We start from the raw sequence: 55605 nt of genomic DNA on the forward strand, positions 1-55605 counted from the left end.
AGCGTAGAGATCGGGATAGGCTTGCGCCATGATGGCGGCGGCGGCGCCGCCGGCCGACAGCCCGGCGATATAGACACGACGCGGATCGACCGCATGGCTGCGCATGATCTGGCGCGTGATGCCGGCGATGAGGGCCGGCTCACCCTGCTCACGCTGCTGATCGCCGGGCTTGAACCAATTCCAGCATTTCTGGGCATTGGCGGACTGGCTTTGGCCCGGATAGGCAATGAGACAGGCATGCTCTTCCGCGAGCGCGTTCATTCGCGTGCCGGCGGCGAAGTCGTCGGGTGACTGTGTGCAGCCATGGAGCATGACCACCAACGGCACCGCCCGACCCTGATAGGTGCTCGGGACATAGAGCTTGTAGTCGAGGCGCCTGCCGTGATCCGTCACGAAGCCGGCGACGAACTCCGCGCCTTCAGGGACCGGTTCGGCCATCTGTGATGCCTGGCCTGCCATCGGTCCCTGTCCCCCCTGCGGCACGCCTTTGGGGAAGGCCTGGTCGAGCAATCCGCGCAGCGCCTCTGGCATGGCCGGCGGCGTCCTGCCCGCGGCTGTCCGCCAGCCGGCGGCGAATGCCTTCTCCCTGGTGGGCGCCGGCTCCAGGAGTTCACCGGTCTCGGGGTTCATATCCAGGATGCGGGGATGACCGACGGCCGACAGGCCGGCGGTATCCGGCGCCGATGCGGCAGCCTCGGATTCACCACGCAGCAGGCGCTGCAGCAGCGCTGAAGCCTCGGTGAGGCGACCCTCGCGGGTGAGGCGGTTCGCCTCCCGCATGGAATTCGAGAGCGGGACATTCATGTCGGGAACTTTCGATGTGCGAGAACGGGCCTTCGCGCAGGAAGGGAGGCTTGCTCCGCCCTCCGCGGTGGAGCACCGCGGACGAGGAGAGCTGGTCATCGCGGCGCAGGCGGCCATTGATCGGCCGGGGTGGGGCGCTGCGCCGGCCGATCAGCGGATACGGTCGGCGAGCGCCTTCTTCACGGCGTCACTGGCCTGAAGCGCGCCGAGGACGGAGATCGAGGCGATCGTTGCACGGGCCAGCTCCGGCGTGACATCGGCCGCGATGCTGGCAAGCCCCAGCACACGGATGTCGAGCCGCTGCCCTGCTTCGCGGATGGCTTCGAGATCCTCACGGCTGAAGTGCTGCAGCCCGAGATCCAGGCTTTTCCGCGCAACAGACTGCCTGGTCGCCTCACTGTGCCGCTCGATCTGGTTGCGGATCGCGGTGCGGATGAAGTCGGTCCGGTTGGAGTAGAAGCCATCCTGCACCAGCAGGTCGATGTGGCCGAGATCGACGTAACCGAGATTGACGGTGATCTTCTCGGTGTCGCCGCTGAGCTTGGGCCTTAGCGGTTGAACGTTGCCGGCCATCCCTTCTCCATCCTTATGCCATCCATGTGGATGGTATTTGGATGGTTGAACGCGATCTTCAAGCCATGGGCAGGGACAGATCGGGAAATCGCCTGAAGCGGCTTCGGCGGAGGCTGCCGTGGGCGCCGTGTTGGCCGATGCGGGGATCTCGGCGCGCGTCACTTCCCGGAACGTTTTCTGCCGGGTTGTCCGATGTTCAGCACAAGCCGAGCATCGCGGCGAAGGGAAGGACGCTGGCCATCTTCCCGTTCCCGGTCGTCCGCGGGCTGCGCCGACTTCATCTCTGCGCTGACGCCCGCCATGCTGGCAGGTGCTTCACACGGGGAGAAAAAGAGCGACCATGCAGACTGACCGGCGGCTGCAACTGGCGGAGCTGCTCTGCGCCGCGCGTCGTGACGGGAAGCAGATCCAGGATCTCCCGCCCCATCTCGTGCCCGAGACGGAGCAGGAAGCCTACCAGGTCAACGGGATGGTGGCCGAGCTTCTCGGCTGGGACGCGCTCGGATGGAAGATCGCGGCGACGACACCGGCGATGCAGGAGAAGCTGCGCCGCACCAGGCCGATCTATGGCCGGACCTATCGGCGCCATGCCACGACATCGCCGGCCCGCTTCCGGCACGGAACGCTGCTGGACCCGCTGGTGGAATGCGAGTTCTTCGTCACGCTGGGCCAGGATCTGCCTGCCCGCGACACGCCCTGGCGCATGGAAGAGATCCTCGGCGCGGTGAGGACCGTCCATGCGGGCATCGAGGTGGCGGAATGCCGCTTCCCGATGGAGGCGCTGCCGCCCCTTCCCGCCGTGCTGGCCGATGGCAGCGCCTCCGGCCGCTACGTCTTCGGAGGGCTGATCGAAGGATGGCGCGAAGGCCTGGAGGAGATCCCTGTGGTGCTGGAGGTCGATGGGGTACGGCGGCGGCAGGGAAGGGGCGCGGATGTGATGGGGAACCCCCTCAGCCCGGTGCTCTGGCTGGCCGAGGCGCGGCGGCGGGAGGGGGATGGCCTGCGGGCTGGCGAGACGATCAGCACGGGCTCCGCCACCGGCATGTTCCCGGTCCAGGCCGGCCAGCACGTGCGGGCGATCTTCGGCGATCTCGCCGAGGTGCAGGCGGCTTTCGAGACCGGCGCGCCGTAGGAGAGCGTCCTACGGGTCAGCGGCGTCTTCCACGTCCTGGCGGTGGGTGCTCCCTGCGCCAGGGCGGAGCGCGCACCCTCTTTGAATGCATACAATAAGGCGCTACAGTGCGGATTGTATGTTGAATGAGGTTGGCCGTGTCGCGCTCCGCTGGAGATCTGGTTTGGGTGCCGAGCCTCGATCGCTCGACGGGGCCGCTGTACCGGGCCATCGCGGATGCGCTGGAGCGGGACATCCGGGCGGGCCGCGTGGCGAATGGCACCCGCCTGCCGCCGCAGCGCGCGCTGGCGGAGACGCTCGGCGTCGACTTCACCACCGTCACCCGCGCCTATGCCGAAGCGGCCCGCCGCGGCCTGGTGGAAGGGCGCGTGGGCCAGGGCACCTTCGTGCGCACAGGCCACGCCCCGGCTCCGGTGGCATCGGAGCCGCGGCAGGCGGCCCGGTCCACGGATCTCCGCATGAATGCGCCGCCACTGCCGGCGGGCCTGGATCTGCGGGACAAGCTGCGGCAGGAGATCGGCGCCTTCGCGGCGGAGTTGGATCTCGACCTTCTGCTCCGTTACCAGCAGGTGGGCGGCGGCCCCGGGGATCGGCAGGCCGGCGCCGCCTGGCTGAAAGGGCGCGTCGATGTGGGGCCCGAGCAGCTGCTGGTCTGCGCGGGCGCCCAGGGCGCCCTGCTTTCCCTGCTGAGCGTCCTGTGCGAACCGGGTGACGTGGTGTGCTGCGAGGCGCTGACCTATCCCGGCTTCCGCAGTTTGGCGGCCCACCTGCGTCTGAGGCTGGCACCGGTCGCCATGGATGGCGACGGCCTGTTGCCCGATGCCTTCGAGCAGGCCTGCCGGAGCCACCGCCCCAGGGCGCTGTACTGCACCCCGACCTTGCACAACCCGACCACGGCAACGATGCCGCTGGAGCGGCGCCGGTCGCTGGTGGCCATCGCCCGCCGGCATGGCGTGCCCATCATCGAGGACGATGCCTACGGCGCCCTGGCGCCCCAAGCGCCACCGCCGCTGGCGGCCCTGGCGCCGGACGCCGTCTTCCACGTTTCCGGTCTGGCCAAGCCCGTCTCGCCGGCGCTCCGCATCGCCTACCTCACCGTGCCCGAGCCCCGTCAGATCTCCCGGCTCGCCTCGGCCATCAGGGCCACGACGGGCATGGCCTCGCCGCTGACCACCGCGCTGGCGACGCGCTGGATCGGCGACGGGACAGCCGCAGGGATCGTCGAGGCCATCCGCCGGGAAACGGCGGCGCGGCACGCCATCGCCAGGGAAACCTTGCCGCCAGGGCAGGTGGCGGCCGATCCCGCGGCCTTCCACCTCTGGCTCCGGATGCCGGAGGCCTGGACCCGCGGCGAGTTCGTCGCGCGCCTGCGCTCCCCGGACCTCGGCATCGGCATCGTCGCCAGCGACAGCTTTGCCGTCTCGACGCCGCCTGAGGCGGTCCGGATCGGGCTGGGCGCCGCCGAGGACCCGCGGAGCCTCCGCAGGGCGCTGCAGCAGATGGCGGATCTGCTGTCCGAGGCACCCGCCATGTCCTCCATGATTGTATGAGAAGTATGCCCACATTTATCTTGATTTTGTATGTTGATATGGAGCATAAGCTGCAGAATTGAATGCAGGCAATCCGAGGCGCTGCCTTTCAAAGGAACACGCGATGTCATCCGACCAGGACTGGCCGCCTCTTCCCCCTCTCCGCACCGGGATTCGCGGCCGTTGTCCGCGCTGCGGCCAGAGCCACATGTTCGACGGTTTCCTGAAGCTGCGCTCCCGCTGCGAGGTCTGCGGCCTGGATTACTCCTATGCCGACCCCGCTGACGGCCCGGCCTTCTTCGTCATCTGCTTCGCCTGCATTCCCACGGTCATCCTGGCGCTCTGGCTCGAGGCGAAGTTCGCGCCCCCCAACTGGGCGCATCTCGTCATCACGCTGCCCTTCATGCTGCTGACCTGCATCCCGCCGCTGCGGCCCCTGAAGGGTTGGCTCGTGGCCAGCCAGTTCTTCTTCAAGGCCGAGGAAGCGCGTTTCGGCATGGCCGCACCGGCGCCGAAGCCCGCCGGATCGTCGGGCGCCACCCATCAGCGCTCCGCCTGATACCGCTCAGGCTTCCGGGAGGGCCATCCTTCCGCGACGGTGCCCGCGCGGGATCTCCCGCCGCCGCATCGCTTAAGGCGGCGCGGCCTCCTCTCCTCGATCCAGGACGCGGACGATCCGGATCCGCCCCGTGAGGCGTCCACGCCGGGCCAGAGCGGCAATCCGGGTTCCCGGCGGCAACATCTCGAAGTGCGCTGGCCGAACGGCGGCGCAACGCCGCTGATCCTCCAGTTGCAGACAGACCTCGTACTTCTCGGGATCGGCGGTCGGTACCACGCCGGTCCCGACCTGGCCGCCTGGCGTCACCACGGCGATGGTCGTCAGCGAGACGGAGGCGGCGTGCCACTTCCGGCTCGCGACGATTCCCTCCATCCGCTCCACGGGCCGTCCCGCGATGTCCGCGATGAGGATGCCCAGGACCACGAACATGGCCACAGGCACGGAGAGAAGCACGAGCGACATGAACCACAGGAATGCGTGCATCGGGCGATGCGGCGGGGGTTGTCGAGTCGCCGCCCTCAGGCGGCGGACCGGAACACCCCGCCGTCCTTGCCCTGCGGGGTCTCGATCTTGTAGGCGGTCTCGACGGCCTGTCCCTGCACGGGTTTCTTCCAGGGCACCGACCTGGAGACGATGAACGAGAAAAGGCCGATAGATTTCACATTCTGCCGGAAGCCGCGCAGCTCGACGGGCTCGCCGCGCTGATAGGCCAGCACGGCGGAGCGTCCCTCCCGGCCGGCCTCGCCCACCATCTGCACGATCTCTATCAGCGCCTGGCCGCGCAGCGCCTCCCGGAAGCCGGCCGTGTGCTGCAGCTTCCACTGGCCGACCCGAACGGTGCGGCCGGCCTGGCTGTCATAGGCGAAGCTGCGCCGGTCGCCGTCCACCGAGACGTCGCCCAGGCCCGCGGCGCTGCCGCTCATCCGGCGGCCCGGCATGCTGCCCTGGGCCTTGAACTCGATCGGCAGGCGAAGCAGCCGGAGGGGATGCGGCGCCGGCATTTGCCGCAGCAGCTCGCAGGCATCCTCCCGCCGGAAGGTGTCTTCCTGGCCATAGATGATCCGGTCCACCACGGCGGCGAGGAGGAAGCGGTTGTCGAGGCTGGGCATCCGAGGCCGGCTCCGTCACACAGGATCGCCAGCCTAGCCTGAGCCCGGAGGAACGCCATACCAATTTTTGGAAAGCCGGCGGAGGATGCGACAGGCCCCGCGTGCCATGGTCCTTATCACCCGGCGGTCGCGACGAAGAACAATCTCGGGAAGGGCAGCAGCACGGTGCCATCTGCCAGCGCCGGATAGGCCCGCGCCACCTCCGCCTCGTAGCGGCGCAGGAACGCCGCGCGCTCCGTCTCGTCCAGCGGCTGGAGGAAGGGGCGCAACCCGCTGCCCTTGAACCACTCGACCACGGCGGCCGCACCCCCGGCCAGAGGATGGTGGTAGGTGGTGAGCCAGACGTCGGCCTTTGCGCCAAGCTGGTGCAGCGTCTCGAAGTACCATCCCGCCCTACGCCGTGGCGCCCGCGCCGTCCCGGCGGACGCCAGCAGAGCGGCGACACGCTCGCCCGGATTCGTCCGCTCCAGGGTGAAGAGCTGCAAGGTCCAACCCTCGTTCCTGGGGACGGCCGCCAGCACGGCCTGCCGGAGTGCGCCGCGCGGGTCGGCATCGGCCGACAGACGGAAGGTTCGGCCGAGGTCGCGGACACTGTCCTGATAGACGCGAATGCGGATGGTGCGGGACAGGGCGGTGTCGATCATCCCGGCAGACTGCCACATCCTGCCGTGTCGCCACGACCGCCGGATCGCCGGGGTCGTTGAACGCGCGCGCCGGGCGGGACCCGGAGCGCCCCCTCAGGGCCCGTGGCCGGCCCCGGCCTTTCCACATGACTGGCCGCGAGGCCGGAGCGGCAAGCCCGCCGGGGGCTGGTCATGCCCGCCCGGCCCCAGGCGGGCCGCCATCGATCGCCGCCTCCCGCATCAGCGCGCGATACGCCATCTGGTCCTCATACATCCGCCGGAAGACCGCGTACTTGGCGTCGTGATAGCGCCGGATCGCGGCCTCGCCCGGTGCCAGGATGGTGCCCGCCCCGCTCATCGCCGCCATGGCTTCCGGCAGGCCGGGATGCACCCCGCCCGCCGTCGCGCCCAGCATCGCGGCGCCGAGCAGGATGGCCTCCGGCTCCCGCGGCAGCACGACACGGCAGGCCGTGGCATCGGCATGCTCGCGCAGGAAGACCGGGTTGCGGGTGCCGCCGCCGCAGGCCATGACGGTGTCGATGGCGTAGCCCCGCCCGTTCATCGCCTCGATGATGTGGCGCGTGCCATAGGCCACGGCCTGCACCGTGGCGAGATAGAGCAGCGCCAGATCCTCCGCCCCCGCCGCCAGGCGCAGGCCCGAGACCATGCCCCGCAACGAGGCGTCGGCGCGGGGCGAGCGGTTGCCGTGGAAGTCCGGCATCACGTGCAGCCCCTCGGTCAGCAGGGCGGGGAAGGGCAGGCCGGCGGCCATCCGGGCCAGCTCGCGGTTGAGCGCCTGGTAGATGGTCTCCCCCGCCCGGCCGGCGGCATCGGCCATGGCGGGATAGGCGGCATGGGTGGTGATGACATGGTCGATCAGCGCGCCGGTGGCCGACTGGCCGCCCTCGTTCAGCCACAGGCCCGGCATCATCGCCGCGTGATAGGGGCCCCAGACGCCGGGAACGAAGCGCGCCTCGGGCGAGACGGCCATGTGGCAGGAGGAGGTGCCGCCCACCAGCGCCACGCGCCGGTTCAGCGCCGCTGCGCCAGGGGCGGCGCCGTCCAGCGCGGCGCCGAGGACACCGAGGCCGCCGGCATGGGCGTCGATCGCCGAGGCGCCGACGGGGATGCCCTCGGGCAGGCCGAGGGCCGCGGCGGCGGTGGCGCAGAGCGTGCCGATGCGCTGGCCCGGCGGGAGGATCGCCGTGCCGATCCGGCGGAAGCCCTCCTCCGCCAGGTCATCGAGGCCGATGGCGCGGAAGAAGCCGGCGTCCCACCGCCCCTCATGGCCGAGATAGGTCCATTTGCACACGGCGGAGCAGAGCGAGCGCGCGAGGCTCCCCGTGGCGCGGTGCGTCAGGTAGTCCGGCAGGTCGAGGACATGCGCCGCCCGGCGCCAGCTGCCGGTAAGGTGGCGCTTCAGCCAGAGCAGCTTCGGCACCTGCATCTCGAGCGAGATGCGCCCGCCGACGTAGCGCAGCACGTCATGCGCGCCGGCATTGATCTCCTCCGCCTCGGCGGCGGCGCGATGGTCCAGCCAGACCACGACGTTCTGCGCCGCATCGCCATCCTCGCCGGCCGGAACGGGGCCGCCCGCGGCATCGAGCAGCACCAGGGAGCAGGTGGCGTCGAATCCCAGGCCCCGCACGCGCGGCGTCCCGCCGGCCCGCGCCAGCCCCGCCAGCGCGCCACGCACCGCGGCGCAGACGGCGGACCAGATGTCCTCCGAGGATTGCTGGGCCATCTCGGGCGAGGGGCGCCACAGGCGGATGGGATGCGTGGCCTGGCCCAGCATGACGCCCTCCGGCGTGAAGGCCCCGGCGCGCGCGCTGCCCGTGCCCACATCAACGCCGATGACGATGTCCTGCATGGTGTGTCTCCTGGATGCGGGGTCCGGTCTGCGGATCAGGGCGCGGCGGGGGCGAGGTCCAGGCTGCCGCCGGCGCGGCGCAGCGCCGCCCGCGCGGCGGCGGGCGCCGACGTGTCGGTGACGACATGCCGGAAGGCGGAGAGCGGCGCGAAATAGGCCGGGCGAACCTGGCCCAGCTTGCTGCCATCCACCACCAGCACCGCCAGGGCGGCGCTGGCCAGCGCCATCTGCTTCACCGCGACCTCATTGAAGTTGACGCAGGTGGCGCCGTGCGCGGCATCCACGCCGGCGGCTGAGAGAAAGGCGGTGTTGAGACGCAGCCGCCGCAGGCTCGCCAGCGCCTCGTCCGAGCTGAAGGTGGTGGCGCCGGGATGATAGAGGCCGCCGAGCAGGATCAGCCGTGTGTTCGGCCGCCGCGCCAGCAGGGTGGCGATGTTCAGCGCGTAGCACACCACGGTGAGGGACAGGCCGGGGGGCAGGCTCTCCACCAGATGCGGCGTGGTGGTGCCGCAATCGACGAACAGCGCATCCCCCTCCCGCACCAGGCGGGCGGCATGGGCGGCGGCCTGGCGCTTGGCGGCGGCGTGCTGGTCCTGCTCGCGCTCCAGCGCATAGGCGCCCGGGGAGAGGGCGGGGGAGGGGGTGGTGCCGGAGGGGAGCACATGCCCGCCGAGCAGGATCACCCGCTGCTCGCCGGCCGCGGCCATCCGGGCCAGGTCGCGCCGCAGCGTCATCGAGGACACGTCCAGCCGGCGCGCCGCTTCCTCCAGCCGGGCCGGGCCGTTCTCCCGCAGCAGGCTCTCCAGCCGCGCCATGCGCTCGGCGCGCCGCCGGCCGGCCAGGCCCTGTCCCTCGCCGAGCGCCATGTCACCTCCCTATCAGCGCCGCTTGACGTCGCGCGGAGCTGATGTGAGGATTATAACAATTGTTATAAAACTGACAAATGCGGGGACGGCCGATCGCCGCCTCCGGAGGACGGCGGCACATGGTACAGGCGCAATCCGGGCCGATCTCGGCCGCAGCGCTGGCGAAGCTGATCGACCACACCCTACTTAAGCCGGAGGCCGGCCAGGCCGAGCTGCGCCGCTGGGCCGAGGAGGCGCGCGCGCACGGCTTCTGCTCGGTCTGCGTCAATCCGGTGAACGTCGCGCAGGTGGCCGGGTTGCTGAGCGGCAGCGGTGTGCGGACCTGCTCCGTGGTGGGCTTCCCCCTCGGCGCCACCACGCCGGAGGCCAAGGCCTTCGAGACCGCGCGGGCCGTGCGCGACGGGGCGGACGAGATCGACATGGTGATCAACATCGGCGCGTTGCGCGACGGGCGGCTGGACGCAGTGCGGGCCGACATCGCCGCGGTGCGCGCCGCCTGCCCGGGCCGGGTGCTCAAGGTCATCATCGAGACCTGCCTGCTGGACGAGGCGCAGAAGCGCATCGCCTGTCGCCTCGCCGTCGAGGCCGGGGCGGATTTCGTGAAGACTTCCACCGGCTTCTCCACCGGCGGGGCGACGGAGGCCGATATCGCCCTGATGCGCGCCGAGGTGGGGCCGCGGATCGGCGTCAAGGCCTCGGGCGGGGTGCGGACGCTGGCCCAGGCGCAGGCCATGATCGCCGCCGGCGCCACGCGCATCGGCGCCAGCTCGGGCGTGGCGCTGGTCTCCGGCGCGGTGCCGGCCGCCACCGCCGGCTACTGAGGCCGGGCTCGAAACGGAAGACAGGGAAGGAACAAGCCATGATCACTCGTCGCAGCTTCGGTGCGCTGGCCGCCGGTGGCCTGATGGCCGGCGGCCTCGTCCGGCCCGCCCGGGCCCAGGGCAAGGCGGTGGACGCCGGCAAGGTGGCCGCCGACATCAACGTGAAGGCGGGCAGGAAGCGCGTCATCGCGACCGTGGTGAAGGTCGACGGCATCGCCTGGTTCGACCGTATGCGCGAGGGCGTGAAGCAGTTCGGCGCCGACCAGGGCCACGACACCTGGATGGTGGGCCCGAGCCAGGCCGATGCCGCCGCCCAGGTGCAGCTCGTCGAGAGCCTGATCGCGCAGGGCGTCGACGCCATCTGCATCGTGCCCTTCTCGGTCGAGGCGGTGGAGCCGGTGCTGCAGAAGGCGCGGCGGCAGGGCATCGTCGTCATCTCGCACGAGGCGGCTGGGCTGCGGAACATCGATTACGACATCGAGGCCTTCGACAACCACGCCTACGGCGCCAAGCTGATGGAGAAGCTCGGCGAGCAGATGGGCGGCGAGGGCAAGTACGTGGCCACCGTCGGCAGCCTCACCTCGCAGTCGCAGATGGAGTGGATCGACGGCGCGGTGGCCTATCAGAAGCAGCACTTCCCGAGGATGCAGGAGGCCACGCGCCGCATCGAAACCTATGACGACGCGACGACGGACTACAACAAGCTCAAGGAAGTGCTGACCGCCTACCCCGACCTGAAGGGCATCCTCGGCGCGCCGATGCCGACCTCGGCCGGCGCCGGCCGCCTGATCTCCGAGCGGAACCTGCAGGGCAAGCTCTTCTTCTCCGGCACCGGCCTCGTCTCCGTCGCCGGCGAGTACCTGAAGAATGGCGCCATCAACTACATCCAGTTCTGGGACCCCGCGGTCGCCGGCTATGCCATGAACGTGATGGCGGTGATGGCGCTGGCCAAGAAGGAGATCAGGCCAGGGCTCGATCTCGGCCTGGCTGGCTACGGCGACCTGAAGCCGGTGAGCCAGGACCGCCCGAACGTCTTCGCCGGCCAGGGCTGGGTGGGCGTGACCAGGGACAACATGGCCCAGTACAACTTCTGAGCCGATAACGTCCGATCCCGGCGCGGCTCCTGACTGTCTCGGGGTCGGAGGCGCGCCGCGACGCCGGGCGGGAGACGACGCTCCCGGATCCGGCTGGCCGCTGGAGGAAAGAGGTCCCATGACCGCTCCGCTGATCGAACTGCGCCATCTCGGCAAGAGCTTCGGGGCGGTGCACGCGCTGAAGGATGTCTCGCTCGCCATCGGTCGCGGCGAGATTCATTGCCTGGCGGGAGAGAACGGTTCCGGGAAGTCCACGCTGATCAAGATCATCAGCGGCGTGAACCAGCCGGACCGCGGCGAGATCCTGATCGATGGCCAGGCCGTGGCGGGCCTGACGCCGCGGGACGCCATCGCCCGCGGCGTGCAGGTCATCTACCAGGACTTCTCGCTCTTCCCGAACCTGACGGTCGCCGAGAATCTCGCCCTCAGCCTGGAACTGCAATCCGGCACCCGGATCGTCTCCTGGCGCCGCGTGCGGCGGATCGCCGAGGAGGCGGCGCGCAAGCTCGGCGTCGCGCTCGATCTGGACGCGCCGGTGGAGACGCTGCCGACGGCGGGCAAGCAGCTCGTCGCCATCGCCCGCGCGCTGATGTCCGACCCGCGCCTGCTGATCATGGACGAGCCCACCACGGCGCTGACGGGGCGCGAGGTGGCGGCGCTGTTCCGCGTGGTGCGCGACATCCAGAGCCGCGGCATCGCCGTGCTCTTCGTCAGCCACAAGATGCGCGAGATGCTGGAGATCAGCGAGCGCCTGACCGTCATCCGCAACGGCGAGGTGGTGGCGGCGGGCCCGATCGCGGCGTTCGACGAGGCGGGCATCACCCGCGCCATGACCGGCCAGGAGATCGCCGCCGAGGGCTATCGCCGGGAGGGCGAAGCCGGGGCCACGCCGCTGCTGGAGGTGGAGAACCTCTCCGTCCCCGGCCAGCTCGACGACATCTCCTTCCGGCTGATGCCGGGGGAGATCCTCGGCATCTCCGGCCTGCTCGGATCGGGGCGCACGGAGCTGGCGCTCGCCCTGTTCGGCATGAAGCCCGGCCACGGCGGCCGCATCCGCATCGACGGGCGGGAGGCGAGGCTCGGCTCGGCGCAGGCGGCGATCGCCGCAGGCATCGCCTATGTGCCGGAGGACCGCCTGACCGAGGGGCTGTTCCTGGCCGCGACCATAGACCGCAACCTGCTGGCCGCCTCGCATGGCCGGCTGAGCCGCTTCGGCGTGCTGCGGGCCGGCCGCGCGGCAGAGGCGGCGGCGGCGATGATCCGCGCGATGGCCATCGCCACCCCGACGGGCAACCGGCCGGTGACGCAGCTCTCCGGCGGCAACCAGCAGCGCGTCGTCATCGGCCGCTGGCTGCTGAACGATCCGCGCATCCTCATCCTGAACGGACCGACCGTGGGTGTCGATGTCGGCTCCAAGGCCGGCATCCACCGCAAGATCCGTGACCTGGCCCGCGGCCACGGCCTGGGAGTGCTGATGATCTCCGACGACCTGCCGGAACTGGTGGACAACTGCAACCGCATCCTGGTGCTGCACCGGGGCCGGCTGGTGGACGAGGTGGAGGCCGCCGCCACCAGCGAGGCGGCGCTCGGCGAGCGCCTGGGGGCGCTGCAATGAGTGGCCTGGCCCGGGCGCTGCGGCGCCATCCAGAGCTGATGGTGGCGGCGGTGCTGGTGGTCGCGGTGCTCGTCATCGGCACGGTCAACCCGGTCTTCTGGCAGCCCGCCAACGTCTTCAGCCTGCTGCGCGCCAGCGTCGTCACCGGCATCCTGGCGCTGGCCGTGCTGCTGGTCATGCTCTCGGGCGGCATCGACGTCTCCTTCCCGGCCTTCGCCATCGCCGCCATGTATCTCACCGTGAAGGCGATGATCGCCTGGGGGTTCGACGGCGTCGTCCTGCCCTTCCTGATGGCGAGCGGCATCGGCCTCGGCCTCGGGCTGGTGAACGCGGCCTTCGTCCATTACCTGCGGATGATCCCGCTGATCGTGACGCTCGGCACCGGCACGGCGGTGCGCGGCTTCATCCTCGGCGTGGTCGGCACCAGCCAGATCAACATCGGCCAGATGCCACCCCGGCTGATCGACTTCGCCCGGGGCGAGTTTCTGCAGGTGACGCAGGGCGATGGCAGCATGGCGGGCCTGTCCTCGATGGTGCTGGTCTATGCGGCGATCGCGCTCGCCGTGCATCTCATGCTGCGCCACACCATGCTCGGGCGCGGCATCTACGCCATGGGTGGCGGCATGGAGGCGGCGCGGCGCGTCGGCTTCAACACGCGACGCATCACCTTCCTGATCTACGGCCTCGCCGGCGCCCTGGCGGGCTTCGCCGGGCTGCTGCACGGCGCGATGATCTGGACCGCCAACCCGCGCGACATGGTGGGGCTGGAGCTGGACGTCATCGCGGCCGTGGTGCTTGGCGGCGCCTCCATCTTCGGCGGCCGCGGCACGGTCATCGGCACCATGCTCGGCGTGCTGACGCTGGTCGTGATCACCAACAGCCTGATCATCCTGGGCATCGACACGACGTGGCAGCGCGTGGTGGTGGGGCTCATCGTCATCGCGGCCACCGCGATCACCGCCTGGCGCGATCGCCAGCGCCTCGCCTGAGGAGAGACAGCATGTCCGCCTTCATGCAGCGCCTGCGCCGGGCCGATACCGACCTCCTCCAGCTCCTCCTGCTGACGGTGCTGATCTTCGCCGGCATGGCGGCGCTGAACCCCGAGCGGTTCCTGCGGCCCTATGTCTTCGAATCCATCACCTTCATCGCGCCCGAGCTCGGGCTGCTCGCCATCGCCATGATGGTGGCGATGCTGACCGGCGGCATCGACCTTTCGGTCATCGGCATCGCCAACCTGTCGTGCATCCTGGCCGGCCTGTTCTTCCACAGCGTCGGTGCGCCGCGCGGGCCGGAACTCGCCAACCTGTCCCTGCCGCTGGTGCTCGCCGGGGTGGGCATCGCGCTCGGCACGGGGCTGCTGGCGGGGGCCGTCAACGGCTTCCTCATCGCCAGGCTGCGCGTCACGCCGATCCTCGCCACCATCGGCACCGGGCAGGTCTTCACCGGCATCTGCCTGGTTCTCACCGGCGGGCCGGCCGTGGTGGGCTTCCCCGCGCTCTGGGGCCAGTTCGGAAACGGCACGGTTCTCGGCGTGGCCGCGCCGCTGGTGGTGTTCCTCATCGTGGCGGGGCTGGTCTGGTTCCTGCTTTCGCGCACCGTCTTCGGCATCGACCTGACGCTGATCGGCACCAATCCCCGGGCTGCCGCCTTCGCCGGGCTGCGCACCGCGCGCACGGTGTTCCTCTCCTATGTGCTGACAGGCGGGCTGGCGGCCATCGCCGGCATCCTGCTCTCCGGCCGCACCAACGCGGCGAAGTCGGATTACGGCGTCTCCTACCTGCTCCAGGCGGTGCTGATCGCGGTGCTGGCGGGCACCAATCCGGCGGGCGGAAAGGGCTCGGTGCCCGGCATCGCCCTGGCGCTGGTGGCGCTGATGCTCCTGTCCTCGGGGTTGCAGATCATGCGTTTCAGCAATTTCCTCGTCGATCTCATCTGGGGTGGCTTCCTGCTGCTCTCCATCGCGCTGGCCGCCTGGCGCGCGCGGGGCCGCGGAGCATGATCGCCACCATTCCCCTGCATCCCGGCCTCTGCGGCGAGGCCCCGCGCGAGGTGTTCCGCGCCGGCGAGATGCGCGCCACGCTGCACCGCTACCCCACCGGCGTCGGCGCGCTCCGCCTCGCCAATGCGCGGGGGATGGTCGAGGTCCTGCCCTGGATGGGCGGCATGATCTGGTCGGCCTGCTTCGACGGCGTGGATCTCGCCATGACCAGCGGCTTCGACATGCCGCGCCCCGCCACCGGCATCGGCGGCACCTATGGCTGCTTCGCCTTCCACAGCGGATTGCTGCGCAACGGCGTGCCGGCGGCGGAGGACGACCACGCCGCGCATGGCGAGTTCCCCTGCGCCGAGATGCGGTCCGCCTGGCTGGAATGGGGCGAGGACGCCGAGGGGCCGTTCCTCCGCGCCGTGTCCGAGCGGGATCATGTCGTGGGCTTCGGGCCGCATTACCTCGCGCATCCCTGCCTCACGCTGCGCCCCGGCGCCATGCTGTTCGACATCGGCCTCGGTGTCGAGAACCGCTCCGGCAAGCCGATGGAACTGATGTACATGTGCCACGTCAACTTCGCCTTCGTGCCGGGGGCGGAGCTGATCCAGGCGGCGCCCTATACCCCGGAACGCGTGACGGTGCGCCGCGCCGTGCCCGCCCATGTCACGCCCGATGCGGACTACCTGGCGCTGATCGACGACCTCGCCCGCGATCCCGCGCGCATGGCGAGGCTCGACGAGTCCGCGCTCTATGACCCGGAGCAGGTCTTCTACCTGAGCGGCCTCGGCACCGATGCGCGGGGCGAGACGCATCTGATGCTGAGGCGGCCGGAAGGGGATGGCTTCGCGCTGTCCTACCGCCCCGACGCGCTGCCGCATTGCGTGCGCTGGATCCTGAACGATCCGGACCAGAAGGTGGCCGCCTTCGCCCTGCCGTCCACCTGCCAGCCCGAGGGTTACGCGGCGGAGAGGCGCAAGGGCCATGTGCGCCTGCTGCCGCCCGGAGGCCGCGCGGCCTTCGCCGTGCGCCTCGGCTACCTCGACCGGGCCGCCGCCGCGCGGATGGACCGGACCATCTCCTCCCTGACCATCTCCTCCCTGGCGTAGAACGGAGCGGCCGTCATGAGCGCGCGCATCGGTGTGGTCGGCAGCAACATGGTCGATCTCGTCACCTATATCGACCGGATGCCGGCGGCGGGCGAGACCCTCGCCGCGCCGTCCTTCAGCATGGGGCATGGCGGCAAGGGCGCCAATCAGGCCGTCGCCGCCGCCAGGCTCGGCGGCGAGGTGCTGCTGGTCAGCCGTGTCGGCGATGACCTGTTCGGCGGCGGCACCATCCGCAACCTCCGGGACATCGGCGTCGACGTGACGCATGTGCGCGCCGTGCCGGGCGCGCAGAGCGGCGTGGCGCCGATCTTCGTCGAGCCCTCGGGCGAGAACCGCATCCTGATCGTCAAGGGCGCCAACGAGCACCTGCTGCCGGCCGATGTGGACGCGGCCGCCGCGGACCTCGCCACCTGCGGGCTGATCCTGCTGCAGCTCGAGATCCCGCTAGAGACCGTGTACCACGTCATCGACTGGGCGGCCGCGCGCGGCATTCCGGTGCTGTTGAATCCGGCGCCGGCGGTGCCGGATCTGGATGTCTCGCGCATCCTGGGCGCCACCTTCCTGGCGCCGAACCAGACGGAACTCGGCATCCTGAGCGGCCTGCCGGCGGAGACGCGGGAGCAGGCCGAGGCCGCCGCCCGCACGCTGGTGGCGCGCGGGGTGAGGCAGGTGATCGTGACCCTGGGCGCGGAGGGCGCGCTGCTGGTGACGGCCGAGGGCCCGGCGCGCCACGTGCCGGCCGTGCCGGTGCGGCCGGTGGACACCAGCGGCGCGGGCGATGCCTTCCTAGGGGCCTTCGCGCAGCATTACGCGAGCCACGGCGACACGCTCGCGGCGATGCGCTGGGGCGCCCTGTACGCGGCGGATTCGATCACCCGGCAGGGAACCCAGAAGGCCTTCGCCGGCGAGGTGGAGTTCGCCGCCTTCCGCGAGGCCCTCGGCAGGGGCTGAGGCGCGGCCCCCGCGCGTTTTCCCGGAATTCCAGTCCCGATGCATCCAGGGCCGGGCGCGGCCCGTACCGCTCATGAGGGCGCCGCAAGGCGGCCCGTGCAGCAAGGATCATCGGCCATGCATGTTTCGTACTCTCTGGCACTGGGCTTCGGCCTCGCGGCCGCCGCCGCCGCCACGCCCGCGGGGGCCGCCACGCTGCTCGCGCTGACGAACGACAGCCGCCTGGTGGAGATCGACAGCGAGACCCTCGGAGCTGGCCGGCCTGTCACCATCCGCGGCGCCGAGGGCCGGTTGCTCGGCATCGACCAGCGCGCGGCGGACGGCAGGATCTATGGCGTCACCGACACCGGCCGCATCGTGACGATCGATCACCGGAGCGGGCAGGCCGTGGTGGTCGCGCGGCTGTCGGAGCCCTTCACGCCGGGCGGAAGGAGCGTGGTGGACTTCAACCCCATGGCCGACCGTCTGCGGCTGATGGGCATGAACGGTGCCAACTTCCGCGTGCATCCCGACACCGGCGCCGTGACGCGGGATGGCGGGCTGACATACCAGCCGGGTCCGCTGGGCGGCACCGTGCCGCGCATCGTGGCCGGCGCATACACCAACAGCATCGGCAAGCCGTCCTCCACGGCGCTGTACACCATCGACACGTCTCTCGGACAACTGAACCTGCAGGCACCCCCCAATGAGGGCGTGCAGCAGGCCAGGGGCGCCATGGAATCGCTGCCGGCCGGTGTCGCCTTCGACATCCTGGCGGACGCCCAGGGCGGAAACCGGGCCTGGCTGCTGTCCGCGGGCCAGCTCGGGGTTGTCACGCTGGAAACCGGTCAGGTGCGCCTCCTCGGCGCCGTCGCCGGCCTGCCGGGCAGCGAGATCGTCGACATTGCCGCCCTCCATTGAAGGCCACCCCTCCCCACCCGCCCTCCCGGGAGACCGTGATGCACAAGAAGGCCACCGTTGCCGATCTGCTGCTGATGCCGAAGCTCTACGCCCTGCCGCGCCGTGGCGTGCAGTCGGCGCTGGAGCACTTCGTCTGCGGCTACAGCGCCACGCTCTTCGCCCAGATGAGTGAGGGGGCGGGCCTCCTCCATGACGAGATGCAGCGCATCCTCGACCACACCGAGGCCGAGGTGCTGCATGAATCCGCCGTCGACGCGCATGGTCTGCGCCAGGGCATCTACCGCCTGCTGTTCCAGGATGGCGTGGTCGGCTTCGTGCGCATGCGGCTGCGGGAGGATCATCGCAGCGCCGAGCCGCCCCTGCCGCTGCGATCCGCCGGCTTCCACGTCGATTCCAGGCTGGCGGCGGTGCTGGCCAACCGGCTCCTCCGGGCGCTGATCCTCACGGAGGACCAGCCGGCACGGGGCGTGAACGCCCCGGTGGAGGATTTCCTGCTGTTCGACGGCGACGGAGCCTACCGGCCGGTGGTCGGGCAGATCTCGGACGACACCTTGCGCCGCCTTCTCAGCCTCGACCTTTCGCCCTGGCGCTGACCCGTGGCCGTGACCGGACAGGCCTCCCCGCCCGTCCGGTCAACGCCTACCGCGACGCGATCCTGCAGGCGCGGGGCTGCAACTCCACCCGGCGATCGAGCGCATCCGAGAGATCGTCCGTCCCGGTGCCGATCAGCAGCGCCGCCGCGCCCAGGCCGGTGGCCGTGGAGCGCGGCTCCAGTTCCGGCGCGCGGGCGACAAGGCCGCGGCGCACGGTCTCGGCTCGTCCGGCGGACAGGTGCTCGTTCCAGGCGGCGGTGCCGGTCGGGCTGGAATGGCCGGTCAGGTCGAGGCAGACGGCACGCGGGGTGGTCTGCGCGGCGATCTGGCGCAGCCACATCGGATAATCGCCGCTGATCTCGGGGTTGGGCCAGAAGGCGGGCGTGCCGGGGCGGAACAGGAACTTCATCGCCAGCCGCCCCTGGTCCAGGCCCTGCTTCACCACCTGGCCGAAGGCCGCCTCCGCCGCCTCCGCGCGGCCGAGGGCGCGGTTGCTGAGATAGAGGCCGTTGCGGGCCTTCATCGGGCTTCCGCCCGGCAGAGCGACGGCTGCCTCATAGGCGGCCAGCGCGGCGGCGTATCGCTCGTCCTCATAGGCGCGGATGCCATCGGCGATCAGCGCCTGGGCCGGCAAGGCCTCCAGGTAGCGGGGATCGATCGGCTCGCCGGGATCGCGCGCGCAGGTCTGCAGGTAGGCGGCGGTGATGGCCTCCGGCGACCAGGCGGGGCTGTCGCGGAAGAAGCCGGTCGGCGCCATGTCCACCGCCTCGGCGCGGACCCAGGCGGTCTCGTGCGAGACGACCTTGCCCGTGCGGAGATCGCCCAGCACGGCCCAGATGCGATAGGTGCCGGGTCGCGGCGCGCTGCTCGCCGGGATGACGCCCGGACCCGGGACCGGCGTGATGGCGCCCATCAGCACCACAGGCCTTGCCCGCAGGCTCTCCGTGCCGAAGGGTTGCAGGGCATAGTCCGGGTAGCGCTGGCCGATGATCTCCGCCATCCGCGCCTCCATCCCGCGTGTCGCGCTGGTCTGGATGCCGGTCGCGCGGTCGATCAGCGGATCGATCACCAGAGGATGCCGGCCGGAGGGGCCTGGCGGGTCGATCCGTGCCCGGTCGAACAGGGCGATGGTCAGGTCCCGTACCGCCTCGTCCAGCGTCTGGGCGTCCCTGGGCGGCTTCGGTGCTTCCGCCACCCGCATGGGCAGGGTCGGGGCGGCGGCTTCGGGGGAGGGAGGGGTGGTGCATCCGGCCAGCAGGCCGAGGCAGGACATGGCGCGGAGCAGGGCAGGGGGGAACATGGCTCGGATCTCCGGAGGCTTCGTGGTCTGGATGGAGGTCAGGGCTGCCGCTCGCCGCAGCCATCGCGCAGCCGTTGCCGGTCCGCCGTGCCAAGCGCCTCACCCAACTGCGCGCGCAGGATCGTGGCGCGGCAGGCCGCCAGGGCCTCGGACCGCGGCGGCGCCGGAGCTGACCGGCCGGGCGAACTCACCGGGGCGGATGGCACCGGCCGGGGCGAGGCCCACCGGGGTGGGGTCGGGCCGGCCCTGTCCGGCCCATCCGGCCGCGCTAGTGACGCCGAGGCGGGGCCGGGAGGTGGAGCCGGCGTCGCGTTCTCCGGCCCCGGCGGCATGTCCGGAGCCGGGACGGGCGCGGCCAGGGCGTTGAGCCCCGGCGCGGTGTCCAGGGGAGCCTCCGCCGGCGCCTCCCCCGGAACAGGGGGAATCGGCAGAGCGATCACGGCGGGAGGGGCGATGGAGCTCAGGTCCTGCGGCGGCGGAAGCGCGCGCGGCGCCAGGCCGGATGCCCAGCGGCGCAGTGGCTCGGCGGGTGGGTCGCCCGGCCATGGGATGGCCAGGACCATGGCCACGCCGAGCACGCAGCCGGCCAGGCCCAGGCCCACCCATCCCGCCGGCCGCCGCCAGGGCGGATCGGAGCGGTCCACCGGCGCCGCCCCCGACCGCACGACCCGATAGGGCCCCGGATAGGGCCCCGGTGCGGCCGTGGCCGCGGCGGGCTGCCCGATCCCCGCACGCCAGGCAGCGAGATGCGCCGTGGACGGCGCCGGTGTGGGCAGCACCACCTGCGACGGGTCCGGATGTGCCGCCTGGCCGAAGGCGGGGATCGCCGGGCGCGGCGCGCGGGGGGAAAGCCGTTCCGCATCCCCTGAGGAAGCGGAGGAGGCTGGCCGGATGCGATGCGCCGTATCCAAGTTGTTCTTCCTCTCGCCAATGACCGCCCCGGGGCTACGGCGGGAGAGGAAGATCAGATGCAGTCATCGCGATGCCGTGATCAGGGAAGGTCGGCCGGCGACAGGAAGATCGAGCGGACAGAGATGACGGGGTTTGAAATCAGACCGAGAACAACTTCTTGGGTAAAAAACTGTAAGTCATTGTTCTGGAACAATTCATTGCCCCTTCCTGGACCTGCCGGCTTGGCGGGGATGACGTCCCGTCGGGGGGCACCGGGTTCATGCGCCCCCGACGGCGGTCAGCCGGCCGATGAACAGAATGGGTCCCGTCGGCCTGCCGGTGGGCGAGCCCCCCGGAGGTTCCAGGCTGATCTCGATCAGCATGCCGGGAGACGGCGCAAGGCCGCCCGGCGTGACCGTGACGCTGCCGTCCCCGGGAATCAGGCCGAGCGAGGTCGGTGCCGTGGCGCCCTGCGGCAGCGCCCAGAGCTGCAGCACCCGGCTCGGATCGACCGGCTGCGGATTGAGCGCGGCCAGCCGCAGCGCGCCGCCCTGCGCCTCGACCAGCCAGGCCGGCTGGTCGCGCTGGGTGAGCAGGACGGTGGTCAGGCGCTCCGGCGCCGGCCGCAGCCACAGGAAGGCGGCCAGCCCGGCGGCGAGCGCCGTGCTGCCGAGCGCCCAGCCCCGCCACATCCAGCCGGCCTTCTCCCGGCGCGGCGCGGCGCGCGAGGGGGCCGGCCCGAGTCCCGCCAGCGAGGCCTCGATGCGCGGCCAGAGCGCCGGTGGAGGGTCGAGCGCGGGCTGCAGATGGGAAAGCGGCGCCAGCCGGCGGCGCCACCGGTCCACCTCCTGCCGCAGCCCGGCATCGCCGGGCAGGGCCTCCTCCAGTGCCGCCGCCTCGCGCGCCTCCAGCGTGCCGAGCACGTATTCGGCGGCCAGCAGATCTCTCTCCTCGCGATCCTCGGGGATCATGTCATGCACTCCCGCAGCCGCAGCAGGCCGCGACGGATCATCGATTTCACCGTGCCGAGTGGCGCCTTGAGCCGTTCACCGATCTGCGGATGCGACAGGCCGTGCACGAAGGCCAGCAGGATGGCGCCGCGAGGATGGGCGTCGAGCTGGTCCAGGCATTCCTGCAGCCGCCGGCCGTCCTCCTGCTCCGCGATCTCCTCCAGGACGCGGGGCTCCAGCGCCGCGTCGCCCAGGCCGGGGTCGTCGGTCGGCAGTTCCCGCCCGCGCGCCCGGGCGCGGTCCAGCGCCGCGTTGCGGACGATGCCCATCATCCAGGCGGCTGCCGGGCCGCGCGCGGAATCGTACTGGCCCGCACGGCCCGCGATCTTGAGGAAGGCGTCGTGCACCGCATCGGCCGCGGCCTCGCGGTCGCGCAGGATCGCCATGGCGACGCCGAACATGCGGCTGGCCTGCGCATCATAGACCGGCCGCAGGGCGTCCCGGCGGCCGCGCGCGATATCCGCGAGCAGAAACTCCATGCTCTGGTGCTGACCGTCCATGCGCCCTCCGCCGCTTCCGGGAGGCGAGACGGATTTCGCCGGAAGCGCAAGGGCAGGCATGCCTGACATCTGCTTGATGGGCGGCGGGGAAGGGCCGTGCCGCCTGGCTGGACCAGCGGTCCGCATCCTTCCGGCATGGCGCCGCCGACCTTGGGCCCGCAGGGATGGCAGGGGAGGCCGCCGCGATGGCGCAGCAACCAGCGGATGAAGGCAAACGAAAATTTCCCCGCCTCCGGCGCGGCCCTGGCGTGGCCCCCCGCCATGCCGCAGACTGCGGCCAACGCCCGGCACGGACCGGCGATGGTGAGGGAAACGCAGGACATGAACGTGTTCGAGGCGCGCGGGGCGCCGTCCCGGCCCGGTGCGGCCGGCCGTCTCCCGGTGCCGGCCGCATGACGGGCGAGGCCCTGCTGGATTCGCGGACCGCCTGGATTCGTCTCTCCGCCATCATCACGCTCTCCATGCTGGGCGGCGTGGGAATGTGGTCCGTCATTGTCGCGCTGCCCTATGTACAGGCCGAGTTCGGCGTGACGCGTGGCGCCGCCTCGCTGCCCTATACCCTGACCATGCTGGGCTTCGGCGCCGGCGGCATCCTGATGGGGCGGCTCACGGACCGGTTCGGCGCCATGCGGCCGCTGATGGGCGCGACCGTGATGCTGGCCGCCGGCTATGTCCTCGCCGGGATGGCGCCGGACCTGGCCTTCTACACCCTGGCCCAGGGTCTGATGATCGGCATGCTCGGCGCCTCCGCCGCCTTCGCGCCGCTGGTGGCCGATGCCTCGCTCTGGTTCCGGCGGCGGCGCGGCACCGCCGTGGCCCTGGCGGCCTCGGGCAACTATCTGGCGGGTGTCGTCTGGCCGCCGGTGCTGACCTGGCTGATCGGCGCGCATGGCTGGCGCGTGGCGCACATGATGGTGGGCGGCATCTGCCTGCTGACGATGCTGCCGCTGGCCCTGGTGCTGCGCGCCCGCGCGCCGGGATCGCGGGACGGCGAAGGCCCGGGCGAGGCGGGACGGGCCCGCCCGCTCGGCCTCTCGCGCAACGGCCTGACGGCGATCCTCTGCTGCGCCGGCGTGGCCTGCTGCGTCGCCATGTCGATGCCGCAGGTGCACATCGTCGCCTATTGCGGCGACCTCGGCTATGGCGTGGCGCGCGGGGCGGAGATGCTTTCCGTGATGCTCGCCTGCGGCATCGTGTCACGCATCGGCTCCGGCCTCATCGCCGACAGGATCGGCGGGCTGGCGACGCTGCTGCTGGGCTCGGTGCTGCAGGGGCTGGCCCTGTCGCTGTTCCTGTTCTTCGACGGCCTGGCCTCATTGTTCATGCTCTCGGCCCTTTTCGGCGTGGTGCAGGGGGGCATCGTGCCGTCCTACGCGGTGATCGTGCGCGAGAGCTTTCCGGCCTCGGAGGTCGGGACGCGCGTGGGCATCGTGCTGATGGCGACGCTGGTGGGGATGGCGCTGGGCGGCTGGCTCTCCGGCGTCATCTTCGATCTGACCGGCAGCTACGCCGCCGCCTTCCTGAACGGCGTCATCTGGAACGCGGCGAATGTGCTGATCGTCGCCTGGCTGCTGCTGCGGGGGCGGCGTGCCGCCGGACGGGTGCCGGCTTCCCCGGCGGGTTTGGTTCTTTAGCGCCGCCGGGCGGCGTGCTAGGGCCGCAGGATCGATGTTCCGTCGTGCCCGTCCAGGCTGGCGGCGGAACGGAGCAGACAACCAGGCGGGCGCGAGGCCTGCCGCGGCCCCGTTTTGCAAGGGTAGGGTCACATGATCCAGCGCCTTCTCTCCGTCAGTCGCTTCATCATGATCATCCCCTTCGCCGTGACGCTGGCATGCTCCTTCGTCATGCTGTTCTACCAGAGCGCCGTCACGATCGCCTCCGCGATCGAACTGGCGCAGCGGGGAGAGGTGAACCAGACGGTGATGAAGATCTTCGCCGTCGAGGTCATCCAGGCCATCGACGTCTTCCTGATCGCGATCGCCAGCTACATCACGAGCATCGGCCTCTACACGCTCTTCATCGATGAGAAGCTGCCCCGCCCGTCCTGGCTGCGGCTCCAGAACCTGGAGGATCTCAAGGACAATCTCATCAGCGTCGTCATCGCGGTCCTGGCGGTGCTGTTCCTGCGCGAGGCGGTCGCCTGGGAAGGCGATCTGGGCATCGTATCCTTCGGCGCGGCCTGCGCCCTGGTGATCGCCTCGCTGGTGTTCTTCCTGGTGAAGAGCCGCGGGAGCGACGACTGACGCGCGGCATTCCGGGCGCCTTCAGGAGAGGTCCGGAATGCCGCCTGGCGGGGATCACCGGCGGATCACCCCAGGTCCGGCGCCATCTGGATCGACTGTGGCGCGACGACGGCGAAAGGCCGCTCCTCGTGTTCCGGCTCGGCCCGCGTGGCGGCGCGGAGCAGCGAGGCGGCCATCAGGACCCCGGCGGCGCCCGCCATGAGGTACAGGACGCCGTCGATGTCGAGGTGGCCCATGATCCAGGAGGCGGAGACCGGCCCGCAGGCCGAGCCTATGCCGCTCACCAGGATCATGCGGCCGCTGATGGAGACCACGCGTTCCGCCGGCAGGTGGTCCATCGCGTGGGAGACGCAGACCGGGTAGAGCGCCGACATGAACCCGCCCAGCAGCGCCGCCAGGGGCAGGATCGCGGCGAAGGTCTTCGGCGCGATGCTCAGGGCGAGCGCGGTGCCCGCCACGCCCGCCGCGAGGGCCCCCGCCAGCAGGCGCCGGTCCAGCCGGTCCGAGAGCAGGCCGACGGGGACCTGGAAGGCGAATCCGCCCAGCACGGCGGTGAGCATGAACAGCGAGATGGTCGTCTGCGGAATGTCGTTCACCAGCATCCAGGCCGGGAAGACGGCGTAGAAGGTCGCGCCTACCATGCCGGCGATGAAGCATCCCAGCACGGCCAGCGGCGCCGCGCGCAGCAGTTCGCCGTAGGTCAGCCCTTCCTCGACGGTGAGCGGTGGCGGCTCGGCGCGCGTGGTGCTCACCATGATCAGCGCCAGGGCGAAGGTCACTGAGATGATGCTGAACGGCAGGCTGCCCTCGACAGGAAAGGAGGCGATGAGCAGCTGGCCGACCGCCAGGGCCAGAAAGGTGCCGACCATGTAGAAGGCGAAGACCCGGCCCCGTATCGCGCGGGGCGCCTTGGCGTGCAGCCAGCTCTCCGTCGTCACGAAAAGGCCGGCGCAGCCGTAACCGATCGCGGCGCGCAACACGCTCCAGGCGGCGAGGTCGCTGACGGCCGACATCGCGGCCGTCGCGGCGATGACAATGCCCCCGAAGGCCGTATAGGATCGGATATGGCCGATCCTCTGCAGAAGTCGGCCACAGGAGACGGCGCCGATGGTGAAGCCGATGAAATAGGCGCTCAGGACAATACCCTCAAAGGCGGGATCGAAGGATTCGATGCCGAGCCGCAGCGAGACCACCGTCGTGAAGAAGCCGTTTGCCAGCTGGATCAGGCTGGTTGCCAGAATCAGGGTGCCAAGCTGTGCGCGCACCGGGGACTCCTTCGTGATCATGAACCACAGAGCTGCTTCCGCGGCATTCCCAACCCGATCAGACTGCCCCGCCGAGGACAAGCGCCATGTCGCGGATCCTCCCCCACGGCGCGCGCCGGCTCGGGCCATGGCCTGCCTGCTGTCCGTCCTGACGGTGGGCCTGATGACAGGATCGGCCGCCCGGGCGCAAGGGCCGGCGGAAGCGCCCCAGGACCGGGGCGTGCTGACACTGCTCAACGAGAACGACATGTGGGGCGGCACGGACCGCTACTACACCAACGGTCTGCGGCTGGGCTGGACCTCGCCCGTCGGCGCGCCTCCCGCCGCTCTCTCCTGGCTCGACCGGCAGTTCGACTGGCTGCTCGGCGATGGTGCGTTCCGATGGTCCCTGTCGCTCGACCAGGCGATCTTCACGCCGGAGGACATCCGAAACCGGCGTCCCGATCCCCGCGACCGCCCCTATGCCGGCCACCTGTCCCTCACGCTCGGCCTGGAGCGGGCCACGGAGCGCGAACGCACCGTGCTGGCCTTCCAGCTCGGCCTGGTCGGCCCCGGCGCCGGCGGCGAGTTCATCCAGAACCGCTGGCACGACGTCATCAACAAGTACCACGCCGAGGGCTGGGACACACAGTTGCGCGACGAGCCGACCTTCGGCGTCCTGGCGGAACGCAACTGGCGGGTTTCCACGGGCCGTCTCGGCACCTTCGACACCGAGATCATCCCGGCCGCGACCCTGTCGCTCGGAACGGCCCATACCTATGCCGGCGGCGGGATCACCTTCCGCCTGGGCGACGCGCTCGATGCGGACTGGGGCCCGTCCCGCCTGCGGCCCTCCCTCGGGGACAGCGTGCCGGGACGGCCGAGACAGGCCTTAGGCTGGTATGTCTTCGGCGGTATCGGAGGGCGCGGCGTGGCGCGCAACCTGTTCCTCGACGGCAGCACCTGGCGCGACAGCGCCAGTGTCGATCGGCGGCCCGTGGTCGGCGAGATCGAGGCGGGACTGGCCGTCTTCTGGCGCGGCATGCGGCTGGCCTATACCCAGGTCTGGCAGTCGAAGGAGTTCAGCGAGCAGAAGGGGGGGCAGAGTTTCGGCGCGATCAGCCTGACCATTCCGTTCTAGGATACCGGTCGTAACGACCGGGGACTCCCTTCATGAAGGCCGGCGGTTTTCTTCCCGTCCTGCTGGGACTCGGGGCGGTTGTGCTGGTGCTCGCCGGGCTTTGGGCGGCGGCGTCCCTGATGGCGCCGCTGACCGTCGCCCTGTTCATCATCGCATCGGTCGTCCCGTGGCAGCGGCAGCTGGAACGCATCCTGCCGCGCCCGCTGGCGATGCTGCTGATGCTGCTGGCCATCGTGACCGTCGTGGGCGCTTTCGGCAGCCTCGCCGTCTGGGCCGTCAACCGCGCCGGTCACTGGCTGGTCGAGAACAGCGCCAGCATCCTGGCCCTCTACGCGGCGGCGACGGCCATGCTCGACGCCCAGGGGCTGGACACGGCCGCCGCCCTGGCCGGGCAGCTCGATGTCTCCATGATGCTGCGCACCGCGCGCAGCCTGGCGGCCTATCTGCAAGGCTTCATCAGCTTCATGATGCTGATGCTGATCTTCATCATCCTGGGCCTGCCGGAGGCGGGGCCGGTGGCGCGCCGGCTGGAGGCGCTGGGGCCGGAGGGCCATGGCGGCCGGGCGTTGCGCGTCGCCAGGTCGACCTCGCGGAAGTTCCAGCACTACCTGCTGGTCCGCACGGTGATGAGCCTGGCGACAGGCCTCTGTGTCTATGGCATCGCACTGCTGTTTCATCTGGAACTGGCCCTGGAATGGGGTGTGCTCGCCTTCGTGCTGAACTACCTCCCCTTCATCGGCCCCCTGGTCGCGACGATCCTGCCGGCGCTGCTCGCCGGGGTGCAGTTCGGGGCCCTGACGCCGGCGGTCGGTGTCATGCTCGTCATGATCCTCACGCAGAATCTCATCGGCACCTATGTGGAACCGCGCGTGGCGGGCAACGCGCTGGCGATCTCGCCCTTCCTCATTCTGCTGGCGGTCTTCTTCTGGAGCTTCCTGTGGGGCATTGCCGGCGCCTTCATCGGCGTGCCGATCGCCATCGCCATCATGGAAGCCTGTGGCGCCTATCCCCGTACCCGCTGGGTCGCGGCCCTGCTTTCCGCCGCATCCTCCGATCCGGTGCCGCGCCGGGCTTCCGGGGAATCATGAAGGGGCGGGCGCCATGCCCTGGCGCCCGCCCCCTGACCGATGTGTCTGACGAAGACGGGCGCTACCGGACCGCCTCGGGATCCGGCGGGATGTTGCCCGGACGATAGTTGGGCAGGCCGCCGGAGGGGATGATGGCGATGAGCGCCAGGCCGGCCATGATCAGCAGGCCGATCTTGAGGGCCCGCAACCGGGCCTCGGTGTTGATCCGCACCGCCTCGGCCACCTGCTCGGGCGAGGCCGTCGTGTTGCTGAGCACGGCCTGCAGGCGGTCGTTGCTGACGAAGTTGATGTTGTCGAGATTGACCTGGGCGCGCAGCTCCTCGGTCAGCACCGGGCTGGCCGTGACCCTGCCGAGGACGGCGCTGCTCAACAGGCCGACCACGAGCGCCCCGGCGACGGCGGTGCCCACGGCGGAAGCCAGGTTCTGCGTGGTGCCCCGCAGCGAGCCGACATCGCTGGCCAGTTCCTTGGGCGAGGCGGTGACCAGCACGTTGAACAGCAGGGTGACAAGCGCGCCCTGGCCGATGCCGAAGAGGATCAGCCCGAGCAGGACAGGCCACTCGTTCCAGTCGTTGCGCACGACGAAGGCCAGCCAGAGCAGGGCCACGGTGCAGATGACGAAGCTGCACCGCGCGATCAGCCGCGGCGTCATCTTGTCGTAGAGATTGACGACCAGCATGGCGGTGAAGAAGACGGTCAGGTTGAAGGGCATCATGGCCACGGCCGTGGCGATCGGCGATCGGCCCTGCACGATCTGGATATAGAGCGGCACCAGGAAGTTCAGTGCCGCCTCCAGCGCCACGACGACGAACAGGGCATAGACCGCGGAGCGCTCCTTCGGCGAATCCACGACCTCCAGCGCCAGCAGGGGCGTCCGTCCCTGCGCCCTGGCGCGGTGCGTCCAGGCCAGGAAGGCCTGGCCCAGCACGATGCCGAGGATGATCAGCACCGGCGCGGGGGACAGGCCCAGGAGGTCGAACGGCGCCCCCGGCCGCGCCCATCCGAGGCCCCAGCGGTTCAGGTTGTTGAAGCCGAAGCTGATGCAGATGATGGCGGCGGCCGCGAGCACGACGCCCAGCAGGTCGATCCGGACATCGGGATGCGGGGTCGAGGGCTTGAGGCGCAGGCTGGCGGCGAAGGCGATGGCGGAGGCCACGATCAGGATGCCGAAGGAGGGCCGCCAGCCGATATGGGTGCCGAGAACGCCGCCGATCACGAAGGCCAGCACCCCCGCGGCGGCGCGGGCCGAACCCAGCGCGCCCACCGCCGTGGCCTGCTGGCGCCCGCGGTAGTTCTCGGCGATCAGCGCGACCAGGCAGGGAACGATCACGGCGGCCGAAAGGCCGCACAGGGCCTGCGCCGTGATCATCAGCGTCGCGGTCGGCGTGAGCGTCATCAGCACCTGTGCCGCGAGGAAAGCGAGGATGGCGCCACGGAAGACGCGGGACGGGCCGAAGCGCTGGGAAAGCTTCGCGCCCAGCATGACGAAGCCCGCGACCAGCATGCCGTACATCACGATGCCGGTGGCCACCGTGGTCGGCGGCACATCGAAGCTGGCCACCATGCCGCCCAGCGCCACGGGAAGAGAGGCCACGTTGAACGACATGATCATCTGGCCGAGCACGATGGCCATGAGGGGAACCCAGCTCTCGCGGCTCTCCGCGTCCTGGCCTGTCACATCGGCGTCGAGCGCCATGGCGTTCTCCAGTTCATGCTTGCCGAAAGAATCGGAATGGCCTCAGGCCGGCTTGGACACCAGCAGGTCTAGGCCGAGGCGATGCGACAGGAACCGCGCCACCTGCTGGCCCTTGACGCTGTTGCCCGCCTTGTCCAGCCGTGGCGCATAGGTGCCGAGGCCGCCTTTCCCGGGGGAGACGGTGACGATGCCGCCGCCGATGCCGCTCTTGCCCGGAAGGCCGATCTCGTAGAGCCAGTCTCCGGAGGTTTCGTAGAGCCCGGCGGTGATCATGACGGCCAGGGTGTAGTGGCAGACCTCCGGGCTGACGATCTGCTCGCCGGTCACCGGATTGACGCCGCCATCGGCCAGCGTGGCGCCCATGATCGCCAGATCCCGCGCGGTGACCTGAAGCGAGCACTGGCGGGTGTAGAGATCGGTCGCCTCGGCCGGGTCGGAGTAGATGGCGCCCATCCCCTGCAGCGCATTGGCGATGCCGCGGTTGCGGAAATTGGTCTCGCTGGCGCAGCGGTAGGTTTCCTCATCCAGCTCCAGCTGCCGGCCGGCGAAGCGGCTCAGGCCCTGATGAATGAAGCTCCACTTCTCCGCCTCCGACCGGCCGGGAACCAGGCTCGTCGTCGCGATGGCGCCGGGATTGACCATCGGATTCGTCTTGCCGTCGCGGCTGAACTCGATGGCCGCCAGCGAATTGAAGGGGCGGCCGGTGCCGTTCACGCCGAGCTTCTCGCGTGCGGCCTGCGGGCCCAGGAGCTGACAGACCAGCGCGAAGAGAAACGGCTTGGAGACGCTCATGATCGTGAATGGCGTCTCGACATCCCCGACGGCGGCGATCCCGCCGTCATTCGCCACGATGCAGATGCCGAACTGCTGAGGCGGCACCCGCGCCAGGGCGGGATAGACGGTGGAAACCTCGCCCTCCTCGGAGTCCTTGAAGCGGTTGTAGGCCTCGTCGATCAGGCGTTTGACCGGCTCCTCGTCGGGAAGCTGGCCGGTCGAGACGTAATCATAGCCTTCATCCTCGGAAGGCTGGGGAAATGGGGACACCTCCATGGCGGACCTACTCCTCCCGATACCGACATCGTTGTTCTTCTGTTGAGTGGGCGTCGTCGAAGCCCGGGCATACCGGAGCGCATACCTTCACCTCTGCAGTGAGGCTGCGCCTCCGAAAGGGTGTCGTCAATTTGCATGTCAACGTCCGCCACGCGCCCGGGGATGACAAATTGGTGTGGTCAATCCTCCTTGGCGCGGGCTTTCGGGAGCCACCGTGGGGCAGGTCCGGCATGCTGACGGACCCCTGCGGTGGCCCGGCCCGTTGCGAGCCCGCAGCGGCCGTGACAGATGTGCGAGTGTTGGAGACGTCGCTGATGCAAACTGTAATCCTTCCCCGTGACAGCTACAGCTATGGAACGCCGCTGGCCATTCTGGCGGCCCTGCTGTCGCTGAGCGGGCCGGCGATGGCGCAGGCGCCGGCAGTGAGCGTCACGCCCGTGGCGGTCGAGGACGTCGCGCCGGGGGCTCGTTTCGTCGGACGCGTGGAGGCGATCAACGCGGTCGACATCCGCTCTCGCGTCGAAGGCTTTGTCGAGGCGCGCGGCTTCCGCGAAGGGCAGTTCGTCGAGCAGGGTCAGGACCTCTTCCGGATCGAGAGCGCGGGCTACGAGGCCGCCCTCTCCGCCGCGCGGGCCAGCCTGGCGGGCGGGGAGGCCGATCTGCGGGATGCCGAGGGGCGCTTCGAGCGCAGCCAGCAGCTCCGCCGGACGCAGGCGGCCTCCCAGGCGGCGCTGGAGGAAGCCCTGGCCGCGCGGGACCGCGGCCGCGCCAACGTCATGGCGGCGGAAGCCAACCTGCGGCAGGCCGAACTCAATCTCAGCTACACCACCATCCGCGCGCCGCTGGCGGGGCGGATCGGGCATACCACCGTCGCGGTGGGCAGTCTCGTCTCGCCCTCATCGGGGGTGCTCGCCCGCATCGTGCAGGTCGATCCGATCCGCGTCGTCTTCTCGGTGAGCGACCAGAGCCTTCTGGAGTTCCGCGGCGGCGCCACGGCCGGGCCGGCGGAGACCTTCGTGCCGACGCTGACCCTGTCCTCCGGCCAGACCTATCCCGGCGCCGGCGAGATCGACTTCATCGGCAACGAGGTCGATCCCCGGACCGGTACGGTGCCGGTGCGCGTCCGCTTCGCGAACCCGGACGGCCTCCTGGTCCCCGGACAGTTCGTCACCGTGGCCGTGCATCCGGATGCGCCCCGCCAGCGCCCCGTCGTGCCGCTGGGCGCGGTGCAGCTGGACCGGGAAGGGCGCTTCGTGCTCCTTGCCGATGACAGCGACAAGGTCGTGCTGCGGCGCATCCGGACAGGCGCGCAGCTCGATCAGAACTGGATCGTCGAGGAAGGGCTGAAGGGCGGCGAGCGGCTGATCGTCCAGGGCCTGCAGAATGCGCGGCCCGGCGCCGCCGTGACCGTCGTGCCCGTGGCCGGCGCGCCCGCCCGCCCATGATCGCCGCGCTCTTCGTCCGGCGGCCCCGCTTCGCGATGGTGATCGCGGTGGTCACCACGCTGGCCGGACTGCTGGCCCTCAGCATGATTCCCGTCGCGCAGTTCCCGCCGATCACGCCGCCGGAGGTCCAGGTCAGCGCCAGCTATCCCGGTGCCAGCGCCGAGGTGCTGATGAACAGCGTCGGCGCGCCGATCGAGGAGCAGGTCAACGGCGTGGATGACATGATGTACATGTCCTCCTCCGCCGGCAACAACGGCAGCTATTCGCTGACCGTCACCTTCCGCGTCGGCACCGATCCGGCCATGGCGCAGGTGAATGTGCAGAACCGTGTGGCGCTGGCGACGGCGCGGCTGCCGCCGGCCGTGACGCAGACAGGCGTGTCCGTCCGCGCCCGCTCCACCAGCATGCTGATGGGCGTGTCGCTCTACTCGCCGGGCGGTACGCGCGACGAGATCTTCATCAGCAACTACGCCTCGGTCAATCTGCGCGACGCCCTCGCCCGGATTCCGGGCGTCGGGGATGTCGGCGTCTTCGGCCCGGTCTACAGCATGCGGGTCTGGATGAACCCCGATCGCATGCAGGCCCTGGGTATCACGGCGGCCGATATCACGGAGGCCATCCGCGCGCACAACGCGCAGGCCTCGGCGGGGCTGATCGGCGCGCCGCCCGCGCCCGCCGGGCAGGAGCTGCAGATGGCGGTGATGGCGCGCGGGCGCCTGGAGACGGCGGAGGAGTTCGGCGACATCGTCCTGCGCACGAATGCCGATGGCGCGATCGTCAGCCTTCGCGACGTGGCCCGCCTCGAGCTCGGCGCGCAGTCCTATGACATCGGATCGCGCTTCAACGGCCAGCCAAGCGCGACCCTCGTCATCTATGCCGCGCCGGAGGCCAACGCCCTGAACGTCGCCTCCGCCGTCCGGTCGGAGCTGGCGCGCGCCGCACCGCAGTTTCCGGAGGACCTCGCGCAGACGGTCGTCTTCGACACCACGGCCTTCGTCAGCGAGACGATCCGCGAGATCGCCATCACGCTCGGCATCACCTTCCTGCTGGTCGTCCTGGTCACCTATGTCTTCCTGCAGGATTGGCGCGCCACACTGATCCCGATGCTGACGATCCCGGTCTCGCTGCTCGGCGGATTTGTCATCCTCTACGCGCTGGGCTATTCGGCGAACACCGTCACCCTCTTCGCCATCGTGCTGGCCATCAGCCTGGTCGTCGATGATGCCATCATCGTCGTCGAGGGTGTGCAGCGCGCCATGCAGGAGCAGGGCCTCGCCGTCGTCGAGGCCACCCTGGAGACGATGCGCCAGGTCACCGGGCCCATTGTCGTGACGACCCTGGTGCTCGGCGCCCTGTTCCTGCCGATCGGCTTCATCTCCGGCGTCACCGGGCAGCTCTACGGACAGTTCGCCGTGACGATCATGGCGACCATCACGCTCTCGACCGTCAACGCGCTGACCCTGAGCCCCGCCCTCTGCGTGCTCCTCCTGCGGCGGCCGGCCGGCCCGCGGGGCGGGGTCTTCGCCCTTCTCGAGCGGGTCATCGGGCGGTCGCGGCGGGGCTACCTGGCCCTGCTCGGCCGTCTGGCGCGGCGGCTGGTGCTGGCGGGCGGCATCATGGTGGCGGTCCTGGCCGGCGTGACCGGCCTGTTCCGCACGCTGCCGACGGGCTTCATCCCCTCCGAGGATCTCGGATACATCTTCGTGAATGTGCAGTTGCCGAGCGCCGCCTCGCTCGAGAGGACGCAGGCCGCGCTGGACGAGGTGGTGCGGATCGTGCGCGCGACGCCGGGCATCGACAATGTCATCGGCGTCGCGGGTGCCAGCCTTCTCGGCGGCGGCGGCTCCGATTCCGGCATGGTCATCGCGGCGCTCAGGCCCTGGCGCGAGCGCCGCGATGCGAGCGGGCGTCTCGACCATGTGCTGGCCCACCTGCGGGCCCGCTTCGCCACCGTGACGGCGGGGGCGGTCGTCGCCTTCGTGCCACCGGCCATTCCGGGGCTCGGCGCCACGGGCGGGTTCGACCTCCGCCTCCAGGCCCGCGGCGGACAGAGCCAGGAGGAACTGGCGGAGGCGATGCGGGGCCTGATCGTCCGGGCGAACCAGGCCCCGGACCTGACCGCCGTATTCAGCACCTTCCGGGCCGACACGCCGCAGGTCCATCTGCAGATCGACCGCCACCGCGCGGAGTTGCTGGGCGTGACCCCGGGCGCGATCTTCCAGACGCTGCAGGCGCACCTCGGCTCCGCCTATGTGGACGACTTCAACATCCTCTCGCGCGTGTTCCAGGTCCGCATCCAGGACGAGGCGGGCTTCCGCAGCCAGGCGGCCGATATCGGGCGCCTGCATGTGCGCGCCAGCTCGGGCGAGCTGGTGCCGCTCCGTGCCCTGGTGACGACCCGCGCCACCCTCGGGCCGAGCGTCATCAACCGCTACAATCTTTTCCCCGCCGTCGCCATCAACGGGCAGGCCGCGGACGGCGCCAGCAGCGGCGCCGCGCTGGACCGCATGGAGGCATTGGCGCTGGAGAGCCTGCCGGAGGGCTTCGGCTTCGAATGGACCGGCCTCGCCCTGCAGGAACGGCAGGCCGGGGCGGAGACGATGATGATCATTCTTGTCGGCATCGTCTTCACCTACCTCTTCCTGGTCGCTCAGTATGAGAGCTGGAGCGTTCCCCTGGCGGTCATGCTGTCCGTGGCGCTGGCGGTGCTGGGCGCCCTCGCCAGCCTGGCCCTGGCGGGAATGCCGATCGACGTCTACTCGCAGATCGGCCTGCTTCTGCTGATCGGACTGGCCGCGAAGAACGCGATCCTCATCGTCGAATTCGCCAAGACCCGGCGGGAGCAGGGCATGAGCACGCTGGAGGCGGCGATCGACGCGACGCGGCAGCGTTTCCGCCCGCTGGTCATGACCGCCTTCAGCTCGGTCCTCGGTGTCGTTCCGCTGGTCATCGCGAGCGGGGCGGGGGCCGAGAGCCGGCGCTCGATCGGCATGACCCTCTTCGGCGGCCTGCTGATCGGAACCCTGCTCGGCCTGCTGATGATCCCGGTGCTCTATGTCATCGTCCAGACCGTCCGGGAAAGGCTCAAGGCGCGGTTCCTCGCCGCGCCCGGGGCGGAGCGGGGATAGGGACGGCGGCGCGGTCTTCCCGCCCCTGTTCCGTGCCATCCGCGGGCAGCCGGGCGGAGCGGCCCCGGATCAGCGCGCCCTGTAGAAGGACGCGCTCGCGCGGCAGGGCGGCGTCACCGATGCGGGCGGCAAGCAGATCCAGCCCCCGCGCGACCATGGCCTGCAGCGGCTGGGCCACAGTGGTCAGGCGATAGGGAGGCTGGCGGGCGGGTCCGATGCCGTCCATGCCGACCACCGAGATGTCGCCGGGCGCCGCGACGCCGGCTTCCCACAGGGCGTCCATGCCTCCCATGGCCAGGATGTCGCTGACTCAGAAGACGGCGTCCGGGCGCCGCGCGGGCGCCAGGGCGGCCAGGGCGGTGCCCGCGGCGAAGCCGGCGGCGTGGCTGGCGCCGCGAGGGCGATACGCGCGGCCTGGCACGCTGCAGGACCTCGCCGGAATGAACACGCTGATGGGCTTCGAGGAAGTCCGGGACTTCGACCGCCGCTGGGCCCGCCCCGCCTCCGGCACGACGGAGTAGCCTGACCGGACCCTGTGGTCCCCGACATCACGAGGAACGTCCATGACAACAAGAAACACGCTTACCCGCCGCGGGTTCGGCGGGATCGCGGCCGGCCTGGCGCTGGCGCCCGCTCTCGCGCGGCCGGGGTGGTGCCGGGCCTCGCCAATGCCGGGGCGGTGCTGGAGAACTGGCTGGCCAATTTCGACTACATGCGGCGGAACACCGACTGGGGCATGCTGGTCTATACCTTCCACCCCTATGTCAGCGGCCGGGGCCACCGCATGATAATGATGGAGCGGCTGATCGACGGCCTGGCGGCGCGGGGCGCCGAGTTCCTGACGCTGGACGAGGTGCAGCAGGCGTTCCGCGCCCGGCGCGCGCCGGGCGGCGGGGGTTGAGGCGGGAGGGCGCCATGGCCTAGGCTCTCGGCACAGGCCTTCCGGGACGTCCCTCGCGCCCGGCCGGGCGGCTTCTTCCCGACCGGCGGCCCCGCGCCGGCCTGGAGGAGGCCGCGCGGCCCTCCGCCGCGCCGGACCGCGCGGAGGGCCTGGGCGGCGGCCGGGCCGGGGACAGGACGCCCGACCCTGGCCGGTGGAGAGAGACAGGGATCCGATCGTACGGCGCATGTCCGGCTTGCACGATCCAGCGAAGGGCTGATCATGAACTACGTTCCGAAGAGCAACGACATCGCCGGGCTGATCGAGGCCGACCGCGCGCATGTCTGGCATCATCTCTCCCAGCACAAGCAGTACGAGACCGTCGACCCGCAGCTGATGGTCGAGGGCAAGGGCATGCGGATCTGGGATGCCACCGGCAAGGAGTATCTCGACGCCACCTCGGGCGGCGTCTGGACGGTGAATGTCGGCTACGGCCGCGAATCCATCGCCGATGTGGTGCGCGAGCAGCTGGTGACGCTGAACTACTTCGCCGGCGCCAAGGGCAGCGCGCCGGGCGCCGCCTTCGCCAAGCGGCTGATCGAGAAGATGCCGGGCATGACCCGCGTCTACTACTCGAACTCCGGCTCCGAGGCGAACGAGAAGGCCTTCAAGATGGTGCGGCAGATCGCCGCGCGCCATCATGGCGGCAGGAAGTGGAAGATCCTCTACCGCGAGCGCGACTACCACGGCACCACCTTCGGCGCCCTCGCCGCCTGCGGCCAGCCGCAGCGCAACGCCGATTACGGCCCCTACCCGGAGGGCTTCGTCGAGGTGCCGCACTGCCTCGAATACCGCAGCCAGTATCCGGACGCCGAGGATTACGGCATCGCCGCCGCCGATGCGATCGAGGCGGTGATCCTGCGCGAGGGGCCGGAGACGGTGGGCGCGATCTGCCTGGAGCCGATCACCGCCGGCGGCGGCGTCATCGTGCCGCCGGCCAGCTACTGGCCGCGCGTGCAGGAGATCTGCCGCAAGTACGACGTGCTGCTGCATATCGACGAGGTGGTCTGCGGTCTCGGCCGCACCGGCAAGTGGTTCGGCTACCAGCAGTTCGGCATCGAGCCGGATTTCGTGACCATGGCCAAGGGCGTGGCCTCGGGCTACGCGGCGATCTCCTGCACGGTGACGACCGAGAAGGTCTTCAACCTGTTCAAGGACAACCCCGCCGACCCGATGAGCTACTTCCGCGACATCTCCACCTTCGGCGGCTGCCTGGCCGGCCCGGCGGCGGCGCTCGAGAACATCCGCATCATCGAGGATGAGGGTCTGCTCGAGAACACCCAACGGATGGGCGCGCGGCTGCGCGACAACCTTCTGGCGCTGCAGGAGAAGCATGCCGTCATCGGCGAGGTGCGCGGCCTGGGCCTGTTCCAGGGCGCGGAGCTGGTGGCCGACCGAGCGACGAAGGAGCCGCTGGCCGAGGCCAAGGTGCAGGCCGTCGTGGCGAAGTGCATGGAGCTCGGCGTCATCATCGGCGCCACCAACCGCTCCCTGCCCGGGCTGAACAACACCCTGACGCTGAGCCCCGCGCTGATCGCCACCGAGGCGGAGATCGACCGCATCACCGAGGTCATCGGGCAGGCGCTGACCGCCGTCACCGGCTGAGGCGGCCCGCCGGCCACGGTCCCGGCCGGGACCGTGGCCGGGCGGCGTCAGGCCAGGTGCGCCTCCGGCCCGAGCAGGGATTCCCGCATCCGCGCCTGCAGCAGGGCGCCTTCGCGGGGCGGCAGCACCAGCGGAAGCGCTTCCGCGTTGATCTTCACCTGGGCGAAGAGCGGGCCGTCGCAGCGGTGGACCGCGTCGCGCAGGGCCGCGATATCGTCCATCGCCTCGACCCGGCTGGCCTGCGGGAAGCCGGCGGCGCGGGCGATCCCCGCCAGGTCCACGCCGGCGCCGGTATGGGTCGGCTGCATGCCGGTCTCGCCGTAGTGCTCGTTGTCCAGCACGACCACGGAGAGATTGGCGGGGCGGGCCACGGCGATGGTGGCTAGGGCGCCGAGGCTCATCAGCATCTCGCCGTCGCCGGTGATCACCAGCACCGGCACCTTCGGCTGCGCCAGGGCCAGGCCGAGGCCGATCATCGCCGCCCCGCCCATGCCGCCCCAGAGCGGCAGGTTGCGCGGGTGGTCGCCCGCCGCGGTGATGTCCCAGGCCGGCGCGCCGAGCCCGGCCACCACCAGCAATTCGCCCCGGTCGGCCAGCAGCGCCGGGACGACCTCGCGCCGGCGCAGCGTGCCGGAGGATGCGGTCTCGCTCATGGCGTCACTCCTTGCCGAAGGTCTTGGCGCCCAGCACGCGCTGGCCGATCAGCGTCGCCGTGGGGCGGAAGGTGTTGAAGGCCATGCGCAGCGTGGCATCCGCGGTGGGCGCGATGTCGGCGGCGTGGTCGGCGCGGCACACCAGCGTCCCCATGGCCTCCAGCACGGCCTGCGTGGCCTGGCCCATGGGCATCTGCGCCGGGTTGAACTCGCCGAAATCGCCGCGCATCGTCACCAGCATCGGCATGGGCGTGCGGTGCAGGATGCCGAGCGACAGCATGTTGACGCAGTTGCCGACGCCCGAGCTCTGCATCAGCAGCACGCTCCTCTCGCCGCCGAGCCAGGCGCCGAGCATCAGCGCGATGCCTTCTTCCTCGGTGGTCAGCGAGACGGCCCGGATCGCGGGATCGGCCTGGCAGCGGCGGATCAGGCGTGAGTGTCCGGCATCCGGGACATAGGCGACCTGGCGGACCTTGTGGGCCCTGAGCAGTTCGAACAATTCGTCCGGCCAGGTGTCGGCCGGCGCCGGCGCCACGTCCATGGCTGTGTCGTTCACGCGTTTTCCTCCTGCGAAAAGAGCGAATGCTCCTGCCTTGTCCCGGCCGCTGTCCGCTCCTGAGCGGAGACGAGGGTCGAGGAAGCGGCAGCCGCTGTCAATCGGGCGAGGCGCCGCCGATGCGGGCATGGATCTTGCTTCCGGTCCCGGCGTGTCCTTTCGCCGAACAGGAGGCTTGCCGATGCCCCGCTTCACCCGCCGCCATGTCCTGGCCGCATCCTCCGGTATGGCGCTCGGCCTGGCGGCCCCCTCCGTCGTGCGCGCGCAGCCGCGGGAGATCTTCGTCGGCGGCCCTGCCTCGCCCGGCCTGACCGACATGCTGTTCCCGCTGATCGAGCGCAAGCACGGCTTCAAGATCCTGTTCGAGGGCAGCAACTCCCTCATCAACCTGGAGAAGATCCGCGCCAACAAGGCGCGCCCGACCATGACGGTGACGATGATGGACGATCCGGTCCTCATCCTCGCCGAGCGGGAGAAGGTGATCGCCCCGCTGAAGGGCGCCAATATTCCCAACCTCGCGGATGTGCGGGCGGACGCGAAGCCGCGCGACGCGATGTGGGTGAACTGGTGCCAGCCTGCCTCCTCGATTGCCTACAACACGGACAGCGTGAGGCCTGGCCCGGCCTCCTACGCCGAGGCCTGGGACAGCAGGCACCGCGACAAGGTCATCCTGATCTCCATGCGCATCACCCAGGCGGTGGTGCCGCTCCTGGCGGCGGCGCATCTGGCCACCGGCAAGCCGCTCGCCGAATGCCTGAAGGAGGCGGATGCGGGGTTCGAGAAGCTGAAGGAACTGAAGCCCAACGTGCTGCAGGTGACGAGCAACGCGCCGCAGGCGCAACAGCTCCTGGAAACCGGCGAGATCGACTTCTTTCTCAGCCCCGACACGCGCACGGTGCTGTTCCGCAAGGCCCAGGGCGCGCCGGTCGACCAGGCGCAGCCGAAGGAGGGGATGGTCGCCATGCCGGCCGGCGCCGCGCTGGTCGCCAATGGCCCGAACCCCGAACTGGGGATGACCTTCATCAACGAGCTGCTGGACCCCGAGACCCAGGCGCTGATCGCCAAGACCTTCTACTCCAACCCGACCAACACCAAGACGGTGAAGCCGGCCGGGCTCGACCTGCCGGAGCTGGCGGTGCTGGACTGGGAGTACTTCGCCGACAACCGCAACCGCTGGATCGAGCGCTTCGAGCGCGAGATCTCGGGCGGCTGATGCTGATCGGCACGAGGCCCGGCGCCGCCGCGCCGGGCGGCCTCACCGCGCCCGCCCATCTCCGCGTCGCGGGTCTGGGCAAGCGCTTCGGCGCGGCCAGCGTGCTGGACGACCTCTCGCTGACCGTCGCGCGGGGCGAGTTCGTCTCGCTGCTCGGGCCCTCGGGCTGCGGCAAGACCACGCTGCTGCGCCTGATCGCCGGGCTGATGCGCCCCGACCGCGGCAGCATCGTGGTGGGCGGCGCCGAGATCACCCGCCTCCCGGCGCACCGGCGCAACATCGGCGTGGTGTTCCAGAACTACGCGCTGTTCCCGCATCTGACCGTGGCGGAGAACCTGGCCTTCGGCCTGCGTGCCCAGGGCGTGCCGCGCCGCGAGCAGGCGGCGCGCGTCGAGGAGGCGCTGGCGCTGGTCCGCATGGGCGAGCATGCCGGCAAGCCGGTGACGGCGCTCTCGGGCGGCCAGCAGCAGCGCGTCGCGGTGGCGCGCGCGCTGGTGGTGCGCCCCTCGCTGCTGCTGCTGGACGAGCCCTTCTCGGCGCTGGACCGCAAGCTGCGCGACACGATGCAGGTCGAGCTCAAGGGGCTGCTGCGCGAGGTCGGCATCACCGCCATCTTCGTCACCCATGACCAGGAGGAGGCGCTGGTCGTCAGCGACCGCATCGCGGTGATGAACGCCGGCCGCATCGAGCAGCTGGCCGATCCGGCGACGCTCTACCGGCAGCCGGCCACGCTCTATGTGCTGGACTTCGTCGGCCGCTCCACGCGCCTTGCCGGACGAGTGGCGGAGAGCCGGGGCGGTGGGCTGGTGGTGGAGACGGCGCTGGGCCGGCTGCGCGCCCGGGGCAGCTACCTGCCCGGCTCGCCGGTGGTGGCGGCCATCCGGCCGGAGGCGATCCTGCTGGACCCGGCGGCGGAGGAGGGGCTGGCGGCGCGCATCGCCGATGTCAGCTTCCTCGGCTCCCGCGTGCAGCTGCACCTGGATCTGCCGGCGGGCGGGCCGGATCGCGGCATGGTCGAGCTGGCCCGCCTGCCGGAGGGCCTAGCACCCGGCCGCCCGGTGCGGCTGGCCTTCCCGGAGGCCGAGGTCATGGTCTTTCCCGCGCCATGAGCACCACCGCGCCGACGGTCCTGGCACCGGCCGCCGCACCCGCCGCGCGGCCGGCGATCGACCCGCTGGCCCTGCTGGCGCTGCCGGCCGTGGCCTTCATGGTCACGGTCTTCGCGCTGCCGGTGCTGCTGCTGCTCATCACCTCATTGCGTTCGGAGGCGGGCTTCAGCCTTGACGGCTATGCCCGGCTGCTGGGCGATCCCTATTACCTCCGGGTGATCGGACGCTCGCTCTGGCTGGGGCTCGCGACGACGCTCGGCGCCGCGCTGATCGGCTATCCCGCCGCCTTCGCCCTGGCGCGGGCGCGCGGCTACTGGCAGGTGGCGCTCTTCGCCCTGGTCTTCCTGCCGATGACCGTCAGCGTCATCGTCAAGTCCTTCGGCTGGGCCATCATGCTGCGGCGCGACGGCATCGTGAACTGGGCGCTGCTCTCGGCGGGATGGATCGAGCGGCCGCTGCGCCTGCTCTTCACCGAGGAGACGCTCTACATCGGCATGATCAACGTCTTCCTGCCGTTCATGCTGCTGCCGGTCTATTCCGGCGTGCGGATGATGGACAGCCGGCTGCCGGAGGCCGCGGCGACGCTCGGCGCCGGGCCGGTCTTCCGCTTCCTGCACGTGATCCTGCCGCTCAGCCTGCCGGGCCTGGTCGCCGGCGCGACGCTGGTCTTCTCGCTCGCGGTGGCGGCCTATGTGACGCCGCAGCTGCTGATCGGCGAGCGCTACATGACGATGTCGATGGTCATGGCCAAGGCCTTCCTGAACCTGCGCGACTGGCAGCTGGGCGCGGCCATGGCCGCCGTGCTGCTGGCGGTGGCGGTGGCGGTGGTGGTGGGCGCCGCGCTGCTGCAGCGCCGCCTGGCCCGGCGATGAGGAGGGACGGATGATCGAACGGATGGGACGCGGCTTCTGCGCCGCCATGCTGGCGCTGGCCATCCTCTTCCTGCTGCTGCCGATCCTGGTGGTGATTCCGGTCTCCTTCACCGACACCGCGGTGTTCCGCTTCCCGCCGACCGGCTTCTCCTTCCGCTGGTACGCGCGGGTCCTGGAGATCGATGCGCTGCTTGGGGCGCTCTGGCTCTCGGCCAGCATCGCCGCCCTCTCGACCGTTATCTCCCTCGTCCTCGGCACGCTCTGCGCCGTGGCGCTGGTGCGCGGGCAGGTGCCCTGGGGGCAGGCGGTGGCGACCTTCATGATCTCGCCGCTGATGCTGCCGGGCCTCGTGCTCGGCATCGCCCTGTTGCAGGCGGCGCGCGAGATCGGCCTGCGGGATGCCTGGTGGTCGCTGCTCCTGGCGCATGTGGTCATCACCATGCCCTTCGTCATGCGCACCGTGCTGGCGAGCCTCTCGCTCTTCGACTTCACGCTGGTCGACGCGGCGCGGACGCTCGGCTGCTCCTATCCGATCGCCCTCTGGCGCGTGCTGGTGCCGGCCATCCTGCCGGGCTTTCTCAGCGGGGCGCTCTTCGCCTTCTTCGCCTCCTTCGACAACTACCCGATCTCGATGTTCCTGGTGGATGTCCGCACCAAGACCCTGCCCATCCAGTTGCTGAACCAGCTCGAGGTGTCGCCCGATCCGACACTCGCGGCGGTTTCGGTCCTGCTGATCGGGCTGACGGTGCTGATGCTGCTGTTCTGCGACCGGCTGGTCGGGCTGCGGCGGATGGCGGCGCTGTAGCGGTGCCATCCGCCGGCGGGGCAGGTCGCCTTCCCGTCAGGCCGGCACGCCATCGACCGGGTTGAACGGCCCGGGGAAGACGCCGCGCGGCGCGATCAGCGGATAGGGGCCGCGGGCGAGGAAGCGGCCGCCGCCCGGCGCGGTGGCGATCTCGCCCCCGTCACAGACGACGGTGCCGCGCACCAGGGTCGTCACCGGCCAGCCCTTCACCGCCATGCCTTCATAGGGCGTGTAGTCGCTGCCGTGATGCAGCAGGCTGTTGGTGATGGTGACCTCCTTCTCGGGGTCCCAGATCGTCAGATCGGCATCCGCGCCGACGGCGATGGTGCCCTTGCGCGGATGCAGGCCGAAGAGCTTGGCCGGATTGGTGGCGGTGATGGCGACGAAGGTCTGCAGGTCGATCCGCCCCTTCGAGACCCCTTCGGAGAACAGCACCGGCAGCCGGGTCGCCAGGCCGGGCAGGCCGTTCGGCACCTTGGTGAAGGGCGCGTCCTCGCCATAGGCCTTCTTGCCGTCCGGCCCCTCGTAGCGGCTGGGCGCGTGGTCGGAGGAGACATTGCCGATCACGCCGGCGCGGATCGCGGCCCAGAGCGCCTCCTGGTCCGCCGTCGTCCGCGCGGCGGGGCTGAAGATGAACTTCGCGCCCTCGAAGCCCGGGCGGTCCATGTCCGCTGTCGTCAGCGTCAGGTATTGCGGGCATGTCTCGGCCCAGACCTTCAGCCCGCGCGCCTGGCCGCGCGCCACCTCCTCGGCCGATTCCGCGCCGGAGACGTGAAAGACCTGGATCGGCGTGTCCAGCGCCTCGGCCATGGCGATGATGCGGTGGGTGCACTCGCGCTCCACCACCATGGGCTTGACCCAGCCATGGTACTTCGGCGCGGTCAGCCCGGCGGCGAGCAGCGCGTCGCGGTAGAATTCGATCAGGTCGTTGTGCTCGGCGTGCACGCAGACCAGCGCGCCGAGGCGGCGCGCGGCGGCGAGGACGCGCAGCGCCTCCGCATCCGTCACCTTCGCGCCCTCGTAGGTGAGGAAGATCTTGAGCGAGCGGTGCCCCGCCTCGACCAGCGGCGGCAGCTCCCGCTCCAGCAGCTCCGGCGTCGGGTCGCTGAGGATCAGGTGGAAGGAGTAGTCGACGCGCGAGGCCTTCGCGAGCTCGTGGTAGGCGGCGACCTTGTCCGCCAGCGTGCCGCCGCGCGGCTGCCGCGCGAAGCAGATCACCGTCGTCGTGCCGCCGGCGGCGGCCGAGGCGGAGGCGGTGTCGAAACTGTCGGCGTTGCGGGCCGGGCCTTTCGCGGGCTCCTCGATATGCGTGTGCGTGTCCACGCCGCCCGGCAGGACCAGCCGGCCGGAGGCGTCGATCTCGCGCCGGCCGGCCGGCAGGTCGCGGCCCAGCGCGACCACGACGCCGTCGACAATGCCTATATCACAGGCGACCGTGTCGCTCGCCGTGACCACCGTGCCGTTGCGGACCACGCAATCGAAGGATGCCATCTGCCGTTCTCTCCTCGGTTCTGCCGTCACATGCTGCCCGGAAGCCGCCATGTCGCAAGCGGCCACGCTGCAAGCGGCATGCCGGGGCGCCGGCGCCCGGGCGGGTGGGGCGGTCTCAGCCCGCCCCGTGCCGGGCGATGGTGCGCCGTGCCATCTCCACCGCGCCCGCGCGCGAGCGGGCGGCGGCGACGAAGCGGCGCAGATGCACGAAGACGGCGTCCGGCACGCCGGAGGCCGCGGCCAGGGCGGCGTCCTGCAGCCCGGCCCAGTCCTGCGGCAGCGGCAGGCGCTGGGCGAAGGAGCCGGGCTCGGGTGGCATGGCATCGACCATCCAGTTGCCGTTCGGCACCGGGTAGACGGCGAAGAGCACCGGCAGGTCATGGGCGAAGACGGCGCCCTTCCAGGGCATGCCGCGATCCAGCTCCAGGATGCGCGGATCGGCCGAGGCGGCATGCGCCGCCGCCACCAGGGCGTCGGCCGCCAGCCGGGCGCGCAGCACGGCGACGCGGCGGCGCAGCACCTGCTCCACCAGGGCGACGGCATCCAGGAAGGCGGCATCCTCCGCCGCCTGGCGGCCCTCGGCGGGAACGTCCCAGGGCAGGTTGCAGTCACCCACCAGGGAGGCGAGGTCGAGCGGCTCGCGGCTGCCGGCCACTCCATTGTCGATCTCGTCGATCCGGCGCACCAGGCTGCGGTCCAGCTCGGCGGCGATGGCCGGGGCCAGGCCCTCCTCCCCGCCGCCGGCGCGCAGCAGGGCCGCCACCGCCGCCTCGCCGTACTGCTGCCAGACCAGGCCGGCCGAGCTGAAGGGCGTGCCGTCCGGCCGCACCGGGGCGCCGCGCTGGTGGTGGTCGAAGCGGCGGGCGGCAGGATCGAAGACCGTCCCGACATCCCAGACGTAGTCGCCCTGGGCGATGGCCGCCGCGTCCCGCGTGCGCAGCAGGCGGTGGTCGCCGCCCGGCCGGTGCAGGCCGAGCGCCTGCCGCAGCACCACATAGGCGAAGGCCTCGTCGCAGTGGAAGCCGCCGCTATGGGTGACGAGCAGGGGCAGGGCGGTGTCGGTCATGCGGATCCTTCGCGTGGGCTGGGCCAGGGGGTGGGGGCCAGGGGGTGGAGGCCAGGGGGCCTGGGGCCTGGGTGCTCCCGGAAGGCAGGCCTTATCCGCCAGCGGCCCGGCCGGCGCCACCCCCCCCTCCGCTTTGCGCCCTGTCCTGCCGCGTGCTTCCCTGATGACAGGAGGATGACGGGAGATGAGCCTGATCGTCGTGCTGATCAGCCTGTCGGGGACGGTGGCTCTCCTGCTCTGGGGCACCCGCATGGTCCAGACCGGGGTGCAGCGCGCCTTCGGCGCCCGGTTGCGGGGGCTGCTGGGCCGCGCCCTGAGCAACCGGCTCAGGGCTTTCCTGGCGGGTCTCGGCGTCACCGCCCTGTTGCAGAGCAGCACGGCGACCGGCCTGATGGTCGCGGGCTTCGCGGCCGGTGGGGTTGTGGGGCTGGTGCCGGCGCTGGCGGTCATGCTGGGCGCCAATCTGGGCACCACGCTGATCGTCCAGCTCCTGTCCTTCGACATGGCGATGGTGGCGCCGGCCCTCATCCTGCTGGGCTTCATCCTGTTCCGGCGGGAGGCGCCGCTGCCGCATGACCTCGGGCGGGCGGTGATCGGCCTCGGGTTGATGCTGATGGCGCTGCACCAGCTCGTGGCGCTGATGGGCCCCTACGAAGCCACGCCTCAGCTGCGGGCCCTGCTCGGCCTGATCGCCGCCGTGCCGCTGCTCGACGTCCTCGTGGCGGCGCTGATGAGCTGGGCCCTGCATTCCAGTGTGGCCACCGTGCTGCTGATCATGTCCCTGGCCGAGCATGGCGTCGTGTCGCCGGAGGCGGCGCTGGCCATGGTGATCGGGGCCAATCTCGGCAGCGCCCTGAACCCGCTGCTGGAGGGCGGCGGCGGGGACCCGGCCGGGAGGCGCCTGCCGCTGGGCAACCTGCTCAACCGCCTGGTGGGGCTGGCCATCGCCATGCCGCTGCTGGGGCCGGCGGCGGCGCTGCTGGGCGGCGGGTCCGGCGATGCCGGCCGGGCGGTGGCGCAGTTCCACAGCCTGTTCAACCTGGTGCTGGCGGCGCTTTTCCTGCCCCTGCTGACGCCCTACGCGGCGCTGCTGCGGCGCCTTCTGCCACGCCGGGAGAACCCCGCCGATCCCGCCCGCCCGCTCTATCTCGATCCCGCCGCGCGGGAGGTGCCAGTGGTGGCGCTGGGCGGCGCGGCGCGGGAGGCGCTGCGGCTGGCGGACCTGGTCGAGGCGATGCTGCGCGACGCGCGGGGGGTGCTGGCGACGCCCGGCGCCCGGCCGGCGGCCGTGTCGCGTCAGGCGGAGGATGCGCTGGACCGGCTGAACCGGGAGCTCAAGACCTATCTCGCGGGGCTCGACACCGAGGAGCTGAGCGAGGCGGACCAGCGGCGGGTGCAGGAGATCCTGCTTTTCGCCATGCATCTGGAGCAGGCCGGGGACGTGGTGCAGGGCGGCTTGCTGCCGCATGCCGGCAAGCTCCGCAAACGCGGCCTGATGCTGTCCGCCGAGGGGAGGGACGAGCTTCTCGGGCTGATCGATCGGGTGATCGGCAATCTCCGGATCGCGGCCTCGCTGCTGATGACCGAGGATGCCCGCGCGGCGTGGCTGCTCGCTGCCGAGAAGGCCGCCTTCCGTGACGTCGAGGCACAGGCCACCGTGCGGCATTTCGAACGGCTGCGCGCCGGGCGGCTGGAGAGCCTGGACAGTGGCGGCCTGCATCTCGACCTGCTGCGCGATCTCAAGCTGGTGAACAGCCACGTGGTCGCGGCGGCGGCTTATCCCGTGCTGGAGCGGGAAGGGGAATTGCGGCCGAGCCGGCTGGTCGAGGCGGAGGAGGCCACGGCCGGACCGGCGGCAGGCTGAAAGAAATTTTTTACGTGAGAATGTGTTCGCGGCGCCTGGGAAGGTGGCGGTGGATAACCCTGGCTTTGCCAGATTTTTCCGTGAGTCGCGGCGCGGTGGGTGCTGTGGGCAAAACGCCAGGCAAGCAAATTGTGGGGGGATGTCCTGCATCCGACCCACCAGATATGGGTTGAAGCTCCGGGCGACGCGGTGCAAACCTGCGCCTCACCACACTACAACCCATCAGGGATTCTCGCCGTGTTCGATGCCATTCAGCTTGCCGATGACATTCAGCTCGCGGGGCATGGCCAGGTGCATGTGGACCGGTCGCGGGATGCGCTGCTGACCGATTTCGGCAAGGCGACGCTGGACGACCGGTACCTGATGCCGGGCGAATCCTATCAGGATCTTTTCGCGCGCGTGGCCAGCGCCTATGGCGACGACGCGGCGCATGCGCAGCGCATCTACAATTACATCTCGCAGCTCTGGTTCATGCCGGCGACGCCGGTGCTGTCGAATGGCGGCACGACGCGCGGCCTGCCCATCTCCTGCTTCCTGAACGAGGCGAATGACAGCCTGAACGGCATTGTCGACCTGTGGAACGAGAATGTCTGGCTGGCCTCCAAGGGTGGCGGCATCGGTTCCTACTGGGGCAATCTGCGTTCGATCGGCGAGAAGGTCGGGCAGAACGGCAAGACCAGCGGCATCATCCCCTTCATCCGCGTGATGGACAGCCTGACGCTGGCGATCAGCCAGGGCTCGCTGCGGCGCGGCTCGGCGGCGGTCTATCTGCCGGTCTCGCACCCCGAGATCGAGGAATTCATCGACATGCGCCGCCCGACCGGCGGCGATCCGAACCGCAAGGCGCTGAACCTGCACCACGGCATCCTGATCCCGGATGCCTTCATGCGCGCCGTCGAGGCGGATGAGGAATGGGCGCTGACCTCGCCCAAGGACGGCGCCGTCATTCGCAAGATCCCGGCGCGCGGGCTGTGGATCCGCATCCTGATGGCCCGCATCGAGCAGGGCGAGCCCTACATCATCTATTCCGACCACGTGAACCGCGCGCAGCCGGAGCACCAGAAGCTCGCCGGCCTGGAGGTCAAGACCTCCAACCTGTGCTCCGAGATCACCCTGCCCACCGGGCGCGACCAGCATGGCCAGGAGCGCACCGCGGTGTGCTGCCTCTCCTCGCTGAACCTCGAGACCTGGTTCCAGTGGAAGGATGAGCCGCGCTTCATCCCCGACGTGATGCGCTTCCTCGACAACGTGCTGCAGAGCTTCATCGACAACGCCCCCGACAGCATGGCGCGCGCCAAGTACAGCGCCATGCGCGAGCGCTCGGTGGGCCTCGGCGTGATGGGCTTCCACTCCTTCCTGCAGGCGCAGAACGTGCCGTTCGAAAGCGTTATCGCGAAGGTGTGGAACAAGCGGATGTTCCGGCACATCCGCGAGCAGGCCGATGTCGCCAGCCGGCAGCTCGCCGAGGAGCGCGGGCCTTGCCCGGATGCCGCCGAATACGGTTTCATGGAGCGTTTCTCGAACAAGATGGCGATCGCGCCGACGGCGTCGATCAGCATCATCTGCGGTGGCGCCAGCCCGGGCATCGAGCCGATCGCGGCCAATGTCTACAACCACAAGACGCTGTCCGGCAGCTTCATCGTGCGCAACCCGTATCTGAAGAAGCTGCTTCAGAAGCACGGCCGCGACGATGACGAGACCTGGACCAACATCACCGTCACGAAGGGCAGCGTGCAGCACCTGGATTTCCTGGACGAGCAGGAGAAGGCCGTCTTCAAGACCGCCTTCGAGCTGGACCAGCGCTGGGTGGTGGAACATGCCGCCGACCGCACGCCGTTCATCTGCCAGAGCCAGTCGGTGAACCTCTTCCTGCCGGCCGATGTGCACAAGCGCGACCTGCACCAGATCCACTTCCAGGCCTGGAAGAAGGGTGTGAAGTCGCTCTACTACTGCCGCTCGCTGTCGATCCAGCGCGCCGACACCATCAGCGAGAAGGTCTCGGCCCAGCCCGCGCTCGGCTTCGCCGCGGCCAACAGCCTGGAGGCCGTGTTGCCGAGCGCGCCGCTTCCCGGTGTGGCGCCGGTGCGCGCCGTGGCCGCGGAGGCGGGCGGCAACGGCACGAATTACGAGGAATGCCTCGCCTGCCAGTGAGACGGGTCTGGCCTTCCACCCCCGACCAAGCCTTTTCCTGACCAGCGATGGCGCCGCCGGCCCGTGATCCGGGTCGGCCGGGCGCCTCGCGTCCAGACGCCGGAGACATGCCATGTCCGCGACCACCGATGCCGCCCCCGAAAGGTTGGACCTGCTGACCGCCAACCCGGTCTACAAGCCCTTCCGCTATCCTTGGGCCTATGATGCCTGGATGACGCAGCAGCGCGTCCACTGGCTGCCGGAAGAGGTTCCGATGGCCGATGACGTGAAGGACTGGCAGAAGAACCTGACCGAGGCCGAGCGGAACCTTCTGACGCAGATCTTCCGCTTCTTCACCCAGGCCGATGTCGAGGTGAACAACTGCTACATGAAGCACTATTCCCAGGTGTTCAAGCCGACGGAAGTGCTGATGATGCTCTCGGCCTTCTCCAACATCGAGACCATCCATATCGCGGCGTATTCGCATCTCCTCGACACCATCGGGATGCCGGAAATCGAGTACACGGCCTTCCTGAAGTACAAGGAGATGAAGGACAAGTACGACTACATGCAGTCCTTCTCGGTCGAGAACAAGACCGAGATCGCCAAGACGCTGGCCGCCTTCGGCGCCTTCACCGAGGGGCTGCAGCTCTTCGCCTCCTTCGCCATCCTGATGAACTTCCCGCGCTTCAACAAGATGAAGGGCATGGGACAGATCGTCTCCTGGTCGGTGCGCGACGAAACGCTGCATTGCCTCTCCGTCATCCGGCTGTTCCGCACCTTCGTGCAGGAGAACCCGGAGATCTGGACGCCGCAGCTGAAGCGGGAGCTGCTGGAGATCTGCACCACGATCGTCGAGCACGAGGACGCCTTCATCGACCTCGCCTTCGAGCTGGGCGGCGTGCAGGGCATGACGGCGGAGGATGTGAAGCTCTATATCCGCTTCATCGCCGACCGCCGCCTGCAGCAGCTCGGCCTCGACCCCCATTACGGGATCGAGAAGAACCCGCTGCCCTGGCTGGACGAGATCCTGAATGCCGTCGAGCACATGAACTTCTTCGAGGGACGCGCCACTGAGTATTCCAAGGCCAGCACCCAGGGCAGCTGGGAGGAGGCCTTCGCCGACGGTGTCTTCGCCGACAAGCAGCCGGAAGGGCAGCTGCTGCCCTGATCCGTCCGCCGGCCGGGGGCGGGTGGGACAATCGGTCCCCCTCCGCTTCCGGCGCCGGATCGGCTAAGCAGGCGGGATGCAAAGGCTGATCCGCATCCTCGTGCTCTTCCTGATCCTGGGCCTCGGCGCGCTCTGGGGCGCCGCGGCCTTCAACCGCCAGCCGGGCGAGCCGCTCGGCGATGCCTTCATGCGCCAGGTCGCTGGGCTGATGGGGCAGGAGGCGGCGGTGCCCTCCGTGGGGGGCGTGCAGCTCCCCGAGGGCATGGTGCTGGGCGGCCCCTTCCGCCTGACCGACCAGGAGGGGCGCAGCGTCACCCAGGCCGAACTGGGCGGCGCGCTGATGGTGGGCTACTTCGGCTTCACCTACTGCCCCGACGTCTGCCCGACCGAGCTTGGCGCCATCGCCAGCGCCCTGGACCTGCTGCCCGCGGCCCAGGCCGAGCGGGTCACGCCGGTCCTGTTCAGCGTCGATCCCGAGCGGGATACGCCCGAGCAGCTCAAGGCCTACGTGACCAACTTCCATCCGCGCATGGTCGGGCTGACCGGGACGCCGGAGCAGGTCGCCGAGGTGGCACGCCGGTTCCGGGTCTTCTACGCCAAGGTGAAGCGCCCCGAGATGACCGAGTACCTCGTCGACCATTCCTCCTTCATCTACCTGATCGGCAAGGATGGGCGCGTGCGCATGCTGCTGCGCCCGCAATCGACGCCGGAAGACATCGCCAAGGCCGTTCAGGCGCAGCTCGCGACACTATAGACACAGTTGGGCCTTACATCTTTAAAGGGCAACGCGATCGTGATCACCACCCTGTGCAGCCGGGGCTTTGTCGCGTACATGTCCTTGATGCGAAGCTTGCGTGAGCCCGTGGCGCGCGCGGCACGCCTGCGAAAGCAAGGAGGCTAGGCAGCATGGCGGAAGATTGGTCAGAAGGGCAGGGCGTTCAGGAGCCAGCCAAGGTCCAGCCGGCTCCGCGTCACACGCGTCGGTTGTCGGACAAGATCCTGATCGCCTTCCACCAGGCCTGCGACCAGAGCGACTACGAGGTTGCCGAGGAGCTGCTGCGGATCCTGGAGAAGATGGTGACCCGGCGGCCGAACTCCCCGGACACCAACCGCCGCAAGAACATGGAGAGCCTGGTCGCGGCGCATGAGCGCCTCTGGCTTCTCCGGCATCCGGAGCCGGGCAACTAGACCGTCAATTGACGAATTGAGATCGCGGAATCGCGGGGATCATCTGATATCTCCGTCCTCGGTACGTATTTCAGAATTGATGTTCCGCGCGAGTCGTGATTTCCTTCCTGAACGCCAGGGAGATCGCGGCATGACCCTTCAGCTGGGCCAAACGGCCCCCGATTTCAGCGCCGAGACGTCGGAGGGGCCGATCCGCTTCCATGACTGGGCGGAGGAGTCCTGGGTGGTGCTGTTCAGCCACCCCCGTGATTTCACGCCGGTCTGCACCACCGAGCTGGGCGAGGCCGCCCGGCTGAAGCCGGAATTCGACCGGCGCGGCGTCAAGGTGATCGGCCTCTCGGTGGATACCCTGGACAATCACGCCGGCTGGAACGCGGATATCGCCGACACGCAGGGCGCGGCCGTCAACTTCCCGCTGATCTCCGACGCGGACCGTGCGGTGTCCCACCTCTATGGCATGATCCATCCCGAGGCGGACGCGGCCGTCACGGTCCGCACCGTCTTCGTCATCGATCCGGCGAAGAAGGTACGCCTGACCCTGGCCTATCCGCCCTCGACCGGGCGGAACTTCCAGGAAGTGCTGCGGGTGATCGACAGTCTCCAGTTGACGGACCGCCACAAGGTCGCGACTCCGGTGAACTGGCAGCCGGGCGAGCGGGCGATCATCGTTCCCTCCATCCCGGACGAGCAGGCCCGGGAGCGGTTCCCGCAGGGCTGGGAGGCCGAGAGGCCGTATCTGCGTTGGGTGGATGTGGAGAAGGCATGATGCTGGCACCGGTCTCGCAGGCGGTCGAAGGCTTCTGGGGCGCGGTCGGCCGGACACCGCTGATCCGGCTTCGCCGGGCCTCGGAGGAGACCGGCTGCGAGATCCTGGGCAAGGCCGAGTTCATGAATCCCGGCGGCTCGGTGAAGGACCGGGCGGCGCTCGGCATCCTGCAGGATGCGGTGGAACGCGGCCTGCTGACCCCGGGCCGGCCGGGCACCGTGGTCGAGGGCACGGCCGGCAATACCGGCATCGGCCTGGCGCTGGCCGCCAATGCCCGCGGCTGGAAGAGCATCATCGTCGTGCCCGAGACGCAGAGCCGGGAAAAGCTCGATTTCCTGCGCATGATCGGCGCCGACCTCCGCCTGGTGCCGGCCAGGCCCTATGCCGATCCGGGCAACTACGTCCATGTCTCCCGCCGGCTGGCCGAGGAGCTGGGCGCGGTCTGGGCCAACCAGTTCGACAACCTGGCCAATGCGCGGGCGCACGAGGCGACCACCGGGCCGGAGATCTGGGACCAGACCGGCGGGCGGATCGACGCCTTCACCTGCTCCTGCGGCACCGGCGGGACGCTGGCGGGCATCGCCCGGGCCCTGAAGGCGCGGCATTCCGGCGTGCGCGTCGTGCTGGCCGATCCCGAGGGCAGCGCCCTGGCGCCCTGGGTCCGGAATGGCACGGTCAAGGCGACGGCGGGCAGCTCCATCACGGAGGGAATCGGCCAGGCGGCGCGGGTGCCCGGCAATCTGGACGGCGCGCCGATCGATGGCGCCGAGACCATCCCGGATGCCGAGGCGCTGCGGCAGGTCTTCTCCCTGCTGGTGGAGGAGGGGCTCTCGGTCGGCGGCAGCGCCGGGCTGAACGTGGCGGCCGCGGTGCGCGTGGCAAAGGCGCTGGGGCCCGGCCACACGGTGGTGACCATCCTCTGCGACGGCGGCGCCCGCTATCAGTCCAAGCTCTTCAACCCCGCCTTCCTGCGCGAGAAGGGCTTGCCGGTCCCGCCCTGGCTGGACTGACGCGGGTTTTCGCGCCGCCGTATCGGAATGCGATCGCGCCGGGCTTGGCCGCCCGCCGCTTTGGCGTCACCCTGGCCGCCGCCGATGGCTGCAAGGGAGAACGCCGGTGAACGGAGCTGAAAGCCTGGTCCACACGCTGCTCAAGAGCGAGGTGGACACCTGTTTTGCCAATCCTGGCACCAGCGAGATGCACTTCGTCGCGGCACTCGACCGGATCCCCGGCATGCGCTGCGTGCTGGGGCTGCAGGAGAACATCGTCACCGGCATGGCCGACGGCTACTGGCGCATGGCGCAGAAGCCGGCGGCCACCCTGCTGCATTGCGGCCCCGGCCTCGCCAACGGCCTGGCCAACCTGCACAACGCCCGTCGCGCCCGCAGCGGGATCGTCAACATCGTCGGCGATCAGGCCACCTATCACCGCCCGCTGGATGCCCAGCTCACCGCCGATACCGAGGGCTGGGCGCGCGGCGTCTCCGGCTGGGTGCGGACCGCGATGGATGCCCGCCGCGTCGGTGCCGATGCCGCCGTGGCGGTGCAGGCCGCGCGGACCTCGCCGGGGCAGATCGCGACCCTGATCCTGCCGGCGGACACGGCCTGGAACGAGGGCGGCGAAGTCGCCGCCGCCCTGCCGGTGCCGCCCGCCCCGGCGCCCGACCCGCATGCGGTGAAGACCGCCGCGCGGGTGCTGCGCGAGAAGAAGAACGTGCTGATCCTGCTGGGCGGCGCGGCCCTGCGCGGCGAGGCGCAGGCTTTCGCCTGGCGCGCCGCCCAGGCCACCGGCCAGCGCGTCATGGCCGAGATGTCGAATGCCCGGCATGAGCGCGGGCGGGGCCGGCTGCCGCTGGAGCGCGTGCCCTATCCGGTCGACCAGGCGATCGAGGCGCTGAAGTGGGTCGAGCACCTGATCCTGGTGAACGCCAAGGCGCCGGTCGGCTTCTTCGCCTATCCCGGAAAGCCCAGCCTGCACTATCCCGAGACCGCCGAGGTGCATGTCCTGGCGCGCTACGAGCAGGACGGGCTTGCGGCGCTCCGGGCGCTGGTCGAGGAGCTGGGCGCGGCCGAGGCGGCCATCCCCGACCCCGGCCCGAGGCCGGAGATCGCCCGCGGCGCGCCGACGCCGGAAGGGCTGGCGCGGACGCTGGCGGCGGTGATGCCGGAAGGCGCCATCATCGCCGACGAGAGCGTCTCCTTCGGACGCGGCTTCTTCAAGGAGACGCACGCGGCGCCGGCGCATGACTGGCTGCAGATCACCGGCGGCGCCATCGGCTGCGGCATGCCGCTCGCCACCGGTGCCGCGATCGGCGCCGGGCGGCAGCGGCGGGTGATCAACCTGCAGGCCGATGGCTCGGCCATGTACACGCTTCAGTCGCTCTGGACCCAGGCCCGCGAGAAGCTGCCGGTGACCACGGTCATCCTCTCCAACCGCAAGTACCAGATCCTCATCGGCGAGTATCAGAATGTCGGCGCCAATCCGGGGCCGACGGCGATGAGCATGCTCGACCTTGGCAATCCCGATCTCGATTGGCTGAAGCTCGCCGGCGGCATGGGGGTCGCGGCGGCGCGGGCCACCTCGCTGGAGCAGTGCGCGGACCTGATGAGCCAGTCCTTCTCCAGCGACGCGCCCTTCCTGATCGAGCTGATGATCTGAACCGGCGGGGCCGGGGGGCCTCGTTCCCCCGGCCCCCGGCAGCCCCTCCGGGGGGCTTGACCCGGCCGCCAGGTCGGTTTAATTGAGAATAACTCGCAGTTGCAGAAGATGAGGTGGAACGCGGTCACGACCGTCCCACCGCGGAACCGGATCCCGCACTACTCTCCCCGGCTCCCCGCCTTCTCTGTCTGACATTGCGGGATCCGGCGCTCCGCCTGCAGGGGAGGCGAAGCGCCGGAAGCGGACCGGGATGAAGCGCGCCGCTCCTCAGGCGCGCTTCCGGCCTGGGGAGCCCGAAGGGGGCGCCACAGGCTCTGTCGATTGGCACGCGGGCAGGGCGTGCCGGTCCCGGTCCGCGCCCCTTCCTCCCGAGGTTGCCGGACGCTTTCCTCTCCGGGCGGGGAGGGGCCAGAATGGGCCGGCCGGCAATCAGGAGGAATCGCCATGCCCTATCTCATCGAAACCTGGGACAAGGCCGACAGCCAGGCGCTGCGCCAGTCCACCCGGGCCGTGCACATCGATTTCCTGGACCGCAACGCCGCCCTGCTCCTGGCCTGCGGCGCCAAGCTGACCGATGACGGCGCCGATGCCGGCGGCGGTCTCTACATCGTCGATGTCGAGAGCCGGGCCGAGGCGGAGGCCTTCATCCA

53 protein-coding genes (2 of these 53 running past the window's edge) are annotated in these 55605 nt (G+C 70.3%); 34 read left to right on the forward strand and 19 right to left on the reverse strand.

Features of this window, described 5'->3' with window-relative positions; genetic code table 11:
* Together D9598_RS07515 and D9598_RS07520 are read right to left on the reverse strand one after the other, a co-directional pair.
* Positions 1-804: the 5' portion of a PHB depolymerase family esterase gene (locus tag D9598_RS07515; protein WP_198365792.1), read on the reverse strand. The gene continues 465 nt to the left of window position 1, outside the view; the window shows 804 of its 1269 coding nt (coding positions 1-804); the start codon lies at positions 802-804; its stop codon lies off the left edge, out of view.
* Between the two features lie 150 nt (positions 805-954).
* Positions 955-1377 (reverse strand): CopG family transcriptional regulator, encoded by a 423-nt coding sequence (locus D9598_RS07520; RefSeq protein ID WP_198365793.1) that lies wholly within the window; start codon positions 1375-1377, stop codon positions 955-957.
* 340 nt (positions 1378-1717) lie between these two features.
* On the opposite strand from D9598_RS07520, the gene D9598_RS07525 reads away from it, so the two are divergent.
* From D9598_RS07525 to D9598_RS07535, 3 genes are all read left to right on the forward strand, one after another.
* The gene (locus tag D9598_RS07525) at positions 1718-2509 is read left to right on the forward strand and encodes a 2-keto-4-pentenoate hydratase (RefSeq protein ID WP_198365794.1); all 792 of its coding nucleotides are present in this window, start codon (positions 1718-1720) and stop codon (positions 2507-2509) included.
* A gap of 167 nt (positions 2510-2676) precedes the next feature.
* Positions 2677-4059, forward strand: coding sequence for a PLP-dependent aminotransferase family protein (locus D9598_RS07530; protein ID WP_370591960.1), 1383 nt, complete (start codon positions 2677-2679; stop codon positions 4057-4059).
* A 187-nt stretch (positions 4060-4246) separates the two neighbouring features.
* Complete coding sequence (locus tag D9598_RS07535; protein WP_232477013.1) at positions 4247-4597, forward strand: DUF983 domain-containing protein; 351 nt, start codon at positions 4247-4249, stop codon at positions 4595-4597.
* A gap of 72 nt (positions 4598-4669) precedes the next feature.
* On the opposite strand, the gene D9598_RS07540 is transcribed toward D9598_RS07535, so the two are convergent.
* From D9598_RS07540 to D9598_RS07560, 5 genes are all read right to left on the reverse strand, one after another.
* Positions 4670-5080 carry a hypothetical protein gene (locus D9598_RS07540; protein ID WP_198365797.1) on the reverse strand — a complete coding sequence of 137 codons (411 nt, stop codon included), beginning with the start codon at positions 5078-5080 and terminating at the stop codon, positions 4670-4672.
* 35 nt (positions 5081-5115) lie between these two features.
* A complete protein-coding gene (locus D9598_RS07545) occupies positions 5116-5706 on the reverse strand; it encodes a hypothetical protein (protein WP_198365798.1) in 591 nt (196 codons plus the stop codon).
* 116 nt (positions 5707-5822) lie between these two features.
* Complete coding sequence (locus D9598_RS21020) at positions 5823-6350, reverse strand: hypothetical protein (protein ID WP_232477014.1); 528 nt, start codon at positions 6348-6350, stop codon at positions 5823-5825.
* A gap of 169 nt (positions 6351-6519) precedes the next feature.
* The gene (locus D9598_RS07555; protein ID WP_198365799.1) at positions 6520-8199 is read right to left on the reverse strand and encodes an FGGY-family carbohydrate kinase; all 1680 of its coding nucleotides are present in this window, start codon (positions 8197-8199) and stop codon (positions 6520-6522) included.
* A 35-nt stretch (positions 8200-8234) separates the two neighbouring features.
* Entirely contained in the window at positions 8235-9065 is an 831-nt protein-coding gene (locus D9598_RS07560) for a DeoR/GlpR family DNA-binding transcription regulator (RefSeq protein WP_198365800.1), read from the reverse strand.
* 119 nt (positions 9066-9184) lie between these two features.
* Between D9598_RS07560 and deoC the strand changes: the two genes are divergently transcribed.
* The 9 genes from deoC to D9598_RS07605 all read left to right on the forward strand — a co-directional run bounded on the left by deoC (position 9185) and on the right by D9598_RS07605 (position 18132).
* Positions 9185-9886 carry a deoxyribose-phosphate aldolase gene (gene deoC, locus D9598_RS07565; RefSeq protein ID WP_198365801.1) on the forward strand — a complete coding sequence of 234 codons (702 nt, stop codon included), beginning with the start codon at positions 9185-9187 and terminating at the stop codon, positions 9884-9886.
* A 38-nt stretch (positions 9887-9924) separates the two neighbouring features.
* Positions 9925-10980, forward strand: a complete 1056-nt coding sequence (locus D9598_RS07570; RefSeq protein WP_232477015.1) for an autoinducer 2 ABC transporter substrate-binding protein — start codon at positions 9925-9927, stop codon at positions 10978-10980.
* Between the two features lie 118 nt (positions 10981-11098).
* Positions 11099-12595: a sugar ABC transporter ATP-binding protein gene (locus tag D9598_RS07575; protein ID WP_198365802.1), complete on the forward strand. Its 1497-nt coding sequence runs from the start codon at positions 11099-11101 to the stop codon at positions 12593-12595.
* Complete coding sequence (locus D9598_RS07580; protein WP_198365803.1) at positions 12592-13584, forward strand: ABC transporter permease; 993 nt, start codon at positions 12592-12594, stop codon at positions 13582-13584. Before D9598_RS07575 ends, D9598_RS07580 begins: the two co-directional genes overlap by 4 nt.
* Positions 13585-13595: 11 nt before the next feature.
* The gene (locus D9598_RS07585; RefSeq protein WP_198365804.1) at positions 13596-14594 is read left to right on the forward strand and encodes an ABC transporter permease; all 999 of its coding nucleotides are present in this window, start codon (positions 13596-13598) and stop codon (positions 14592-14594) included.
* A complete protein-coding gene (locus D9598_RS07590) occupies positions 14591-15688 on the forward strand; it encodes an aldose 1-epimerase family protein (RefSeq protein ID WP_198365805.1) in 1098 nt (365 codons plus the stop codon). The genes D9598_RS07585 and D9598_RS07590 overlap by 4 nt, the downstream gene beginning before the upstream one ends.
* Positions 15689-15703: 15 nt before the next feature.
* Positions 15704-16639, forward strand: a complete 936-nt coding sequence (rbsK, locus tag D9598_RS07595; protein ID WP_198365806.1) for a ribokinase — start codon at positions 15704-15706, stop codon at positions 16637-16639.
* Between the two features lie 117 nt (positions 16640-16756).
* Entirely contained in the window at positions 16757-17539 is a 783-nt protein-coding gene (locus D9598_RS07600; RefSeq protein ID WP_198365807.1) for a DUF4394 domain-containing protein, read from the forward strand.
* Positions 17540-17577: 38 nt separating this feature from the next.
* Positions 17578-18132, forward strand: coding sequence for a hypothetical protein (locus D9598_RS07605; protein ID WP_198365808.1), 555 nt, complete (start codon positions 17578-17580; stop codon positions 18130-18132).
* A gap of 46 nt (positions 18133-18178) precedes the next feature.
* On the opposite strand, the gene D9598_RS07610 is transcribed toward D9598_RS07605, so the two are convergent.
* The 4 genes from D9598_RS07610 to D9598_RS07625 form a co-directional block, all read right to left on the reverse strand.
* Entirely contained in the window at positions 18179-19432 is a 1254-nt protein-coding gene (locus tag D9598_RS07610) for a hypothetical protein (RefSeq protein WP_198365809.1), read from the reverse strand.
* A 38-nt stretch (positions 19433-19470) separates the two neighbouring features.
* A complete protein-coding gene (locus tag D9598_RS07615) occupies positions 19471-20343 on the reverse strand; it encodes a hypothetical protein (protein ID WP_198365810.1) in 873 nt (290 codons plus the stop codon).
* A 258-nt stretch (positions 20344-20601) separates the two neighbouring features.
* Positions 20602-21294 (reverse strand): anti-sigma factor domain-containing protein, encoded by a 693-nt coding sequence (locus D9598_RS07620; protein WP_198365811.1) that lies wholly within the window; start codon positions 21292-21294, stop codon positions 20602-20604.
* Complete coding sequence (locus D9598_RS07625) at positions 21291-21833, reverse strand: sigma-70 family RNA polymerase sigma factor (protein WP_198365812.1); 543 nt, start codon at positions 21831-21833, stop codon at positions 21291-21293. Before D9598_RS07625 ends, D9598_RS07620 begins: the two co-directional genes overlap by 4 nt.
* Positions 21834-22225: 392 nt before the next feature.
* On the opposite strand from D9598_RS07625, the gene D9598_RS07630 reads away from it, so the two are divergent.
* Positions 22226-23467, forward strand: a complete 1242-nt coding sequence (locus tag D9598_RS07630) for an MFS transporter (RefSeq protein ID WP_198365813.1) — start codon at positions 22226-22228, stop codon at positions 23465-23467.
* A 132-nt stretch (positions 23468-23599) separates the two neighbouring features.
* Positions 23600-24076: a YqhA family protein gene (locus tag D9598_RS07635; RefSeq protein WP_198365814.1), complete on the forward strand. Its 477-nt coding sequence runs from the start codon at positions 23600-23602 to the stop codon at positions 24074-24076.
* Between the two features lie 65 nt (positions 24077-24141).
* Here the strand turns inward: D9598_RS07635 and D9598_RS07640 are convergent, their stop codons facing one another.
* Complete coding sequence (locus tag D9598_RS07640; protein WP_370591961.1) at positions 24142-25341, reverse strand: MFS transporter; 1200 nt, start codon at positions 25339-25341, stop codon at positions 24142-24144.
* Positions 25342-25468: 127 nt separating this feature from the next.
* Between D9598_RS07640 and D9598_RS07645 the strand changes: the two genes are divergently transcribed.
* Both D9598_RS07645 and D9598_RS07650 read left to right on the forward strand, forming a co-directional pair.
* Entirely contained in the window at positions 25469-26461 is a 993-nt protein-coding gene (locus D9598_RS07645; RefSeq protein WP_198365817.1) for a lipid A deacylase LpxR family protein, read from the forward strand.
* Between the two features lie 32 nt (positions 26462-26493).
* Complete coding sequence (locus tag D9598_RS07650) at positions 26494-27549, forward strand: AI-2E family transporter (RefSeq protein ID WP_198365819.1); 1056 nt, start codon at positions 26494-26496, stop codon at positions 27547-27549.
* Positions 27550-27610: 61 nt separating this feature from the next.
* On the opposite strand, the gene D9598_RS07655 is transcribed toward D9598_RS07650, so the two are convergent.
* Positions 27611-29245: an MFS transporter gene (locus D9598_RS07655; RefSeq protein WP_198365821.1), complete on the reverse strand. Its 1635-nt coding sequence runs from the start codon at positions 29243-29245 to the stop codon at positions 27611-27613.
* A gap of 42 nt (positions 29246-29287) precedes the next feature.
* On the reverse strand, positions 29288-30295 hold the full coding sequence (glsA, locus tag D9598_RS07660; protein ID WP_198365823.1) for a glutaminase A: 1008 nt from the start codon (positions 30293-30295) through the stop codon (positions 29288-29290).
* Positions 30296-30609: 314 nt separating this feature from the next.
* On the opposite strand from glsA, the gene D9598_RS07665 reads away from it, so the two are divergent.
* Together D9598_RS07665 and D9598_RS07670 are read left to right on the forward strand one after the other, a co-directional pair.
* A complete protein-coding gene (locus D9598_RS07665; protein WP_198365825.1) occupies positions 30610-31740 on the forward strand; it encodes an efflux RND transporter periplasmic adaptor subunit in 1131 nt (376 codons plus the stop codon).
* Positions 31737-34868, forward strand: a complete 3132-nt coding sequence (locus D9598_RS07670) for an efflux RND transporter permease subunit (protein WP_198365826.1) — start codon at positions 31737-31739, stop codon at positions 34866-34868. The genes D9598_RS07665 and D9598_RS07670 overlap by 4 nt, the downstream gene beginning before the upstream one ends.
* On the opposite strand, the gene D9598_RS07675 is transcribed toward D9598_RS07670, so the two are convergent.
* Positions 34825-35169, reverse strand: a complete 345-nt coding sequence (locus D9598_RS07675) for a substrate-binding domain-containing protein (protein ID WP_370591977.1) — start codon at positions 35167-35169, stop codon at positions 34825-34827. The two genes, D9598_RS07670 and D9598_RS07675, sit on opposite strands and share 44 nt — an antisense overlap.
* Before the next feature lie 58 nt (positions 35170-35227).
* Between D9598_RS07675 and D9598_RS07680 the strand changes: the two genes are divergently transcribed.
* The 3 genes from D9598_RS07680 to D9598_RS07690 all read left to right on the forward strand — a co-directional run bounded on the left by D9598_RS07680 (position 35228) and on the right by D9598_RS07690 (position 37413).
* Entirely contained in the window at positions 35228-35389 is a 162-nt protein-coding gene (locus D9598_RS07680; protein ID WP_198365835.1) for a hypothetical protein, read from the forward strand.
* 131 nt (positions 35390-35520) lie between these two features.
* Complete coding sequence (locus tag D9598_RS07685; RefSeq protein WP_198365837.1) at positions 35521-35769, forward strand: hypothetical protein; 249 nt, start codon at positions 35521-35523, stop codon at positions 35767-35769.
* Positions 35770-36030: 261 nt separating this feature from the next.
* Positions 36031-37413: an aspartate aminotransferase family protein gene (locus D9598_RS07690; RefSeq protein WP_198365849.1), complete on the forward strand. Its 1383-nt coding sequence runs from the start codon at positions 36031-36033 to the stop codon at positions 37411-37413.
* A 47-nt stretch (positions 37414-37460) separates the two neighbouring features.
* Here the strand turns inward: D9598_RS07690 and D9598_RS07695 are convergent, their stop codons facing one another.
* Together D9598_RS07695 and D9598_RS07700 are read right to left on the reverse strand one after the other, a co-directional pair.
* Positions 37461-38066, reverse strand: coding sequence for a thiamine pyrophosphate-dependent enzyme (locus D9598_RS07695; protein WP_198365850.1), 606 nt, complete (start codon positions 38064-38066; stop codon positions 37461-37463).
* A gap of 4 nt (positions 38067-38070) precedes the next feature.
* Entirely contained in the window at positions 38071-38622 is a 552-nt protein-coding gene (locus D9598_RS07700) for a phosphonopyruvate decarboxylase (protein ID WP_370591962.1), read from the reverse strand.
* 181 nt (positions 38623-38803) lie between these two features.
* On the opposite strand from D9598_RS07700, the gene D9598_RS07705 reads away from it, so the two are divergent.
* Genes D9598_RS07705 through D9598_RS07720 form a run of 4 tightly spaced genes read left to right on the forward strand, consistent with a single transcriptional unit; the run spans position 38804 to position 42621 of the window.
* Positions 38804-39835: an extracellular solute-binding protein gene (locus D9598_RS07705; RefSeq protein ID WP_198365852.1), complete on the forward strand. Its 1032-nt coding sequence runs from the start codon at positions 38804-38806 to the stop codon at positions 39833-39835.
* Positions 39835-40944 carry an ABC transporter ATP-binding protein gene (locus tag D9598_RS07710; RefSeq protein ID WP_198365854.1) on the forward strand — a complete coding sequence of 370 codons (1110 nt, stop codon included), beginning with the start codon at positions 39835-39837 and terminating at the stop codon, positions 40942-40944. Before D9598_RS07705 ends, D9598_RS07710 begins: the two co-directional genes overlap by 1 nt.
* Positions 40941-41816 (forward strand): ABC transporter permease, encoded by an 876-nt coding sequence (locus D9598_RS07715; protein WP_198365856.1) that lies wholly within the window; start codon positions 40941-40943, stop codon positions 41814-41816. The genes D9598_RS07710 and D9598_RS07715 overlap by 4 nt, the downstream gene beginning before the upstream one ends.
* Positions 41817-41826: 10 nt before the next feature.
* Positions 41827-42621 (forward strand): ABC transporter permease, encoded by a 795-nt coding sequence (locus D9598_RS07720; protein ID WP_198365857.1) that lies wholly within the window; start codon positions 41827-41829, stop codon positions 42619-42621.
* Positions 42622-42657: 36 nt separating this feature from the next.
* Here D9598_RS07720 and hydA read toward each other — a convergent pair whose 3' ends face one another.
* Entirely contained in the window at positions 42658-44112 is a 1455-nt protein-coding gene (gene hydA, locus D9598_RS07725) for a dihydropyrimidinase (RefSeq protein WP_198365859.1), read from the reverse strand.
* Positions 44113-44227: 115 nt separating this feature from the next.
* Complete coding sequence (locus tag D9598_RS07730) at positions 44228-45178, reverse strand: MYG1 family protein (protein WP_198365860.1); 951 nt, start codon at positions 45176-45178, stop codon at positions 44228-44230.
* A gap of 184 nt (positions 45179-45362) precedes the next feature.
* Here D9598_RS07730 and D9598_RS07735 point away from each other — a divergent pair, with 184 nt between their 5' ends.
* From D9598_RS07735 to D9598_RS07775, 9 genes are all read left to right on the forward strand, one after another.
* Complete coding sequence (locus tag D9598_RS07735; protein WP_198365861.1) at positions 45363-47042, forward strand: Na/Pi cotransporter family protein; 1680 nt, start codon at positions 45363-45365, stop codon at positions 47040-47042.
* 237 nt (positions 47043-47279) lie between these two features.
* Entirely contained in the window at positions 47280-49193 is a 1914-nt protein-coding gene (locus D9598_RS07740) for a ribonucleoside-diphosphate reductase subunit alpha (protein ID WP_198365863.1), read from the forward strand.
* 112 nt (positions 49194-49305) lie between these two features.
* Positions 49306-50343: a ribonucleotide-diphosphate reductase subunit beta gene (locus D9598_RS07745; protein WP_198365868.1), complete on the forward strand. Its 1038-nt coding sequence runs from the start codon at positions 49306-49308 to the stop codon at positions 50341-50343.
* Between the two features lie 76 nt (positions 50344-50419).
* Positions 50420-51097, forward strand: coding sequence for an SCO family protein (locus tag D9598_RS07750; protein WP_198365870.1), 678 nt, complete (start codon positions 50420-50422; stop codon positions 51095-51097).
* Between the two features lie 152 nt (positions 51098-51249).
* Entirely contained in the window at positions 51250-51531 is a 282-nt protein-coding gene (locus D9598_RS07755) for a hypothetical protein (protein WP_198365871.1), read from the forward strand.
* 130 nt (positions 51532-51661) lie between these two features.
* Complete coding sequence (locus D9598_RS07760; protein WP_198365873.1) at positions 51662-52297, forward strand: peroxiredoxin; 636 nt, start codon at positions 51662-51664, stop codon at positions 52295-52297.
* Entirely contained in the window at positions 52294-53307 is a 1014-nt protein-coding gene (locus D9598_RS07765) for a cysteine synthase A (protein WP_198365875.1), read from the forward strand. The genes D9598_RS07760 and D9598_RS07765 overlap by 4 nt, the downstream gene beginning before the upstream one ends.
* Before the next feature lie 106 nt (positions 53308-53413).
* A complete protein-coding gene (locus D9598_RS07770; RefSeq protein ID WP_198365876.1) occupies positions 53414-54955 on the forward strand; it encodes an acetolactate synthase large subunit in 1542 nt (513 codons plus the stop codon).
* 444 nt (positions 54956-55399) lie between these two features.
* Positions 55400-55605, forward strand: the 5' portion of a protein-coding gene (locus D9598_RS07775; protein ID WP_198365877.1) for a YciI family protein. Its footprint extends 100 nt past the window's final position; the window shows 206 of its 306 coding nt (coding positions 1-206); the start codon lies at positions 55400-55402; its stop codon lies beyond the right edge, outside the window.

Origin of the sequence: Roseomonas sp. KE0001 (assembly GCF_016107285.1) — a bacterium.
In the GTDB taxonomy this organism is placed as follows: domain Bacteria; phylum Pseudomonadota; class Alphaproteobacteria; order Acetobacterales; family Acetobacteraceae; genus Pseudoroseomonas.

What these genes read in the sequence shown, in the direction of transcription:
- hydA (WP_198365859.1), bottom strand. Translation starts at nt 44,112, where the DNA reads ATGGCATCCTTCGATTGCGTGGTCCGCAACGGCACGGTGGTCACGGCG.
- D9598_RS07690 (WP_198365849.1), top strand. Translation starts at nt 36,031, where the DNA reads ATGAACTACGTTCCGAAGAGCAACGACATCGCCGGGCTGATCGAGGCC.
- D9598_RS07535 (WP_232477013.1), top strand. Translation starts at nt 4,247, where the DNA reads ATGTTCGACGGTTTCCTGAAGCTGCGCTCCCGCTGCGAGGTCTGCGGC.
- D9598_RS07555 (WP_198365799.1), bottom strand. Translation starts at nt 8,199, where the DNA reads ATGCAGGACATCGTCATCGGCGTTGATGTGGGCACGGGCAGCGCGCGC.
- D9598_RS07600 (WP_198365807.1), top strand. Translation starts at nt 16,757, where the DNA reads ATGCATGTTTCGTACTCTCTGGCACTGGGCTTCGGCCTCGCGGCCGCC.
- deoC (WP_198365801.1), top strand. Translation starts at nt 9,185, where the DNA reads ATGGTACAGGCGCAATCCGGGCCGATCTCGGCCGCAGCGCTGGCGAAG.
- D9598_RS07620 (WP_198365811.1), bottom strand. Translation starts at nt 21,294, where the DNA reads ATGATCCCCGAGGATCGCGAGGAGAGAGATCTGCTGGCCGCCGAATAC.
- D9598_RS07585 (WP_198365804.1), top strand. Translation starts at nt 13,596, where the DNA reads ATGTCCGCCTTCATGCAGCGCCTGCGCCGGGCCGATACCGACCTCCTC.
- D9598_RS07590 (WP_198365805.1), top strand. Translation starts at nt 14,591, where the DNA reads ATGATCGCCACCATTCCCCTGCATCCCGGCCTCTGCGGCGAGGCCCCG.
- rbsK (WP_198365806.1), top strand. Translation starts at nt 15,704, where the DNA reads ATGAGCGCGCGCATCGGTGTGGTCGGCAGCAACATGGTCGATCTCGTC.
- D9598_RS07650 (WP_198365819.1), top strand. Translation starts at nt 26,494, where the DNA reads ATGAAGGCCGGCGGTTTTCTTCCCGTCCTGCTGGGACTCGGGGCGGTT.
- D9598_RS07755 (WP_198365871.1), top strand. Translation starts at nt 51,250, where the DNA reads ATGGCGGAAGATTGGTCAGAAGGGCAGGGCGTTCAGGAGCCAGCCAAG.
- D9598_RS07730 (WP_198365860.1), bottom strand. Translation starts at nt 45,178, where the DNA reads ATGACCGACACCGCCCTGCCCCTGCTCGTCACCCATAGCGGCGGCTTC.
- D9598_RS07710 (WP_198365854.1), top strand. Translation starts at nt 39,835, where the DNA reads ATGCTGATCGGCACGAGGCCCGGCGCCGCCGCGCCGGGCGGCCTCACC.
- D9598_RS21020 (WP_232477014.1), bottom strand. Translation starts at nt 6,350, where the DNA reads ATGATCGACACCGCCCTGTCCCGCACCATCCGCATTCGCGTCTATCAG.
- D9598_RS07580 (WP_198365803.1), top strand. Translation starts at nt 12,592, where the DNA reads ATGAGTGGCCTGGCCCGGGCGCTGCGGCGCCATCCAGAGCTGATGGTG.
- D9598_RS07630 (WP_198365813.1), top strand. Translation starts at nt 22,226, where the DNA reads ATGACGGGCGAGGCCCTGCTGGATTCGCGGACCGCCTGGATTCGTCTC.
- D9598_RS07760 (WP_198365873.1), top strand. Translation starts at nt 51,662, where the DNA reads ATGACCCTTCAGCTGGGCCAAACGGCCCCCGATTTCAGCGCCGAGACG.
- D9598_RS07545 (WP_198365798.1), bottom strand. Translation starts at nt 5,706, where the DNA reads ATGCCCAGCCTCGACAACCGCTTCCTCCTCGCCGCCGTGGTGGACCGG.
- D9598_RS07765 (WP_198365875.1), top strand. Translation starts at nt 52,294, where the DNA reads ATGATGCTGGCACCGGTCTCGCAGGCGGTCGAAGGCTTCTGGGGCGCG.
- D9598_RS07540 (WP_198365797.1), bottom strand. Translation starts at nt 5,080, where the DNA reads ATGCACGCATTCCTGTGGTTCATGTCGCTCGTGCTTCTCTCCGTGCCT.
- glsA (WP_198365823.1), bottom strand. Translation starts at nt 30,295, where the DNA reads ATGGAGGTGTCCCCATTTCCCCAGCCTTCCGAGGATGAAGGCTATGAT.
- D9598_RS07605 (WP_198365808.1), top strand. Translation starts at nt 17,578, where the DNA reads ATGCACAAGAAGGCCACCGTTGCCGATCTGCTGCTGATGCCGAAGCTC.
- D9598_RS07625 (WP_198365812.1), bottom strand. Translation starts at nt 21,833, where the DNA reads ATGGACGGTCAGCACCAGAGCATGGAGTTTCTGCTCGCGGATATCGCG.
- D9598_RS07735 (WP_198365861.1), top strand. Translation starts at nt 45,363, where the DNA reads ATGAGCCTGATCGTCGTGCTGATCAGCCTGTCGGGGACGGTGGCTCTC.
- D9598_RS07745 (WP_198365868.1), top strand. Translation starts at nt 49,306, where the DNA reads ATGTCCGCGACCACCGATGCCGCCCCCGAAAGGTTGGACCTGCTGACC.
- D9598_RS07635 (WP_198365814.1), top strand. Translation starts at nt 23,600, where the DNA reads ATGATCCAGCGCCTTCTCTCCGTCAGTCGCTTCATCATGATCATCCCC.
- D9598_RS07645 (WP_198365817.1), top strand. Translation starts at nt 25,469, where the DNA reads ATGGCCTGCCTGCTGTCCGTCCTGACGGTGGGCCTGATGACAGGATCG.
- D9598_RS07520 (WP_198365793.1), bottom strand. Translation starts at nt 1,377, where the DNA reads ATGGCCGGCAACGTTCAACCGCTAAGGCCCAAGCTCAGCGGCGACACC.
- D9598_RS07720 (WP_198365857.1), top strand. Translation starts at nt 41,827, where the DNA reads ATGATCGAACGGATGGGACGCGGCTTCTGCGCCGCCATGCTGGCGCTG.
- D9598_RS07575 (WP_198365802.1), top strand. Translation starts at nt 11,099, where the DNA reads ATGACCGCTCCGCTGATCGAACTGCGCCATCTCGGCAAGAGCTTCGGG.
- D9598_RS07525 (WP_198365794.1), top strand. Translation starts at nt 1,718, where the DNA reads ATGCAGACTGACCGGCGGCTGCAACTGGCGGAGCTGCTCTGCGCCGCG.
- D9598_RS07570 (WP_232477015.1), top strand. Translation starts at nt 9,925, where the DNA reads ATGATCACTCGTCGCAGCTTCGGTGCGCTGGCCGCCGGTGGCCTGATG.
- D9598_RS07715 (WP_198365856.1), top strand. Translation starts at nt 40,941, where the DNA reads ATGAGCACCACCGCGCCGACGGTCCTGGCACCGGCCGCCGCACCCGCC.
- D9598_RS07655 (WP_198365821.1), bottom strand. Translation starts at nt 29,245, where the DNA reads ATGGCGCTCGACGCCGATGTGACAGGCCAGGACGCGGAGAGCCGCGAG.
- D9598_RS07695 (WP_198365850.1), bottom strand. Translation starts at nt 38,066, where the DNA reads ATGAGCGAGACCGCATCCTCCGGCACGCTGCGCCGGCGCGAGGTCGTC.
- D9598_RS07665 (WP_198365825.1), top strand. Translation starts at nt 30,610, where the DNA reads ATGCAAACTGTAATCCTTCCCCGTGACAGCTACAGCTATGGAACGCCG.
- D9598_RS07705 (WP_198365852.1), top strand. Translation starts at nt 38,804, where the DNA reads ATGCCCCGCTTCACCCGCCGCCATGTCCTGGCCGCATCCTCCGGTATG.
- D9598_RS07750 (WP_198365870.1), top strand. Translation starts at nt 50,420, where the DNA reads ATGCAAAGGCTGATCCGCATCCTCGTGCTCTTCCTGATCCTGGGCCTC.
- D9598_RS07670 (WP_198365826.1), top strand. Translation starts at nt 31,737, where the DNA reads ATGATCGCCGCGCTCTTCGTCCGGCGGCCCCGCTTCGCGATGGTGATC.
- D9598_RS07610 (WP_198365809.1), bottom strand. Translation starts at nt 19,432, where the DNA reads ATGTTCCCCCCTGCCCTGCTCCGCGCCATGTCCTGCCTCGGCCTGCTG.
- D9598_RS07560 (WP_198365800.1), bottom strand. Translation starts at nt 9,065, where the DNA reads ATGGCGCTCGGCGAGGGACAGGGCCTGGCCGGCCGGCGGCGCGCCGAG.